43 protein-coding genes and 1 riboswitch (1 of these 44 cut by a window edge) are annotated in these 53,495 nt (G+C 70.1%); of the genes, 22 read left to right on the forward strand and 21 right to left on the reverse strand.

Annotation, left to right across the window (positions count from 1 at the left end; translation table 11 throughout):
• The 5 genes from Ari01nite_RS03010 to Ari01nite_RS03030 form a co-directional block, all read left to right on the forward strand.
• Positions 1-379, forward strand: the 3' end of a protein-coding gene (locus Ari01nite_RS03010) for a S1 family peptidase (protein WP_239162430.1). The gene continues 752 nt to the left of window position 1, outside the view; the window shows 379 of its 1,131 coding nt (coding positions 753-1,131); its start codon lies off the left edge, out of view; its stop codon occupies positions 377-379.
• Positions 380-659: 280 nt separating this feature from the next.
• Positions 660-1,592 carry a hypothetical protein gene (locus tag Ari01nite_RS03015; RefSeq protein ID WP_203778976.1) on the forward strand — a complete coding sequence of 311 codons (933 nt, stop codon included), beginning with the start codon at positions 660-662 and terminating at the stop codon, positions 1,590-1,592.
• A 60-nt stretch (positions 1,593-1,652) separates the two neighbouring features.
• Positions 1,653-2,939: a multidrug effflux MFS transporter gene (locus tag Ari01nite_RS03020; protein ID WP_203778977.1), complete on the forward strand. Its 1,287-nt coding sequence runs from the start codon at positions 1,653-1,655 to the stop codon at positions 2,937-2,939.
• Positions 2,940-2,954: 15 nt separating this feature from the next.
• On the forward strand, positions 2,955-4,208 hold the full coding sequence (locus Ari01nite_RS03025) for a GDSL-type esterase/lipase family protein (protein ID WP_203778978.1): 1,254 nt from the start codon (positions 2,955-2,957) through the stop codon (positions 4,206-4,208).
• Between the two features lie 23 nt (positions 4,209-4,231).
• Positions 4,232-5,155: a phosphotransferase gene (locus Ari01nite_RS03030; protein WP_203778979.1), complete on the forward strand. Its 924-nt coding sequence runs from the start codon at positions 4,232-4,234 to the stop codon at positions 5,153-5,155.
• Here Ari01nite_RS03030 and Ari01nite_RS03035 read toward each other — a convergent pair.
• On the reverse strand, positions 5,127-6,752 hold the full coding sequence (locus Ari01nite_RS03035) for an alpha-amylase family glycosyl hydrolase (protein ID WP_203778980.1): 1,626 nt from the start codon (positions 6,750-6,752) through the stop codon (positions 5,127-5,129). The genes Ari01nite_RS03030 and Ari01nite_RS03035 overlap by 29 nt on opposite strands.
• A gap of 10 nt (positions 6,753-6,762) precedes the next feature.
• On the reverse strand, positions 6,763-7,752 hold the full coding sequence (locus Ari01nite_RS03040; RefSeq protein WP_203778981.1) for a class I SAM-dependent methyltransferase: 990 nt from the start codon (positions 7,750-7,752) through the stop codon (positions 6,763-6,765).
• 78 nt (positions 7,753-7,830) lie between these two features.
• Between Ari01nite_RS03040 and Ari01nite_RS03045 the strand changes: the two genes are divergently transcribed.
• Entirely contained in the window at positions 7,831-8,217 is a 387-nt protein-coding gene (locus Ari01nite_RS03045) for a TOBE domain-containing protein (protein WP_203778982.1), read from the forward strand.
• Positions 8,214-8,789, forward strand: coding sequence for a DUF1684 domain-containing protein (locus tag Ari01nite_RS03050; RefSeq protein WP_203778983.1), 576 nt, complete (start codon positions 8,214-8,216; stop codon positions 8,787-8,789). The genes Ari01nite_RS03045 and Ari01nite_RS03050 overlap by 4 nt, the downstream gene beginning before the upstream one ends.
• On the opposite strand, the gene Ari01nite_RS03055 is transcribed toward Ari01nite_RS03050, so the two are convergent.
• Positions 8,780-9,427, reverse strand: coding sequence for an adenosylcobinamide amidohydrolase (locus Ari01nite_RS03055; RefSeq protein WP_203779087.1), 648 nt, complete (start codon positions 9,425-9,427; stop codon positions 8,780-8,782). The genes Ari01nite_RS03050 and Ari01nite_RS03055 overlap by 10 nt on opposite strands.
• A 78-nt stretch (positions 9,428-9,505) precedes the next feature.
• Complete coding sequence (locus Ari01nite_RS03060) at positions 9,506-10,066, reverse strand: GNAT family N-acetyltransferase (RefSeq protein ID WP_203778984.1); 561 nt, start codon at positions 10,064-10,066, stop codon at positions 9,506-9,508.
• Between the two features lie 124 nt (positions 10,067-10,190).
• Here Ari01nite_RS03060 and Ari01nite_RS03065 point away from each other — a divergent pair, with 124 nt between their 5' ends.
• Complete coding sequence (locus Ari01nite_RS03065) at positions 10,191-11,219, forward strand: hypothetical protein (protein WP_203778985.1); 1,029 nt, start codon at positions 10,191-10,193, stop codon at positions 11,217-11,219.
• Between the two features lie 7 nt (positions 11,220-11,226).
• Here Ari01nite_RS03065 and Ari01nite_RS03070 read toward each other — a convergent pair whose 3' ends face one another.
• The 3 genes from Ari01nite_RS03070 to Ari01nite_RS03080 all read right to left on the reverse strand — a co-directional run bounded on the left by Ari01nite_RS03070 (position 11,227) and on the right by Ari01nite_RS03080 (position 15,626).
• Complete coding sequence (locus Ari01nite_RS03070; RefSeq protein ID WP_203778986.1) at positions 11,227-12,885, reverse strand: alkaline phosphatase family protein; 1,659 nt, start codon at positions 12,883-12,885, stop codon at positions 11,227-11,229.
• 75 nt (positions 12,886-12,960) lie between these two features.
• Positions 12,961-13,371, reverse strand: a complete 411-nt coding sequence (locus tag Ari01nite_RS03075; protein WP_203778987.1) for a hypothetical protein — start codon at positions 13,369-13,371, stop codon at positions 12,961-12,963.
• A gap of 23 nt (positions 13,372-13,394) precedes the next feature.
• Positions 13,395-15,626, reverse strand: coding sequence for a putative bifunctional diguanylate cyclase/phosphodiesterase (locus tag Ari01nite_RS03080; protein ID WP_203778988.1), 2,232 nt, complete (start codon positions 15,624-15,626; stop codon positions 13,395-13,397).
• 97 nt (positions 15,627-15,723) lie between these two features.
• Here Ari01nite_RS03080 and Ari01nite_RS03085 point away from each other — a divergent pair, with 97 nt between their 5' ends.
• From Ari01nite_RS03085 to Ari01nite_RS03105, 5 genes are read left to right on the forward strand one after another with little or no spacing between them, the layout of a single operon-like run.
• Complete coding sequence (locus Ari01nite_RS03085; RefSeq protein ID WP_239162431.1) at positions 15,724-16,347, forward strand: TetR/AcrR family transcriptional regulator; 624 nt, start codon at positions 15,724-15,726, stop codon at positions 16,345-16,347.
• 2 nt (positions 16,348-16,349) lie between these two features.
• Positions 16,350-18,086 carry an ABC transporter ATP-binding protein gene (locus tag Ari01nite_RS03090; RefSeq protein ID WP_203778989.1) on the forward strand — a complete coding sequence of 579 codons (1,737 nt, stop codon included), beginning with the start codon at positions 16,350-16,352 and terminating at the stop codon, positions 18,084-18,086.
• 53 nt (positions 18,087-18,139) lie between these two features.
• Complete coding sequence (locus tag Ari01nite_RS03095; protein ID WP_239162433.1) at positions 18,140-20,044, forward strand: ABC transporter ATP-binding protein; 1,905 nt, start codon at positions 18,140-18,142, stop codon at positions 20,042-20,044.
• Between the two features lie 49 nt (positions 20,045-20,093).
• On the forward strand, positions 20,094-20,315 hold the full coding sequence (locus tag Ari01nite_RS03100; RefSeq protein WP_203778990.1) for a type II toxin-antitoxin system VapB family antitoxin: 222 nt from the start codon (positions 20,094-20,096) through the stop codon (positions 20,313-20,315).
• A complete protein-coding gene (locus Ari01nite_RS03105; RefSeq protein WP_203778991.1) occupies positions 20,315-20,746 on the forward strand; it encodes a PIN domain-containing protein in 432 nt (143 codons plus the stop codon). The genes Ari01nite_RS03100 and Ari01nite_RS03105 overlap by 1 nt, the downstream gene beginning before the upstream one ends.
• Before the next feature lie 362 nt (positions 20,747-21,108).
• On the opposite strand, the gene Ari01nite_RS03110 is transcribed toward Ari01nite_RS03105, so the two are convergent.
• The 3 genes from Ari01nite_RS03110 to Ari01nite_RS03120 form a co-directional block, all read right to left on the reverse strand.
• Positions 21,109-21,525: a PIN domain nuclease gene (locus Ari01nite_RS03110; RefSeq protein ID WP_203778992.1), complete on the reverse strand. Its 417-nt coding sequence runs from the start codon at positions 21,523-21,525 to the stop codon at positions 21,109-21,111.
• Between the two features lie 123 nt (positions 21,526-21,648).
• A complete protein-coding gene (locus Ari01nite_RS03115) occupies positions 21,649-22,215 on the reverse strand; it encodes a hypothetical protein (protein ID WP_203778993.1) in 567 nt (188 codons plus the stop codon).
• A gap of 94 nt (positions 22,216-22,309) precedes the next feature.
• Complete coding sequence (locus tag Ari01nite_RS03120; protein ID WP_203778994.1) at positions 22,310-22,882, reverse strand: hypothetical protein; 573 nt, start codon at positions 22,880-22,882, stop codon at positions 22,310-22,312.
• A gap of 140 nt (positions 22,883-23,022) precedes the next feature.
• Here Ari01nite_RS03120 and Ari01nite_RS03125 point away from each other — a divergent pair, with 140 nt between their 5' ends.
• Positions 23,023-24,813, forward strand: coding sequence for a DUF4012 domain-containing protein (locus Ari01nite_RS03125; RefSeq protein ID WP_203778995.1), 1,791 nt, complete (start codon positions 23,023-23,025; stop codon positions 24,811-24,813).
• Here Ari01nite_RS03125 and Ari01nite_RS03130 read toward each other — a convergent pair.
• A complete protein-coding gene (locus Ari01nite_RS03130) occupies positions 24,770-25,750 on the reverse strand; it encodes an NAD-dependent epimerase/dehydratase family protein (protein WP_203778997.1) in 981 nt (326 codons plus the stop codon). The genes Ari01nite_RS03125 and Ari01nite_RS03130 overlap by 44 nt on opposite strands.
• On the reverse strand, positions 25,747-26,943 hold the full coding sequence (locus Ari01nite_RS03135) for a glycosyltransferase (protein ID WP_203778999.1): 1,197 nt from the start codon (positions 26,941-26,943) through the stop codon (positions 25,747-25,749). Before Ari01nite_RS03135 ends, Ari01nite_RS03130 begins: the two co-directional genes overlap by 4 nt.
• Positions 26,944-27,024: 81 nt before the next feature.
• On the opposite strand from Ari01nite_RS03135, the gene Ari01nite_RS03140 reads away from it, so the two are divergent.
• Genes Ari01nite_RS03140 through Ari01nite_RS03155 form a run of 4 tightly spaced genes read left to right on the forward strand, consistent with a single transcriptional unit; the run spans position 27,025 to position 32,391 of the window.
• Positions 27,025-28,212, forward strand: a complete 1,188-nt coding sequence (locus Ari01nite_RS03140; protein ID WP_203779001.1) for a glycosyltransferase — start codon at positions 27,025-27,027, stop codon at positions 28,210-28,212.
• Between the two features lie 5 nt (positions 28,213-28,217).
• Positions 28,218-30,083: an asparagine synthase (glutamine-hydrolyzing) gene (asnB, locus tag Ari01nite_RS03145; RefSeq protein ID WP_203779003.1), complete on the forward strand. Its 1,866-nt coding sequence runs from the start codon at positions 28,218-28,220 to the stop codon at positions 30,081-30,083.
• On the forward strand, positions 30,074-31,477 hold the full coding sequence (locus Ari01nite_RS03150) for a lipopolysaccharide biosynthesis protein (RefSeq protein ID WP_203779005.1): 1,404 nt from the start codon (positions 30,074-30,076) through the stop codon (positions 31,475-31,477). Before asnB ends, Ari01nite_RS03150 begins: the two co-directional genes overlap by 10 nt.
• Positions 31,474-32,391, forward strand: a complete 918-nt coding sequence (locus Ari01nite_RS03155) for an FkbM family methyltransferase (protein WP_203779007.1) — start codon at positions 31,474-31,476, stop codon at positions 32,389-32,391. The genes Ari01nite_RS03150 and Ari01nite_RS03155 overlap by 4 nt, the downstream gene beginning before the upstream one ends.
• A gap of 4 nt (positions 32,392-32,395) precedes the next feature.
• On the opposite strand, the gene Ari01nite_RS03160 is transcribed toward Ari01nite_RS03155, so the two are convergent.
• Positions 32,396-33,220: a class I SAM-dependent methyltransferase gene (locus tag Ari01nite_RS03160; protein ID WP_203779009.1), complete on the reverse strand. Its 825-nt coding sequence runs from the start codon at positions 33,218-33,220 to the stop codon at positions 32,396-32,398.
• Positions 33,112-34,497 (reverse strand): O-antigen ligase family protein, encoded by a 1,386-nt coding sequence (locus tag Ari01nite_RS03165; RefSeq protein WP_239162434.1) that lies wholly within the window; start codon positions 34,495-34,497, stop codon positions 33,112-33,114. Before Ari01nite_RS03165 ends, Ari01nite_RS03160 begins: the two co-directional genes overlap by 109 nt.
• Positions 34,498-34,640: 143 nt before the next feature.
• Between Ari01nite_RS03165 and Ari01nite_RS03170 the strand changes: the two genes are divergently transcribed.
• The 4 genes from Ari01nite_RS03170 to Ari01nite_RS03185 are packed head-to-tail and all read left to right on the forward strand — an operon-like array spanning position 34,641 to position 38,721.
• The gene (locus Ari01nite_RS03170; RefSeq protein WP_203779013.1) at positions 34,641-35,642 is read left to right on the forward strand and encodes an NAD-dependent epimerase/dehydratase family protein; all 1,002 of its coding nucleotides are present in this window, start codon (positions 34,641-34,643) and stop codon (positions 35,640-35,642) included.
• Positions 35,639-36,652, forward strand: coding sequence for a glycosyltransferase family 4 protein (locus tag Ari01nite_RS03175; RefSeq protein ID WP_203779015.1), 1,014 nt, complete (start codon positions 35,639-35,641; stop codon positions 36,650-36,652). The genes Ari01nite_RS03170 and Ari01nite_RS03175 overlap by 4 nt, the downstream gene beginning before the upstream one ends.
• Positions 36,653-36,680: 28 nt before the next feature.
• Positions 36,681-38,102: a tyrosine-protein kinase domain-containing protein gene (locus Ari01nite_RS03180; RefSeq protein ID WP_203779022.1), complete on the forward strand. Its 1,422-nt coding sequence runs from the start codon at positions 36,681-36,683 to the stop codon at positions 38,100-38,102.
• Between the two features lie 37 nt (positions 38,103-38,139).
• Positions 38,140-38,721, forward strand: coding sequence for an arsenate reductase/protein-tyrosine-phosphatase family protein (locus Ari01nite_RS03185; protein ID WP_203779023.1), 582 nt, complete (start codon positions 38,140-38,142; stop codon positions 38,719-38,721).
• 65 nt (positions 38,722-38,786) lie between these two features.
• Here Ari01nite_RS03185 and Ari01nite_RS03190 read toward each other — a convergent pair whose 3' ends face one another.
• The 7 genes from Ari01nite_RS03190 to Ari01nite_RS03215 all read right to left on the reverse strand — a co-directional run bounded on the left by Ari01nite_RS03190 (position 38,787) and on the right by Ari01nite_RS03215 (position 53,387).
• Positions 38,787-42,215: a Calx-beta domain-containing protein gene (locus tag Ari01nite_RS03190; protein WP_203779025.1), complete on the reverse strand. Its 3,429-nt coding sequence runs from the start codon at positions 42,213-42,215 to the stop codon at positions 38,787-38,789.
• A 15-nt stretch (positions 42,216-42,230) separates the two neighbouring features.
• Positions 42,231-42,309: riboswitch (cyclic di-GMP riboswitch) on the reverse strand.
• Positions 42,310-42,632: 323 nt separating this feature from the next.
• Positions 42,633-42,758 (reverse strand): hypothetical protein, encoded by a 126-nt coding sequence (locus Ari01nite_RS50805; RefSeq protein WP_275410820.1) that lies wholly within the window; start codon positions 42,756-42,758, stop codon positions 42,633-42,635.
• Between the two features lie 323 nt (positions 42,759-43,081).
• Positions 43,082-49,708 carry a hypothetical protein gene (locus Ari01nite_RS03195; RefSeq protein WP_203779030.1) on the reverse strand — a complete coding sequence of 2,209 codons (6,627 nt, stop codon included), beginning with the start codon at positions 49,706-49,708 and terminating at the stop codon, positions 43,082-43,084.
• Positions 49,709-49,945: 237 nt separating this feature from the next.
• Positions 49,946-50,764 (reverse strand): ABC transporter permease, encoded by an 819-nt coding sequence (locus Ari01nite_RS03200; protein ID WP_203779031.1) that lies wholly within the window; start codon positions 50,762-50,764, stop codon positions 49,946-49,948.
• Positions 50,761-51,606: an ABC transporter ATP-binding protein gene (locus Ari01nite_RS03205; protein ID WP_203779093.1), complete on the reverse strand. Its 846-nt coding sequence runs from the start codon at positions 51,604-51,606 to the stop codon at positions 50,761-50,763. Before Ari01nite_RS03205 ends, Ari01nite_RS03200 begins: the two co-directional genes overlap by 4 nt.
• A 78-nt stretch (positions 51,607-51,684) precedes the next feature.
• Positions 51,685-52,446 (reverse strand): ABC transporter permease, encoded by a 762-nt coding sequence (locus Ari01nite_RS03210; RefSeq protein ID WP_203779040.1) that lies wholly within the window; start codon positions 52,444-52,446, stop codon positions 51,685-51,687.
• Positions 52,443-53,387, reverse strand: a complete 945-nt coding sequence (locus Ari01nite_RS03215) for an ABC transporter ATP-binding protein (protein WP_203779042.1) — start codon at positions 53,385-53,387, stop codon at positions 52,443-52,445. The genes Ari01nite_RS03210 and Ari01nite_RS03215 overlap by 4 nt, the downstream gene beginning before the upstream one ends.
• Positions 53,388-53,495: the final 108 nt, after the last annotated feature.

A 53,495-nucleotide genomic window follows, 5' to 3' on the forward strand; every position in this document is an offset into this window, starting at 1 on the left:
GGTCAGCACCAACCCCGGCTGGGTGTCGCAGCCCTGGGTCAACGACTACGCCGGCGGCAACGTGCTGGTGCGCGGGTCCACCGAGGCGGCGATCGGCAGCGCGGTGTGCCGCTCCGGCCGCACCACCGGCTGGCACTGCGGCACGCTGCTCGGCGTCGACGAGACGATCGTGTACTCGGACGGCGCCGTCTCGGGCCTGTCCCGCAGCGACGCCTGCGCCGAGCCGGGCGACTCCGGCGGCTCGTGGCTCGCCGGCGACCAGGCCCAGGGCGTGACCTCGGGCGGCACCGGCAACTGCACGGACGGCGGGATCATGTGGTTCCAGCCGGTCAACGAGATCCTCGAGGTCTACGGCCTGACGCTGACCGTCAGCCCGTGAGGGCACCGGCGCATCGCCGGGCTGCTCCAAGGATCAAGGAAGTCCCGACGACTTCTGGAGGCAGCCCGACGGTGCGCCGCAAACGAACGCCTTCCTGACCGTCGTCGCCGTGGTGGCGGCCGCGGCGACGACCTGGATCGCCCTGCCCCCACCTCGGCCGCGCCAGGCCGACATCATCATGACCCCCGTTCTGACCTTTCCCGGGCGGCTTTACGGGGAGGCCCACATCGCCACCGTTCGATACAGTCACCGCCAGTTTCACGAACGGGGACCCCAAGCGATGACGAACGAACCGGTGCCGCAGCCGCCCGACCAGCAGCCGCACCAGCACCAGCAGCCGCACCAGCACCAGCAGCCGCCCCAGTACCAGCAGCCGCCCCAGCACCCGCCGGCGCCCTATGGGCCGCCGGGCCCACCGCCCTACCCCTCGGCCTACCCGCCGCCGCAGCCGCCCCCGCCGGACTGGGCCGCCCAGCCCAAGCGCTCCCGCCTGCCGTGGATCATCGCGCTCGCCGTGGTGCTGCCGGTCGTGCTGGCCGGCGCCTTCTGCGCCTGGGGCCTGGTGCGGATCGACCAGATGCAGGCCGAACGCGCCCGGGCCGTGCCGGCGGACCGGGTCGTACCGCCCCTGTTCCGCGACGAGACGGCCGAGCCCGCGCCCACCGAGGCCGAGGAGTCGGCCGAGCCGGAGCCGGCCGGGCCGCGGGCCAGCACCTACCCGGTCCGCGAGCACGACGACCTGAGCCGGGTCTGCGAGGGCTGGTACTACCCGCAGTCGCCGAAGTTCGCCGGCAAGGCGCCGCACCAGATCTCGGTCGGCCAGATCACCACCGTGGTCGCCAAGAACCGGTACGTGAAGAGTTCGGTGAGCGTGCCCGACCTGCGCGAGTCGACCTGGCGGGCCTGGATGCCGACCGACCCGGCCAAGACCCAGCTGATCGGCTGCGTCGACCTGGAGCGCACCGGCAGCAAGCTCAAGACGTGCAAGTTCGACGACCCGGAACCGGACACTGTGCCGATGAAGCAGGGTTTCTACCACGTACGGCTCTTTGAGGTCGCGACCGGCAAAAAGCTGGTCGACAAAAAGGTGACCGGCGAAAACGAACGCTGCCCGTCGATGGTTTTCATGATCGGCGACGACGCTCTCTACAGCGAGGTCGACGACCGCCAGCTGTACGAACTGTTCCGCACGTACGTGATGAAGAAACAGTGACCACAATTACCAATTACGGATAGCCGGAAGAAGGGCAGCGCCGGCGGTCTTGTGCTGATCATGGCCGCGACTGTGACCTCGAAGCATCCGCCTGCCCCCGCCGGGCTCTCGCCGGGTGACCTGCTGCCGGCGGGCCGCCGTTTCCGGCTGGTGCTCGTGCTGGGCTTCCTCGCCGCGCTCGGGCCGCTCACCATCGACATGTACCTGCCGGCGCTGCCCGCCATCACCGGCGACCTCGGCGCCACCGCGGCGGCCGTCCAGCTGACCCTCACCGGCACGCTGGCCGGCCTCGCGGCGGGCCAGTTGCTGATCGGCCCGCTCTCGGACGCGGTCGGCCGGCGGCTCCCGCTGCTGGCCGGCATCGGCGTACACATCTTGGCCTCGCTGCTCTGCGCCATCGCGCCCAACCTGGCGATCCTCGGCACCCTGCGGGTCTTGCAGGGCGCCGGCGCGGCGGCCGCCTCGGTGGTCGCCATGGCCGTGATCCGCGACCTCTACACCGGGCTGCCCGCGGCCCGGCTGCTGTCCCGGCTGATGCTGGTGGTCGGGGTGGCGCCGATCCTGGCGCCGACCGTCGGCGGCCTGGTGCTGCGCTGGTCCGACTGGCGCGGCGTGTTCCTGGTGCTCACCGGGGTCGGCCTGGCGCTGCTGGCGGCCGCCGCGTTCGCGCTGCCCGAGACGCTGCCGCCGAACCGGCGCCGGCACGGCGGGGCGCTCGGTCCGATCCGCGACTACGGGCGGCTGCTCGGCGACCGGGTCTACCTGGGCTCGATCCTGGTGGCCGGCCTCGCCGTGGCCGCGCTGATCGCGTACGTGAGCGGGTCGAGCTTCGTGCTCCAGGACGTCTACGGCCTGGACGAACAGCAGTTCGCGCTGGTCTTCGCGCTCGGCGCGGTCGGCCTGATCGGCGCCACCCAGGTCAACGTGCGGCTGCTGCGCCGCTGGTCGCCGCCGCAGATCCTGAGCCGGGCACTGCTCGCCGGGGTGGCCGGCAGCGCGGTCCTGCTGGTCTTCGCGCTCACCGGGTTCGGCGGCCTGGCCGGCGTGCTGGTGCCGCTCTGGCTGGTGCTGGCGATGGTCGGCCTGGTCATGCCGAACGCGCCGGCCATCGCGCTGTCCCGGCACAGCGAGGCGGCCGGCACCGCGGCCGCCATGCTCGGCGCCGTGCAGTTCGGCGTGGGTGCGCTGGCCGCACCGCTGGTCGGCGCGATCGGCACCGGCGCGGTCGCGATGGCCGTGGTGGTGCTCGGCGGCATGGTGGCCGCCGCGTTGACCCTCTGGCTGGTGGTCCGGCCCCGGCATCTGCCGGTCGAAGGCTTCGAAACCGCCGTGGCCGTCGCGCACTGAACGGAAAATGATCAGATGGACAGGGTAAAGACCACGTTCGTGGCCGTGGTCACCGTGGCGGTCGCCTCGGTCGTCCTCGTCGTCATCAACCGCAGCTCGGCCCCCGACCCGGAGCCCGTGGCCGCCCCGTCGGCCACGACCCCGGCACCGTCCGCCTCGGCCTCGGCTTCCGGGCCGTGGTGGGTGGGCACCTGGGCGGTGGCGGTGCAGCGCGCCAGCACCACGTTCGAGGACCGGACGCTGCGGCAGATCGTCAGCACCACGATCGGCGGCACCAGCGCCCGGTTGCGGCTGGCCAACCAGTTCGGCACCGAGCCGCTGACCGTACGCAACGTGCACGTGGCCCGGTCCACCGGCGGCAGCAACGTCGACACCCGCACCGACCGGGCGGTCACCTTCGGCGGCACCGGCGAGATCACCATCCCGGCCGGCGGCGCCGCGGTCAGCGATCCGGTGGAGTTCGAGGTCCCGGCGCTCGGCAACGTCGCGATCAGCTTCCACCTGCCCGGCACCTCGGGCGCGGCCACCATCCACGGCCTGGCCAACCGGGACAACTACGTGGCCGGCGGCGACCAGGCCGCGGGCGGCTCGCTGTCCGGCGCCCGCAAGGCGGGCAGCTACTACTTCCTGGCCGGCCTGGACGTGGTCAACGACCGGGCGGCGGGCTCGCTGGTGGCGTTCGGCGCCTCGATCACTGACGGGTACGGGACCACCTTCGGCGCCAACCGGGGCTGGCCGCAGCTGCTGGCCCGCCGGATCGCCGACTCGGGGCGCACGGTCGGCGTGCTCAACACCGGGATCAGCGGCAACAAGCTCACCCGGGAGGGCTCCGGCGAGAGCGCGACGACCCGGTTCCAGCGGGACGTGCTGCACCAGCCCGGGGTGCGCTGGGTGATCATCTCGGACACCGCGCTCAACGACCTCGGCGACCCGGACCCGCCGCCGCCCGCCGAACTGACCGCCGCGCTCCAGCAGCTGGTCGCCCTGGCGCAGGGCAGCGGCATCACGGTCCTCTGCTCGACGCTCACGCCCTACCAGGGCGCCGGCTACTGGAACGAGTCCGGCGAGCGGGGCCGGACCGCGTACAACGACTTCGTCCGGAGCCCGGACAGCGGCTGCGACGGCGTGCTCGACCAGGCCGCGATCACCCAGGACCAGGCCACGCCGAGCCGCTTCGCCGGCACCTACGACTCGGGCGACCATCTGCACCCGAACGAGGCCGGGCTGAAGGCGATCGCCGACGCGGTGGATCTCAGCATCTTCGACTGACGCCGGCGATCTAAGCTCGGCCGATGCGCAGCCCCACCCAGCCCGTACTGTCCGAACCGGACATCGCCGCCGCCGTGCGGTCCGGTCTCGGTGCCGAGATCACCGCGGCCGCCGAGCTGAGCGGCGGCACCTTCGCCGCGGTGTGGCGCGCCACCCTCGCCGACGGCCGGGAGGTGGTGGTCAAGGTCGCGCCGCCGGCCGCGGTTCCGATGCTCGGGTACGAGCGAGGGCTGATCCCGGCCGAGGCGGAGTACTACTCGCTGGTCCGCGCGCAGTGCCCCGGCGTGCCGGTGCCGGACGTGCTGGCCGTCTCGGACGACTGGGTGATCACCTCGCTGCTGCCCGGCCGGCCGCTGTCCGCCGGTGACGACTCGCCGCGGGCCCGCACCGAACTGGGCGCCGCCATGGCCCGGGTGCACGCCGTCACCGGCACCCGGTTCGGCTACACCGGCGACCGCCCGTCCGGCGACGACTGGCCCGCCGCCCTGGCCGCGATCATCGACTCGCTGCGCGCCGACGCGGCCGCCTGGGACGTGCCGCTGCCGCCGCTGGACGGCGTGGTGCAGCGCTACCACGACGTGCTGGCCGCGGTGACCCGCCCGGCGCTGCTGCACTTCGACCTGTGGGACGGCAACGTGCTGGTCGGCCCGGACGGGGCGCTGACCGGGCTGGTGGACGGCGAGCGCTACCTCTACGGCGACCCGCTGCTCGACCTGGTGTCGCCGGCCATCCTGCGGCGCATCGAGGATCTGCCCGACCACCCGTTCCTGGCCGGCTACCGCCCCGCGGCGTTCGACCCGGCGGCCCGCATCCGGCTGGCGCTCTACCGGATCCACCTGTACGTGCTGATGATCGCCGAGGGCCCGAGCCGGGGCATCCCGATCGCCGACGGCCGGCACGACTACCTGACCGGCCTGCTCAATCAGGAACTGGCCGATCTGCCGTGAGGGCGAAGATGCCGTAGCCGAAGCCGGCCACCTCCAGGCCCCCGGCGGCCGGCGTCACGCCGGAGGCCAGCAGGGCGGTGGCGCCGGCCGCCTCGGCGGTGGCCACGGTGGCCGGCTCCCGGCGCGGATTGACGACGGCCAGGTGGGACTCGCCGCGGACGTACGCGAACGGGTAGCCCTCGTTGATGACGCGCGTCGCCGCCCGGGTCCGCAGGGCGGGCGTGGCCCGCCGCAGGGCGGTCAGCGCGCGGACCAGGTTGAGCGTCGAGGCCGGGTCGGCGTTCTGAGCGGCCACCGTGGGCCGGTCCGGCGCGGGGTCGACGGGCAGGTACAGCCGGGACGCCTCGGCCGTGGAGAAGCCCGCGTTGGGTCCGTCGTCCCACTGCATCGGGGTGCGGCATCCGGCTCGGTTGTACGCCGGGTTGCAGACCGATCCCTCCACGTTCGGCAGGCCCGGCAGGTACCGCATGCCGATTTCGTCGCCGTAGTACAGGCAGGGCACGCTGCCCCAGGTGAACAGGAAGGTCAGCGCCGCGCCGAGCTGCTCGGCGGTCCGCGGTCCGCAGCAGAGCCGGTCGTAGTCGTGGTCGGCGGTCGACATCACGACCAGCCGCTCCGGATCCCCGGCGCGGGCGGCATCCCAGGCGTCCAGAAAAACGCGGGTGCTGCCCCGGCCGGCGGCGTCGAAGAACGGCTCACGCGGCTCGTGGAACGGCAGCAGGCCCGCGTAGTGGTTGTCGAACAGGCTGCCGTGTTCGTCGTGGATGACCAGGAAGAAGTCGGCGTCGAAGGCGGTCGGTCCGCCGGTGCGGGGTTCGGTGCCCTCGGGAATGAGGACCGCGTCCGGGTACGCCCGGTTGAGCCACTCGCGGAGCTCCCGCCACAACTCCACCGTCGCCGCCAGGCCGTCGGCCACCTGCTCGTCCTTGACCAGCGAGAAGGCCATGTCCACCCGAAAACCGGCGACGCCCCGGTCGAGCCAGAAGGCGAGGATGTCCCGCAGCGCCTGCCGGTTGCGACGCGGCCCGGCCGCATCGACCGGATCCCGCCAGGGCTCGTCCCCGGGCCGGCGCACCCACCCGAAGTTGAGCGCCGGCTGCTCGTCGTAGAAGTTCTTGAGGTAGTAACCCGGGCGCCGGCCTGGTGACCGGACCCAGGCCGGCGTGCCCGGAACATCGCGACTCCACGCTCGGCCGGGCAGCTCCTCGCACCAGATGTACCGATCGCCGTCCGGGTCCGGCCCGTCGGCAGCCAGCTCCCGCTGAAACCATTCGTGCTCGATCGAGGTGTGCCCCGCGACCAGGTCGAGAATCACCCGGATGCCGCGTTTCCCCGCCTCGGCGACCAGCTCCACCAGGTCGTCGTTCGTCCCGTAGCGGGGAGCGATCGCCAAGTAGTCCGAGACGTCATAACCCGCGTCCACGAACGGCGACGCGAAGCACGGGTTGAACCAGATGACGTCCGCGCCCAGCGAGGCGATGTGGTCGAGGCGTGAGATCACCCCGCGCAGGTCCCCCACGCCGTCGCCGTCGGAGTCGGCGAACGACTGCGGGTAGATCTCGTACAGGACGGCGTCGGCAAACCAGTCTCGGCCCATGACCGCCATGCTATGAAGCGCGGCCCGGCTTCACCCCGATCGCCAGGAAGTGCCGGTCGGCGTCCTCGTAGCGGGTCAGGTGCCAGCCGGCGCCGGCCAGCAGCGGCCGCAGGTTGTCCTCGTTGAGCGGCTCGTCGGGGCGTACGGTCCGGCCGTGCCGGGCGGCCAGCGCGGCCCGGCCGGTCGGATGGAACAGCACCAGCTTGCCGCCCGCCCGGGTGACCCGGGCCAGTTCGGTGAGGCCGGCCGCCGGGTCGGGCAGGTGTGACACCAGCCCGGCCGCGAACACCAGGCCCGCCACCGCGTCCGGCACCGGCAACCGGCGGCAGTCGCCGAGGACCAGTGCGGCGCTGCCGTCGCGCACCTTGGCCCGGGCCTCGGCCAGCATCGCCGGGGTGAGGTCGAGCCCCAGCACCCGGCCGGCCGGACCGACCGCGGCGGCCAGCACCGGCAGCGCCCGGCCGGTGCCGCAGCCCACGTCGAGGGCCACATCACCGGCTCGCGGCTCGGCGGCGGCCACGGCCATCGCGTACGCCGGCAGGTCGTCACCGAAGCGGTCGTCCCAGCCGGCCGCGCGTACCTCGAAAAATGCTCTGCTCTCGGTGAGATACCAGCGTTCCGGGTCGGCGAGCCGCGGGTGCACGTGCCGGATCACCGGCCACTGCGGATCGTGGTGGTCGATCACCACCTGGGCGCGGCGCTCGCCCTCGCCGTTGCGCAGCGGCCCGCGCGGCCCGCTGCGCAGGTAGACGATGACCCGGTCGGCGGCCGGCTCCAGCACGTTGAGCGCCGAGTCGAACCGTCCCCCGCTCGGCCCGCTGAGCCCCAGCACGGCGTCGACCGTCCAGGCGCGGGCCGAAGGCGGGAACGCGGCGGCGAGCCGTGCCGCGAAGGAGGCGGCGGCACCGTGGTCACCGCCGTCGACGATCACGGTGAGCGGCGCTCGGGGGGCGAGGACCTCGGCGAGGAAGGCGGTGACCTCGGTGATCCGTTCCGGCACGCACCCAGCATGCCGCCGCGGATGTGACCTGTGCAACGGTTCCGCATCCGCGAGGGTCGTGGCCTAACGTTGGGCCTCGTGACCACCTACCGGATGGGCGAGGCGGCCGAACTGCTCGGCGTCAGCGTCGACACCGTACGCCGCTGGGTCGACGCGGGCCGGCTGGCCGCCGACCGTGACGAACACGGCCACCGCACCATCCCCGGCGCCGACCTGGCCGCGTTCGCCCGCTCGCTGGCCGACCAGCCCGACCCCGGGGTGCGCCGGTCCTCGGCCCGCAACCGCCTGCGCGGCATCGTCACGGCGATCACCCGGGACGCGGTGATGGCCCAGGTCGACATCCAGGCCGGCCCGTTCCGCGTGGTGTCGCTGATGAGCCGCGAAGCCGTCGACGAACTGGGCCTGGAGGTCGGCTCCACCGCGGTCGCCGTGATCAAGTCGACCACCGTGATGGTGGAGCGATGACGGCACTCGAGCTGGCCGACTACCGGGCGGCGGTGGCCCGCATCTACCTGGAGTCCGCCGACCTGGCCGACTTCCGGGCCCGCCGCGACCGGCTGTTCGCCACCCATCCCCAGTCACCGGTGCCGGCGGAGTCGTTCACCGGCCTGCTCTACTACCCGGCGAACCCGGACGCGATCGTCGAGGTACCGCTGCGCCCGTCGCCCGCCGACCTCGAGATCGACACCGGCGGCCCCGACGGCGTGGTGCGCTACACCAGGGCCGGCATCCTGGACACCCCGTTCGGCGAGTTGTCGCTGTGGTGGATGGCGGCCTACGGCGGCGGCCTGTTCCTCCCGGTCCGCGACGCCACCTCGGGCCGCACCACATACGGCGGCGGCCGCTACCTGACCGACACCGTCAAGGGCACGCACGGCCGTGGCGTCGAGTGGCGGGGTGCCGACCGGGTGCGGCTCGACTTCAACTACCTGTACAACCCCTCATGCGCGTACGACGACGCGTGGCTGTGCCCGTTGGCACCGCCGGAGAACCGGGTGCCGGCCGCCATCGAGGCCGGCGAGCTCAGTTACCGCTGACGGTCCGGCCACGGCACCGAGCCACCCCGCCGCACCGCCGCGTAGGCGGCGCGGGCCAGTCGCGCACCCCAGTCCGAGCGCGGCCCGCCGTACGCCGCCTCCGGTCCGTCCAGCGGGCAGACCAGGCAGGCCGCGTCGGTGGCCGTCCCGGTAGCCGCCAGCCCGAGGTCACGGATCGCCTGCGTCTTGGCCTCGGCAATCGTCGCCACGGCGTTGACCAGAGCGCCCGCGCTGAGCCGCTGCGGCACCCATGCCACGACGTTGACGGTCCCGACCGGTTCCGGTGCGCCGCCGGGCGGGGCGGCGGCTTGAATCGGCGTGCCGAGCCCGACCGTGGCCCAGAGCCGCACCCCACCGTCATTTGTCCGAACCACGTCGGCCACGTCCACGCCGGTGAGCAGACCCACGCCCGGACCGTCCAGACCCAGGCCGCCGGCGATCTCCCCCAGGTGGTCGGCCGGATCGTCGCGGTCGTAGGACATCGGAACGGTGGCGTTGACGACCCAGCGGCACTCCCCCAGCCCACCACCCACCACGGCCGACGAGATCGCCAGCACCGGAGCCGGCAGTCGCCACACCAGCAGCGGCACGTCCACGCCGCCCTCGCAGCGGCGACCCAGCTCCGGCTCACCGAGCACACTCACCATGCGGCCCTTCCATCGCAGTTCTCGCAGGGCGGTCGAGTGCGGTGACGGGACACTGCACCTCGAGGGGGCTCAGACCGGGCTGGTGGGCGGGGGCGGCCACTCCGGGGCCAGTACCGACCAGATCTCTATGTCGTGGCGGGTGCCCTGCCACGGGTGGCTGGAGCGCAGCGTGCCGTCCAGGCGCAGGCCCAGCCGGCGGGCCACGTGTGAGCTGGCGATGTTGTCGGCGCGGCAGTGCCATTCGATGCGGTGCAGGCCGCGGGTGTGGAAGGCCCAGTCGATCATGTGGCGGATGGTCTTGGTGATCAGGCCTCGGCCGGTGGCGGCGGGTTCGAGCCAGCAGCCGACCTCGGCCACGCCCTCCTCGGCGTCGAACGAGACGAACAGGGTGCCGCCCACCAGCGTGCTTTCGAGCCAGATGCCGTAGATCCGGCCGTCGTCGCGGGCCTGCAGGTCGGCGTACCGCTGCAGGGTCTGGGTTGCCGACTCCAGATCGGTGCTGCGGCTGGCCCACCGGATCCACGGGTCGACGGAGGCGCGGGCGCGGTCCATGTGGGCCAGGAACTCGGCGGCCTGCCAGGGTTCGAGCGGGCGCAGCTCGGCGCCCTCGCCAAGGTCAACAGCGAACACCAGTGCAGCCTACGTGCACGTGCGGTTCGCCGTGGCGCCACCTATTGACAACTTTCTTCCCAATTAAATTAACTCCGGTCTATCCATTGAGCACGTGGGAGCGAGGATGGGTATGCGGAGGACGATGGCAGTCGCGGTGTTCGCGGTGGCAACGTTGATCACACCGGCACCGGCCGGGGCACAGGCGGCGCAAGGTCTGGCGGCGCCGGGCCGGGCGGAGCTGGCGCTGCGATGGGCACCGATTCACTACCAGGACGTGGACGCCACCGGGAATCATGCTTTGTCCGGAAAAAGCGATTTCATTACGCGGTACGACTTCGACGGCAACCTGAACGGCCGGGACAACTGGGACAACGCGGGTCGGAGCACGGCGGCGGCCGCCTACTACTCGGTCGTCGAGACGAGTAGTCACTACTTCGTCACCTACCTGTTCTTCCACCCGCGGGACTGGATCGACCACCCGTTCTTCGAGACCGAGCACGAGAACGACGGCGAGGGACTCACCCAGATCATCGAAAAAGACGGTTCGCCGTACGGGGTGCTGCGCGCCGCGGTGACCGTGGCGCACAGCGACTTCTTCTCGTATGCCCCGGCCGGCAGCACCTGGCGCAACGGCGCCGAGATGATCGACGGGACGCTTTCCTTCCAGCCCTCGCCGCACGACGAGTTTCAGCACCCGGTCACCGCGCAGGAGGCCCGCGGCCACGGGCTCAAGGCGTGGCCGCAGTACGACATCAACGGCGACGGCGTCGTCTACTACCCGTCGCTGACCGTGTCCGAGGCGCCGGGCAGCGCCGACGACCGGGACGTGCGGTACCAACTGATCGACATCTTCGCGACCGGCGGGCTGTGGGCCGAGCGCGACAACCCGAACCTGTTCGCCGGGCTCGGCACGTTCGCCGGCGACCAGACCGGCGGCTGCGGCACCGGCACCTGGTCGTGCGGGGTCAACTCGGCGAACGCGCCGTGGGGCTGGGACGACGGCAACGACACCGTGGCCCGCGGCGAGATCGCCACCGACCCGGCGAAGCTGGCCGCCGCCTACTTCACCGTCCCGGGCACGCTGTCGCGCACCTACACCCACAACCCGTACGCGGCAGCCGCGGCGGCCCTCAAGCGCGCCGCCGAGACGATGCCGCCGGTCGTCGACTGACCCGAACTCAGTGCGGCTCGCCCTCGGGGCTGTACGCCGTCAGGAACCGGTCGCGGAACTCGTTCATCGGCCACACCGGCGCGGCAGCCGCGGGGGCGAGCCCCTCGTTCCAGCCCCAGTCCTTGATCCGGTCGAGCACCTTCGGGTCCTTCGCGATGATCGAGATGGGCACGTCCCGGCCGGCGTTCTGGCCGACCACCATCGTGTTCGGCTGGTGGTCGCCGAGCAGGACCAGTACCAGGTTGTCGTCGCCGTAGCGCGCCGCGTACGAGACCAGCGTGTCGATCGAATAGGCCACCGATTGCGCGTACGCCTGCTTGATCTTTTCTTGGTCCTTCCAGACGCTGCTCGCCGGCTCGGCCGATTTGATCATCGGACCGTAGACCGAGCCGTCGCCGAGCTTGTCCCAGTCGAGCATCGACGGCACCGGCGCCCACGGGGTGTGGCTGGAGGTGAGCGTGATCTCGGCCATCAGCGGCTTGCGCTTGGCCTTGCCGTACTCGAACCGGTGGAACTGCCGCAGCACGTACTGGTCCGGCATGGTCGACCAGCTCAGCGCGGGCCCTCGGTAGTCCAGCCGGTGCGAGTCCCAGACCTGGTCGAAGCCGTAGAACTGCCCCTCCGGCCAGGCGAACGTGATGCCCGGCTCGACGCCGACCGAACGGAACCCGGCCCGCTTGAACGCGGAGGTGAGGGTGAGCCGGTCGGTGGCCACCACGCTGCGGTAGCGCTGCTGGTTGTCGATCCACAGCCCGGAGTGGAAGGTGGCGTGCGCCAGCCAGCTGCCGCCGCCGAGCGTGGGCGAGGAGAGGTAGCCGCTGCGGGACGCGAAGCCGGCCGACTCCAGCTGCCGGTCACCGACCGTGACCTGGCGCAGCACCGGGGCGTTGAACTCGTGATTTTCCAGCGCGTCCCGGCCGTAGCTCTCCACGAAGCCGAAGATCACGTCCTTGCCGCGCAGCGCCGTGAGCAACTGGTCGTTCGGCAGGTCGCGGAAGTCGTCGACCAGCACCTCCTGCTCGAACTTCTTGCGGTCGGCCAGGTCCTGCGGCACCTTGAGCGCGGTGTTGCGGGCCAGTTCGGCGGCCGTCTGGGAGGCCACCGGCACCCCGCCGACGATCTGGATGCCCAGCACCGCCAGCACGATCCAGGCCGCCGAGAACGCGAACACCGTGTGCCGGGTCGGGTGCGCGTGCCGGGCCAGGATGCCGGTCAGCCGGCGCACCGCGAGCGTGAGCGAGACCAGCAGCACCCCGGCCAGCAGCACCGCGCCGGCCGCGACCGCGAGCGCGCCGCCCTCGCCGATCGAGTCCTCGAGGAAGTGGTAGCCGTCGTTGAACAGCACCCAGTCGAGCACCGGATCGAACTCGCGGGCCAGCACCGCGAAGAAGCCCATGTCGACGATCTTGACGAGGGTGAGCAGGCCGAGCAGCGCGCCGAGGGCGGTCGCCACGATCCGCCGGCCGCGCTCCGGCAGCGCCAGCAGCACGGCGATCGCGACCAGGGCCTCGATCGGGATCCGGACCAGCGCGTTGAGCCAGAAGTTCCCGGGTGGCAGCCGGGTGATCTGGTCCGGCATCACCAGCGCCAGGAACACCAGCAACGCCGCGAGTGTGGTGACCACCGCGCCGCCGACTCGGCGCAGGTGGTGCTTCTGTGGGGACAACTCGGGTTCCTAACCGCCGACGAAGTGCCTGCCACCAGGTACACGACTGGGGTCCGGCTTCGGTTCAAGCGGCCGTCACCAGGCGTGCCGGCCCGGAAGGCCCCAACGGTACGCGGCCACCCGGGCGGTCGATCCGAGCACCGAGGCCAGCGAGAACCCGGCATAGATGACGTTCGCGATCCAGAACTGGTCGCCGCCCATCAGCGCCAGGACCAGCGCCACCACGGCACCCAGCACCACGGCGCCGTGCCCCATGGCGTCGCCGAAGCGGGCGATCTCGCGGTCCCGGTCGTCCTTGGGCTCCTGCGGGCCGCGCACGGTGAGCGCGATGTGCAGCCCGATCGCGACCGCGATGCCGCAGCCGATGGTCCACAGCATGGCGGACACGTATCCGACCTCGGTGAAGAGCAACAGATGCAGATAGACCAGGTACGCCGTGAGGCTGACCGGCCCCTGCACCCAGGCCCGCTTCTCTTCGCTGCTCATGCCCGTCACGATAGGGGCCCGTGTCAAAGATGTTTGACACTCTCCGGCTGCTCCAGCAGGTCGGCGATGTCCCCGGCACTGACCGGCCGGCCGAACAGGTAGCCCTGGCCGTGGTCGATGCCGATCCGGCGCAGCGTGTCCCACTGCTCGCTGGACTCGATGCCCTCGGCCACGGTCTGCATCTTGAGCGCCTGGCCCAGCCCGGCCACCGCGTCCACCAGCGCCACGTCGTCCTCGTCGATGTGCACCTCGTCGACGAAGGTCTTGTCGATCTTGATGACGTCGACCGGCAGCTGCTTGAGGTAGCTCAGCGACGAGTAGCCGGTGCCGAAGTCGTCGATCGCCAGCCGGACGCCGAGCCGGCGCAGCGCGTGCAGCGTCTCCTTGGCGGTGGTGATGTCGGCCATCAGCATCGACTCGGTGATCTCCAGGGTCAGCGAGGCCGGGTCCAGGCCGGCGTCGGCGAGCGCCGCCGCGACGTCGTCCACCAGCCCGGCGTACTGGAACTGCCGGGCCGAGAGGTTGACGTTGACCTTGAGGCCGGCCGCCGCCGGCGACTCGGCCCGCCAGCGGGCCAGCTGGCTGCAGGCCTGCCGGAGCACCCAGCGGCCGAGCGGCACGATCAGGCCGTTCGCCTCGGCGTGGGCGATGAAGTGGTACGGGCCCAGCAGCCCGTCCCGGGGGTGCTGCCAGCGGACCAGGGCCTCCACGGCGGTGACCCGCTGCGTGTTCATGTCCACCACCGGCTGGTAGAGGACCCGGAACTCGTCGTGCTCGAGCGCGTGCTCCAGGTCGGCGCGCTGCTGCGCCTCCTCCAGCACCGACATGGTCATGGTGGGGTCGAAGATCGCGTACGCGTTGCGGCCGGCCCGCTTGGCCGCGTACATGGCCAGGTCGGCGTTGCCCAGCAGTTGCTCGGCGCCGACCCGCTCGCCGGAGCTGACGGTGCTGGCGATGCCGATGCTCAGCGAGCAGGTGATGTCCCGGCTGGCCAGCCGGATCGGCTCGCGCACCGCGGCCAGCAGCCGCTCGGCCAGCGGCGACGCGTCGGCCGGGTCGAGGTCGTGCAGCAGGATCGCGAACTCGTCGCCGCCCAACCGGGCCAGCACGTCGTCCGGCCGCACCTGGGCGCGCACCCGTTCGGCGATCGTGGTCAGCAGCTCGTCGCCGGCGCTGTGCCCCAGGTTGTCGTTGACCAGCTTGAAGTCGTCCAGGTCGAGAAGCAGCACGGTGACCGGCGCATCCGCGTCGGCCCCGGCCGTCACCGCGTCACCCAGCCGTTCCCGGAATCTGGCCCGGTTCGGCATGCCGGTCAGCGAGTCGGTGAACGCCTGCCGGCTGAGCTGTTCCTCCAGTTCCCGGCGGGCGCTGATGTCGCGCAGGCTGACCACCACGGCCCGCAGGTCCGGGTCGTGGATCCAGTTGGTGCCCATCACGTCGACGTAGACCCAGCTGCCGTCGGCGTGCCGCAGCCGGGTCTCGGTGCGCTGGCTGCCGCCGACCGGCAGGGCCAGCATCGCGGCCATGAAGTCGTTGAGCTCCAGCAGCCGGTCGCCGGGCAGGATCTCGTTGAGCCGGCGGCCGGACAGTTCGGCGACCCGGTAGCCGAGCAGCTGGCGCACCGAGGGGCTCACGTACTGGAGAGTGCCGTCCCGGCCGATCGCCAGCACCGCGTCGGCGGACGCCGCGAGCAGGGTCTCGGCCCGCTGCTCGGCGGCCCGGCGGCGGGCGTCGAGCCGGCGTCGGCTCTGCGCGTTGATCCCGGTCAGGGCAACCACGCAGGCGAACATCGCGCCCAGCACCAGGGTGGCGCCGGGACCGGTGTTCGCCTTGATCGGGAGCAGAATGAGATAGCCGATGCCGGTGAGCACCCCGAGGGTCACGACCGTGCGGGGCGACCAGAGCGCGGCCGCGGTGATCAGCAGCAGCACTCCGGCGGTCAGATAGAGCATGGCGCCGTGGGGGTCGGCGACCCCGAACAGCACCAGGATCGGCATCTCGGCGTACCACCACAGCAGCAGCCGGCTGCGGAACCGCTCGCTGCGGATCCACCGGCCCCACGGCGCGCGGACCAGCGCCAGCTGGGCGACCACCGCGAGCGCGACCAGGAGCAGCCACCATCGCGCGTTCTGCGCCCAGGCCATCGTGACCCGGACCCCGCCGATCGCGGTGACCACGGCGGCGACCGTGGCGCCGATACGGATCTGGCGGACCCAGTAGTCCGCCGTGTGATCGTCCATCTCCAGTCGCCGCACGGGCGCACCCATCGGCCGGCCCGCGGAGGACCTGAGACCAATCACCCATGACAAATGTCAGTGGTGAGTGAGTACTCGCTCAGTTAGGGTGGGCCCGGTGGAGAGCCCAGCGGAGAACAGGCGTAAGCGGGTGCCCGCCATGGCGCCCGAGGAGCGGCGCGCGGCCATCATCCGGGCCACCATCCCGCTCCTGCACGAGCACGGCGTCGAGGTGAGCACCCGGCAGATCGCGGCCGCGGCCGGGGTCGCCGAGGGCACCATCTTCGGCGTCTTCGACAGCAAGCACTCGCTGGTCGTGTGCTCGGTGATCAAGGCGCTCGACCCGCAGTCGACGCTCGACGGGGTGGCCGCCATCGACCGGTCGCTGCCGCTGCGGGACCGCCTCACCGCCGCCGCCGAGTTGATCCACGACCGGTTCGCCGACAACGCACACCTGATGAACGCGGCCCGCCGGCTGATCTTCGCGGGGCACGCCGATCCGGACGCACAGGCCCGGATGTCGACGAACCGGGAACGGCTGCACGCCGCGCTGGTGTCGGTGATCGAACCGGACGCCGCCCGGCTGCGCCGCTCCCCCGAAACGGTGGCCCGGATGCTGCTGCTGTTCTGCGGCGCCAACACCTTCGGGCCGTTCGGCGACCCGGACGGCTTCCGCGGTGCCGAAATCGTGTCGTTGCTGCTCGACGGCCTGCTGATCAGAAACTCACGGGGAGATCGCTAGACGTGCTCATCCAACTGCTCCGCGGCCATCTCCGGCCGTACCGGACCGCGATCGCGCTGGTCGTGGCGTTCCAGTTCATCCAGACCCTGGCGACGCTCTACCTGCCCACGCTCAACGCCGACATCATCGACAACGGCGTGGTCAAGGGCGACATGGGCTACGTGCTCGAAATCGGCGCCGCCATGCTCGGCGTCACCGTGCTGTCGATCGCCGCCCAGGTCGTCGCCGTCTACTACGGCGCCCGCACCGCGATGGCCGTCGGCCGCGACGTGCGCGCCTCGATCTTCGAGCGCGTCCAGATGTTCTCGGCCCGCGAGGTCGGCCAGTTCGGGGCGCCGTCGCTGATCACGCGTACCACCAACGACGTGCAGCAGGTCCAGATGCTGGTGCTGCTCACGTTCACGCTGATGGTCTCGGCCCCGATCATGTGCGTCGGCGGTGTCGTGCTCGCGCTGCGCCAGGACGTACCTCTCTCCTCTCTGCTCCTGGTCATCGTGCCGGTGCTGATCACCACGGTGGCCCTGATCATCGTCCGGATGCGGCCGCTGTTCCGCACCATGCAGGTGCGCATCGACCGGGTCAACCAGGTGATGCGCGAGCAGATCACCGGCATCCGGGTGATCCGCGCCTTCGTCCGCGACGAGCGCGAGCAGGCCCGCTACGAGGTGGCGAACGACGAACTGACCGACGTGTCGCTGCGGGCCGGCCGGCTGATGGCGGTGATGTTCCCGACCGTGATGCTCATCGTGAACGTCTCCAGCGTCGCCGTGCTCTGGTTCGGCGGCCACCGGATCGACGACGGCGCCATGCAGATCGGCGCGCTCACCGCGTTCCTCAGCTACCTCATGCAGATCCTCATGTCGATCATGATGGCCACCTTCATGTTCGTGATGATCCCGCGCGCCGAGGTCTGCGCCGAGCGCATCCAGGAGGTCCTCACCACCGAGTCCAGCGTCGTACCGCCACGCGAGCCGGTCACCACCCTGAGCCGGCACGGTCACCTGGAACTGCGGGGCGTCGGCTTCCGTTACCCGGGCGCCGAGGCGCCGGTGCTCTGCGACATCGATCTCCAGGCGCGCCCGCGCGAGGTCACCGCCATCATCGGCAGTACGGGCAGCGGCAAGACGACGCTGCTCAACCTGGTGCCGCGACTGTTCGACGCCACCGACGGCGGGGTGCTGGTCGACGGCGTGGACGTCCGCGACCTGGACGAGGCGCTGCTGTCCCGCACGGTCGGCCTGGTGCCGCAGCGGCCGTACCTGTTCAGCGGCACGGTCGCGACCAACCTGCGCTACGGCAACCCGGACGCCACCGACGAACAACTCTGGGAGGCGCTGGACATCGCCCAGGCCCGCGACTTCGTGGAACGGATGGACGGGCAGCTCGACGCCCCGATCGCCCAGGGCGGCACGAACGTGTCCGGCGGCCAGCGGCAGCGGCTCGCGATCGCCCGGGTCCTGGTGCACCGGCCCGAGATCTACCTGTTCGACGACTCGTTCTCGGCCCTCGACTACGCCACCGACGCGGCGCTGCGCGCGGCCCTGACCCAGTACATCGCCGACGCCACCGTGGTCGTCGTGGCGCAGCGCGTCAGCACGATCCGGGACGCCGACCGGATCATCGTGCTCGACGACGGCCGGGTCGTGGGCACCGGCACACACCGCGAACTCATGGACGCGAACGACACGTACCGCGAAATTGTTCTTTCCCAGCTCACCGAGCAGGAGGCCGCCGCGTGACCGCGCCCACCCGCCGCCCTGGTCCGCCGATGGGCGGGCCGCCGGCCGCCCGGATGATGATGGCCGGCGGCGCGCCGACCGAGAAACTCCAGGACTTCAAGGGCTCCACCAAGCGACTGCTCGGCCTGCTCGCCCCGCAACGCCTCGCGGTCGGCCTGGTGCTGCTGTCCGGCATCGCCGGGGTCGCGCTGTCGGTGTACGGCCCGCGGCTGCTCGGCCACGCCACCGACATCATCTTCGCCGGCGTGATCGGCAAGTCGGTGCCGGCCGGCGTCACCAAGGAACAGGCCGTCGAGCAGCTGCGCAGCCAGGGCGAGAACACCCGGGCCGACCTGCTCTCGGCCGTCGACTTCACCCCCGGCCAGGGCATCGACTTCACCGCGCTGGCGCACCTGCTCGGCTGGGTGGCGGCGGTCTACGTGTTCGCCTGGATCTTCGGCGTGATCCAGGGCCGGATCACCGCGCGGGTGGTGCAGGTCGCGGTCTACCGGCTCCGCCAGGACGTCGAGGTCAAACTGTCCCGGCTACCGCTGTCCTACTTCGACAAACAGCCGCGCGGCGAGGTGCTCAGCCGCGCCACCAACGACACCGACAACATCGCGCAGACCCTGCAGCAGACGTTCGCCCAGATCGTGACGTCGCTGCTGATGATCGTCGGCGTGCTCGGCATGATGTTCTGGATCTCCTGGTTGCTGGCCCTGATCGCGCTGGTCACCGTGCCGGTGTCGATCTGGCTGACCACCGTGATCGGCAAGCGCTCGCAGCCCAACTTCGTGGCCCAGTGGTCCATCACCGGCAAGCTGAACGGCCACATCGAGGAGATGTTCACCGGGCACTCGCTGGTCAAGGTCTTCGGCCGGCAGGGCGAGGCCCAGCAGACCTTCGCCGAACACAACGAGAAGCTGTACGCCTCCAGCTTCCGCGCGCAGTTCATCTCGGGCCTGATCCAACCGGCCATGATGTTCCTGAGCAACCTCAACTACGTCCTGGTGGCGGTGGTCGGCGGCCTGCGGGTGGCGTCCGGTTCGCTGTCGCTGGGCGAGGTGCAGGCGTTCATCCAGTACTCGAGGCAGTTCAGCCAGCCGCTCACCCAGGTGGCGAGCATGGCCAACCTGGTGCAGTCCGGCGTCGCCTCGGCCGAGCGGGTGTTCGCGCTGCTGGACGCGCCGGAGCAGAGCGCGGAGCCGGCGCCCGCCGGCCTCGACCGGGTGCAGGGCCGGATCACGTTCGAGGACGTGTCGTTCCGCTACCTGCCGGACAAGCCGCTCATCGACGGGCTGTCGCTCGAGGTGGCGCCCGGGCAGACGGTGGCGATCGTCGGCCCGACCGGGGCCGGCAAGACCACGCTGGTCAACCTGCTGATGCGGTTCTACGAGGTGGACTCCGGCCGGATCACGCTGGACGGGGTGGACATCGCGTCGGTGCCGCGCCCGGAGTTGCGCGAGCACATGGGCATGGTGCTCCAGGACACCTGGCTGTTCGGCGGCACGATCGCGGAGAACATCGCCTACGGCGCCGACGAGTTCTCCCTGGACGCGGTCCGCCAGGCGGCCGAGGCCGCGCACGTGGACGCGTTCGTCCGGATGCTGCCCGACGGCTACGACACGGTGATCGACGAGGAGGGCTCCAACGTCAGCGCGGGCCAGAAGCAGCTGATCACCATTGCGCGGGCCTTCCTGGCCGAGCCGAGCATCCTGATCCTGGACGAGGCGACCAGCTCGGTCGACACCCGGACCGAGGTGCTGATCCAGCGGGCGATGACCACGCTGCGCAGCGGCCGGACCAGCTTCGTGATCGCGCACCGGCTGTCGACCATCCGCGACGCCGACGTGATCCTGGTGATGGAGCACGGATCGATCGTGGAGCAGGGGTCGCACTCGTCGCTGCTGGCGGCTGGTGGGGCTTATGCACGGTTGTACTCGGCCCAGTTCGCCGCGGCGGTGGCCGAGGTCGACTAGCTATAGTGAAAGCATACACTCCGTTTGTACATCACCCACAGGAGCCACCATGGCGGTCACCCAGATCGATCTTGACGAAGAGGCGCTGGCCGAAGCGATGCGGCTGTCCGGCGCACGAAGCAAGAAGGAAACGGTGAACCTCGCCCTACGCGAGTATGCGGCTCGGCACCGCCGCATCGCTGCCCTCGAGCAGCACGCCGCTGTCGCGCAGACGTGGGACTACGAGGGGTGGCAGGAGATGCACGCCGCCGGCAAGGCACCCGCTGCATGATGCGTTATCTGGCCGACTCGTCGGCTCTGTGGCGGTTGCTGCGCGACGCCGAGGTGCGGGCCGGCTGGGCCGACGTGATCTCTGATCACGCCATCGGTTCGTGTCATCCCCAACGTACCGAGTTTCGCCGTTCCGCGCGCAACCTCGACGAGTACGAGCAGATGACCGCCATGTTCACCGACCTTTATCCCGACGTTCCGCTTCCGAAGTCGGCATGGCAGTGGGTCGAATCCGCGCAGTACCGGTTGCTGCGTGGCGGAGTGCACCGGGCGTTGTCCTGCGTCGACCTGCTGATCTGTGCGTGCGCAGCTATCCGCGGGCTGGTGATCCTGCATGACGACAACGACTTCGCAGCCGCCGCGCAACACCTGCCCGACCTCGCCGAACGACGGGTCCACTCGCTGCCCTTGAGCGCGCTGGCGAACCGTTAAAGCGCACCCAAACCGAGATGGCAGCCAGCTTGCGGCCTTCCCGCGAGACGGACAGGCGATATCAATCGTGGTGATCGGTTCCCCCGTCGCGTCCGGCTGCTCGACGTACTCACCGATCTCGCGCCCTCGACATCCCCGGCGCCTGGCAGGTGCTCCGCGACCTCACCGGACTTCGCTCCGGCCGCCGGTCACCTCGGCGAGTGGACGCTACCGAGCGCGATCACGTTCGGCCACGACGGCAAGCCGCTGTATGTCCAGGACCCGCGAGACAACACGCCGTCCATCAGAGCCACGCTGAACCGCACCGGCGGCAAGGACGACTTCCACTTCGTCCTCGGTGCCCCGGCTTAGCCGATCGTGACTCAGCCGTCGAGGGTTTCGGCCGGCTGACCCGTGATCGCGGCTATCAGGTCGAAATCCTTGTCGACGGTCAGGACCGTCAGTCCCGCTTTCTCGGCGGTCGCCGCAATCAGCAGGTCGGGAATGGACGGTGCACGATGCTGGCCGCGATCGGCCAGGAGCAACTGCACCTCGAAGGCCCTGTTCTCGATGGCGGACGTCAGATATTCGATCGGCATCAAGGCCAGCGGCGGGAGAGCGAACTGCCGGCGGCCCGCTTCTCCGGATCTTGCTGAGTATCCGAGTTCGAGCCGGGTGATCGTCGACAGCCGGACCAACCCACGGCCGATGCGTGCGCTCCACTGGTCGCGCTGCGCCGTCTGGCCGAGTTGCAGCCGCACATACGCGGACTTGTCGATCAACCAGCTTGTTACCGCCACGCGGCATCCGTCACGGCCGGGTCGGCCAGGTCCGCGAAGACCTCCGCCGATCGTTGCCAATCGTCGGCGGTGACCGTCCGCTCACCGGCAGGAACGGTGGTGCCCTCGAACTTTCGGCGAAGGTCAGTAGCTGGTGCGGAGGTATTCGATCGCGTCTGCCCCACCGGGCGCGCTGGTCGCGGACAAAGCGGATACCAGCGCCGCGACATCCTGCGGCGGTAACGGCGTGCCCTCGCCGGTTGCCAGCCGCAGGCGGACCTCGTCCGATTCCCCGACCACCAGCAACTGGGGGATGGTGTCGGCGCGGTCGGCGGCGCGCCATCGCATCTGGGTGGGACGCACCGCGACCGAACGCGCCCGGCCCAGGTCGACGGTGCGCTGGCGCGCGGCCCGGACGGTCAGCCGCGACCCCTCCAGCCAGGCCGCGGTCCGTGCCACCCGGATGATGTTGACAACGGCCCACGCCCCGAAAAGTCCGGCGCCTACGAGGCCGAGCACGACCGGAATCGCGATCAGGGCGCCCATGTTCCCGCCCGGACCAAGCGAGAAGGCAATCACCAGCCCCAGCATGAGCCCGGCCGCAAAGCTGGCCGGCGTACCCACCACCCCGATGATGATCATCACGGCGAGCCGCGAGCTGCGACTCTCCGCGAAGCCGTAGGCCAGCTCATGACGTGACTCGATCTGCACCCGTCGATGATGGCAGGCGTTTTGGCCGGCTTGTCGAGGACCCTCCACGGGTACGCAGAGCAGCGGGGGCGGCCAATTGGCCGCCCCCGCGATGTCAGCTCCGGCGAGCCGGGCGGCCGCGCGAGCGGACCGCCATGAACACGAGCAGAGCACCGAACAGAATCGCGCCGACGCCCAGGCCGATGGGAGTGAGCAGGTGCCGGGCCGGCGGTCCGGTGGTGGGGAGCGTCTCGTCTGATCCGCCCGTGTCGGCCGGCAGATCGACGACGACAGTCACCTGTTGGGTGACGACAACCCCGGAGATCGTGCCGGTGGCCGTCAGCGTTGCCTTGCCGCTCCGATCGAGCGTGACAGGCGTGCTGAACGCGCCGGACGAGTCCGCGGTCACCGTCTTGAACGCGGCCTTGACGAATCCCGGCTTGGACGGCCGCTGGGCGGACTGCAGCGACGCGCCGCCCGTCCCGAAGGCGATGTTGATGGCGATCGGCTCGCCCGGCGAGAACCCTCGTCCGGAGAAGACCACAGGCTCACCCGGGGGAACCGTGCCGTTGGAAATCGACGATGCCGGCGGTTCGATGGGATAGCCGGGTTCGGCATGGGCCGCGACCGGGGCGAACAATATCCCGCCGACCGCAGCCAGCATGAGCAGAAGTCGGCGTGCGGGCACCTTGCCTCCCTTGTTGACGATCGGGTTGCTCCTCCCCAATCTAGGCATCCGGGGGTCCACTCGCCGTAAATCATGTTTTTTACTCTCAATTCCCCCTAAGCTGGTAAAACCACCTCGTTCAGCAGAGAGAGGTGGCTGGGATGCACAGCATGGAGTCAACCCCCGCGAAAGCCGGCCGGGCGCCGACCCGTCGACGGGTGGTACGGGTCCTGATTCTGTCGGTGTTGCTGTGCGGCAGCGGGTTCGCGGTGGCCGGCTGGGAGGCGCGCCAGGCGGCCCAGGCCCGCGGCCACCTGCTTCACGCCGCAACCCTGTTCGACGGCCTGCAATCGCAGCTTGCCGCCGGCAGCTTCGCGGCCGCCAGCACCACGGTCACGGCTATGCGCCGCGAGACAGCTGCCGCCAAGGAACGTACCGGGGATCTTGCATGGCGGCTGGGCGGCCATGCTCCGGCGGTGGGGGATGACGTCCGAGCCGTCCGTACCGTGACGTCGGCACTGGACGATCTTGCCGCCGGAGTGCTTCCGTCGCTGGTCAACGTCGCGGCAAGGATCGAGGCGCTGGCCCCCCGTGGTGGGGTCGTTGATTTGGCCGCCCTGTCGGATGCGGCTTCCGAGCTGGGCGCGGCCGAAGTCACGTTGCGCCGGATTCGCGACCGGATCAGCGCTATCTCGACAGGTCACCTGGTCGGCCCGCTCGCTGCCCCGATCGCCGAGTTGGACGGGCAGCTCAGCCGAGCAGTCGAGCTCATCGGCTCCGCGCTGCGGGCGGCAAAGTTGATCGCCCCGATGCTGGGAGCGTCCGGTCCGCGAACCTACCTTGCCCTGTTCCAGAATCCGGCCGAGGTCCGCGCAACCGGCGGCATGCCCGGTGCATATCTGGTGATCGAGGCGGACCGCGGCGTGATCCGCGTCGTCGACGACGGCATGGCCTCCGGCGGCCTGGCGATCAGCAACGTGCCGGTCCTCGCGCTGAACCCCGAGATGACGGCCTTGTACGGCACCGCGATCGGGCGCTATCCCGCCAACATCAACCAGACTCCGGACTTTCCAACTGTCGCCCGGCTGGCCCGCGAGATGTACCGCCGGCATTCCGGGCGAACCGTAGACGGCGTACTGGCCACCGATCCGGTGGCCCTGTCATATCTGCTCGGCGCGACCGGCCCGGTCGTTGTGCCCGGGGGACCTGAGTTGCGCGCCGACAACGCAGTACACGTGCTGCTGTCCGACGTCTATGCCGGCTCGCGGTCGCGCCCACAGCAAGATGCCTATTTCCGCACCGTGGCGCACGCGACGTTCGCGGCGTTGTCGCGGCGGCCGATCCCGGCGCGCCCCATGCTGGCCCAGCTGGCCCGCGCTGCCGGTGAGCGGCGTCTCCTCGCCTGGAGCGCCCGCCCCGACGAGCAGCGCCTGCTGGCCGGCACCGTGCTGGAAGGCGTGCTTCCGCAGGACCGTCCGCAGGCCCCGACCGTCGGGGTGTTCCTCAATGACGGTGGTGGCGGAAAAATGAGCTACTACCTGCGGCCCGCGGCACGGCTCGGAGACACCGGATGCAAGCTTGCCGGCCGTTCGGTGCTGAAGCTGCGGCTGACGCTGTCATCCACGGCTCCGGCAAAGGGCCTGAGTCCGTACGTGCGCAATTCCGCCGCGGCGCTGGATCCATACACCATCCGAACCCACGTATCCGTCTTCAGCCCCACCGGCGGGTCCGTGATCGAGGCGCGCCTGGACGGCGTCGGGTCACCGTTCAAGGCTGGTTCGGAGGGCCGTCGCGCCGTCGGGATCATCTCGGTCGACCTGGCACCGGGCACGAGCCGACGGCTGGAGGTGACCTTGCTCGCCGACTCGGGCACGGTAGAGGCAGCCCGGCTTTGGACGACCCCGACGATCAGCCCATGGCGGATCGAGCACCCACCGGCCGGCCGATGCTGACCGGATACGGCCCGGTGCCGGCGAACCAGTCGATGGTCTGGCGAAGTCCCTCCGCCAACGCGATCGGCGCCAGCCCGGGAAAGAGGCTGCGCAACCGGTCGTTCGCCCCGTGGGAGTGGCGGACGTCGCCCGGTCGAGCGGGCTCGTACCGGACATTCAGGTCCCGGTCGAGCAGTTCACCGATGAGCTCGATCACCTGCCGGATGCTGACGCTCTCACCGAAGGCGAGGTTCACCGGCGCGTCGGCGGTGACCCGGCAGAGCACGGCCTGGGTCAGCACGTCGACGACCGATCCGACGAAGGTGAAGTCGCGGGTCTGCTGGCCGTCGCCCTGCACCGTCAGCGGTTCCCCGTTCAGCGCGGCATGTACGAAAGCCGGGATCGCCGCGGCGTAAGCATGGCCGGTCGACTGGAACGGCCCGTACACGTTGAAAAATCGCAGGACCAGCGTCGGCAGGCCGAAGGAGGCGGCGTAGGCGAGCGCGTAGGACTCGGCCGCGAGTTTGCTCGCGGCGTACGGACTGAGCGGCCGGGTCGCCAGACCTTCGTGCTTGGGCAGGTCAGGCGTGGCGCCATAAACCGACGAGGACGACGCCGCGACGAGATGCGCACCGGAGCGCCGGCATGCCTCCAGAAGGTTGACCGTGCCGGTGACGTTGGCGTCATGGCTCGCGAACGGATCGGCCAGCGAACGTGGGACTGAGGGACGCGCGGCCAGGTGGACCACGGCGTCGGCCCGGTCCAGCACCTCCCGCAGCGGCCCCTGGTCGCGGATGTCGCCGACCACCAGCTCGACGCCGGCTCCGGCGAGGTTGGCCGCATTGCCGGTGCTGAGGTTGTCGTAGGCAACGACCCGGTCGATTCCGGGCTGGTCGACGAGCGCCCGGCACAGGTTCGCTCCGATGAAACCGGCTCCACCGGTGACCACCACATTCATCGTTCTGTCTCCTCGGCTTCTGGTGCTCGCCGGACCGGTCGCGGCCACCAACCGCCTTCCGCAGCGAGCGCGGCGTAGAGCCGGTCGGTGTCAGCCACCAGCCGGTCGGTACTGAACTGCTCAACGCAATAGGCTCGTGCGGCCCGGCCCATGGCCTCGCGGCGCGCGGGGTCACGCAGCAGGGCCGCCGTGCACCGGGTCAGAGCAGCGACGTCGACGCTTGCCAGGACGCCGGTCCGGCCGTCCTGGATCACCTCAGCGACGCTGCCGACCCGCGTCGCCACCGCGGCGACGCCGGCCAGGCCGGCCTCGATCAACGACATCGGCATGCCCTCGTTGTCGGAAGTCAGCAGCGCCAGGTCGGCTGCCGCGTAGACGGTCTCGACGTCACTGCGCCACCCCCCTAGCCGCAGTGTGTCCGGCAGCTCGCGGGAGGCCGCCCGGAGCTCGCCCAGGCGATCGCCCTCGCCGAAGACCGCGAACACGACGTCCGGTACCAGCTCGCGTACTTCACGCGCGACCGCCGCCAGCCGGTCCGGGCGTTTGATCCCGGTGATTCGGCCGACGGACACGACCACCGGCCGGTCCCTGGGCAGGCCCAGCCGTTCGCGTGCAGCGGCCCGGTCCGGCAGGTCGGGCAGTGTGGTGCCGGGCGGTACGACGACGAACTGACCCGGACGCCCTATGCCGGCCTCGATCAGGTCGTCGCGGACCTGCCTGCCGACGGCGACGAGCCGGTCGGTGCGCGCGGCCAGGCACCGCTCGGCTGTCGTCACGAGACGGGTCACCGACCGCGGGAAGTATCCGTGCAGCAGGTGCCCGTGGAAAGTGTGCACGCGCGCCGGCACGCCGGTGATCGCTGCGGCCAGCCGGCCGAGCGCGCCGGCCTTCGCGCTGTGGGTGTGCATGATGTGTGGCCGGAACTCACGGACCGCGGTGACCAGCTCGGCCAGCGCCCGGAGGTCGTCGAGGGGCCGGACTCGCCGGCCCAGGGCCGCGATCCGATAAGTCGGCAGGCCGGAATCCGACCACTGGTGATGATCAGCCTCGTGGCCCTGCACGTGGCCGGCGTAGAGCCGCTGATCGTACCGGTCCGGATCGAGCCCGCGGAGGAGTCCGAGAACCTGGACCGCCGGACCGCCGATGTTCATGCGGGCGATGACCCGCATCACGCGCAGCCGGTCGTCAGGCACGCATCCTCCAAGCTCCGACCCTCTATCCCAAGTAAACCGGATATGTACTGTCTAATATGGCGAATCCCGTATTATCTGGACGTGATCTTCGCCGAGGGGTCGCCCGACGTTGCTGTCGGCGCCGCTGATCCGCATCCGCCCCACCCGCGCGTCGGGCGGGTCTGCCTGGTCATCGGGCAGCTCGGTCTCGGCGGCGCGGAGAAGCAGCTCGCCCTGCTCGCGTCGGGCCTGCGGAAACGGGGAGTCGAGGCGACGGCGGTGGTGTTGCGTGAGGGCGGCCCCCGCGAGGAGATCCTCCGGGATGGCGGCGTGCCGCTGATCAACCTTCGCCTCCGGCCGGCCGCGTCCAGGTGGCAGCAGCTCGCCCTGCTGCCGCTGGCAATCGACCGGCTCAGGCGGACGATGCTTCAGCTGCGCCCCGACGTCGTGCACGCCTTTCTCTTGCACAGCTACGTGTTGAGCGTCCCGGCCGCGCGCCTGGCCAGAGTCCCGGTCTGCGTCGCGGGCCGGCGAAGCCTGAGCACCTTCCGGACCGGACTCCACCCCGCGGTCGTCGCGTTCGAGCGCCTCGCGACCCGGATGACCGATCTGCTGATCGCCAATGCGGACGCCGTGGCCGACGACGTCGTGCGCACCGAAGGCGTCGCTCGGGACCGGATCCGGGTGGTGTACAACGGGCTCGCCGGCTCGTCGTTCGAGCCGGCCACACCCGCACAGCTCACCACCTCCGCTCCCGTCATCATGTGTGTGGCCAACCTGCGGGCCTACAAGGGTCATCGCTACCTGCTCGAAGCGGCGGCCCGCCTGGGCGAACGCGGCCTGGCGTGCACACTCGCGCTGATCGGCACGGGCCCGGAAGAGGAGTGCCTGCAACACCAGGCCGAGGCGTTGCGCCTCGACGCCCGTTTCCTGGGCGCGCGCACCGACATCGCCGCGCTCCTTGCTCGTGCGGACGTGGTCGTACTGCCGTCCCTCACCGAAGGCATGAGCAACGCCGTGATGGAGGCGATGGCCGCCGGAAAGCCGGTCGTTGCCACCGATGTCGGCGGCACCGCGGAGTTGCTCGAGGGTCGCGGGATCCTGGTTCCCCCGGCCGACTCGGCCGCCCTCGCGGCCGGGTTGGAACGCCTCTTGCGGGACCCGGACCACGGGCGCCGCCTGGCCGGCGCCGCCCGTGCCTGGAGCCGTCAGTTCCTCCACCTTGACGGCATGGTGGACCGGCATCTGGCCATCTACTCGGAACTGTTGGAGGCCCGATGTGCGGGATAGCCGGGATGGTGTCGACCGACGAGGTCGACCCCGGACTCGTCCGGCGCATGTGCGCCGCCATCGAGCATCGTGGCCCGGACGGAGCGGGCTACCACACCGGCCCGCAGGTCGCCCTCGGCATGCGCCGGCTGGCCGTCATCGACGTCGCCGGCGGACAACAGCCGGTCCGTAACGAGGACGGCACGGTGCTCGCTGTGTTCAACGGCGAGCTCTACAACCACCCCGAGTTGCGAGCGGACCTGATCCGGCGGGGGCATCGCCTGACCACCAGGAGTGACACCGAATGCCTGGTGCACCTATATGAGGAGTACGGCGACGACCTGGTACACCGGTTGCGGGGCATGTTCGCGTTCGCGATCTGGGACGCCGGCCGCGCCCGTCTGCTGCTCGCCCGCGACCGGGTCGGCAAGAAGCCGTTGTACTGGCGCTCGGCCGGGCCCGGACTGGCGTTCGCCTCCGAGCTCAAAGCACTGCTCCAGGACCCGGCCTGGCCTCGCCGCGTCGACCACGAGGCTCTGCACCACTACTTGACCTATCAATACGTTCCGGCACCGTGGTCCATCTACACGGGCGTGCAGAAGCTGCCGCCGGGGCACCTGCTCGTCTGGCAGAACGGCATCGCCTCGGTGCGTCGCTACTGGCGGCTCGACTTCACCCCACGGCCGGCACAGAGTGCGGGCGAAGCCTGCGAACGAATCCGGACGCTGCTGCTGGAGGCGACCCGGATCCGCATGGTGAGCGAGCGTCCGCTCGGCGCGTTCCTCTCCGGCGGGATCGACTCGTCCGCTGTCGTGGCGGCGATGGCGAGGCAGAGCACCGACCCGGTGCGGACCTTCAGCATCGGCTTCGAGGAACGCGGCTACGACGAACGGCGCTACGCCCGCATGGTGGCCGCGCGATATCGGACCGACCACCACGAGATGGTGGTGACCCCGTCGGCCCTGACGGTGCTTCCGACCCTGGCGTGGCATTTCGACGAACCGTTCGCGGATTCCTCGGCGATTCCCAGCTTCTACGTGGCCCAGCTGAGCCGGCAGCACGTGACCGTGGTGCTGAACGGTGACGGGGGCGACGAATGCTTCGGCGGCTACCAGCGCTACGCGGTGATGGCCCGGCTCTCCGGGTTACCCGTGCGTGCTCTGGCCCCTCTCGTACCGGCTCGGCTGGGTCCGCTACTCACCCGGTCGCTGCCGCACAAGCTTGGACGAGCCTTCGCCTTGCTTGGGCAACCAGCCGCCCGGCGGTACGGCCGACTGATGTCGTATTTCGATGCGGAGCAGAAGCTCGCGCTGTACTCGGACGCGTTGCGGGACGAGCTGGAGGACGTCGACAGCTACCGTCTCTTCGACGAGACCTGGGCCGCGTCGGCCGCGGACAGCGACGTCGGCCGTGCCATCGACACCGATGTGAACACCTACCTGCCAGGCGACCTGCTCCCCAAGGTGGACATCACCACGATGGCGAACTCGCTGGAGGCGAGGTCGCCATTTCTCGACCACCATCTCCTGGAGTGGGCGGCCGGTCTGCCGACCCGCATGAAGGTGACGTCCGCGGACACCAAGCGCATCCTGAAACAGGCCGTCGTGGACTGGCTACCGGCCGAGGTGGTGAATCGGCCGAAGATGGGGTTCGGCGTGCCGATGGCCTCCTGGCTCCGCGGCGCCCTCCGGGACCACGCGTACGACCTGCTCACCGACCACACCGCGCGTAGCCGCGGCCTCTTCCGGCCCGATGTCGTGTCGGGACTGCTCCGCGAGCACGAATCCGGCCTCGACCGGAGCCGGCAGCTCTGGGCACTGATCCAGTTCGAGCAATGGCACCGTTCGCACGTCGAGGTCCCGGCGGCGACCACCGCGGACGCGTGGATCTGAGTCCGCGCCGCCCGCCGGCGGGCACCCGGGCGGAAAAGGTCCGCAACGCCATCGGCGCGTACGGCATCCGCCTGGTCCTTGGCGCAGTGACCGGGGTGGTCATCTCCCGGGCGTTGAATCCGGAGGGGCGCGGAACCTACTACGTCATCGTGACGATCGTCTCGATCGCGACGGTTCTCGGTCACGTGTCAATCGGTCAGGCGAGCGTCTCGTTCTGGTCGGGCGATCGCGCCGCGATCCCGTCGAACAACCTGGTGCTCGGCCCCCTGCTGGGCGTCGCGTCGGCGGTGGTGACCGCTCTGGTGATCGCGGTGATGTGGCCGGGCGTCGTACCACCGTCCACCCGTCCGGTGCTGTTTCTCGCGCTGGCCACGGTGCCGTTCCTGGTGGCCGCCATCCATCTGAACACCGTGGTGCTGCTGCTCGACCGGGTCAACGTGGTCAACGGCGCGGTCGCGGTCGCCGCGCTGGTGCAGTGTGGAGCGCTGCTGGGGTGGACTTCCTCGGGTCATCTGTCGACGTCAGCGGTGGTCTGGATCTGGGTGGTGGCAGGCGTCGTACCCTTGCTGTTCTTCGTACCGGTGCTCCGGCCGCACCTGGGCCGGGGGGATGTCCGGCTGGCCTGTCGCATGGTCAGTGCCGGTCTTCGGTACCACGTCGGGGTGGTCGCGCTTTACCTTCTTTCCCGGCTCGACGTCCTGATCATCCACCGGCTCGCACCCGGTGCACCGGTGGGTTTGTACACCTTGGCGGTCAGCGTCGGGGAGATCACCCAGATTGCGACGGCCGCACTCGCCCAGGCGGTGCTCTCGGACCAGGCGGAGGCGAGCCTGGACAGGGCCACCGGACTGACCATCCGGAGTGTGCGCGTCTCGGTGATCATGGCATCCTGCGTGGTAGGCGCGCTGTGCCTGACGGCACCGTGGCTTGTCCCGGCGCTCTACGGCGCCGACTTCGGTGGCAGCGTCCCGGCGATCTTCGCCCTGGCTCCGGGACTGCTGGCGCTCGGCGCAACCCGCTCGCTCTCGCCTTATCTGCTTCGGCTCGACCGGCCCTGGCGGGTTTCCGGCATCGCCCTGCTGGCCTTGCTCATCAACGTGGTGCTCAACCTGCTCCTCATTCCGGCCTGGGGCGTCGTGGGGTGCGCGTGCGCGTCGAGCGCGGGATGGCTGGTGTACGCCGGATGCCAGGTGTCCTGGTTCACCAAGGCGACCGGCACACCGATCGCCGCCCTCCTGCCCGGCCGGAGCGACCTGGCGCGACTGCGGTCCGAGGTCGCCGCGCTCAGTCCGTGGGCCAATCCTGGCCAGAATCACGAGGTCGCGCGCTGCGCCCCCGGCGCCCGGGCCGGGCAGCGCCCAGTGGAGAAAGGCACCGGCTCGTGGCCGCGGTGAACTGGCGGACTTTCGTCAAGACCGGCCGTGACCACCTGCTGCGCCGCAAGCCGCGCCTCCAACGGACCATCCGCGAGCTGGCGCGGCGGGGGCATCTGCCGCCGGCCGTGTGGCTCAGACTGCACCCCATCGGGATCTGGACGCTGCGGGCCCCGGACGGAGCGCCGTTCCTCTATAACTCCGACTTCGACGATGACCGGCTCGCCCGACACATCGTGTGGACCGAGCTGCGCCACTGGGAGTCCAGCGTCCAGCCGGTGTTGTTCGAGCTGGCCCGGCACGCCGAGGTCTTCCTCGACGTCGGCGCCTACTCCGGGATCTACACGCTTCTGGCCTGCGTCGCCAACCGGGACCTGCACGCGATCGCCTGCGAGCCGAACCCGGCCAACCTCGCCCAGTTGCGTTCCAACGTACGACTCAACGGCCTCGACAACCGGGTCACCATCGTGGCCGAGGCGTTGTCGTGGGCCTGTGGCCGGGGGAGGTTGACGATTCCCGCCGACACCTCGCGCGCAACCCTGCGCCGCGTCCCCGGCCGTGCCGGAACCCGCGAGATCGAGGTCGAGGTCACCACCGGTGACCAGCTGCTGGGTGACGGGCGGGTGGACCTGATCAAAGTCGATGTCGAAGGTCTCGAGTCGCAGATCCTGGCCGGCCTGGAGAAGGTGCTGGCCGCGCACCGGCCGACCATCATCGCCGAATGCCTGGACCAGCAGGCGCTGCTGCGGGTCCGCGCCACCACGTTCCGCTTCGGCTATCACCACATCTACCACCTCGACGGGCACGGTCCGGTGCCGATCGACGACACCTTCATCCATCCGCAGCGGTGTCCGCACTTCTTGTTCCGCACCGAGCCGATGGTCTACCCGGGGCGAATCACGACCGGCCAGGAATCCCGGTCGGCGGGCGGCTGAAGCCTCACGTCAGCTGGGGTGGTGCCCGGAACACGTACTCGTTGCACCCCAGGCCGCCGGCGCAGGTCTTCAGGTGCTGCAGCTCGAACCCTCGGTCACGCAGAAAGTCGAACACGGTCTCGGGCTTGGCCACCTCGAACGGGTAGCCGCCGACCCAGTCGATCAGGTCATGCCGTACGGACATGCCTCGGGCCCGCGGCGGCTGGCCACCCCGGAACCACCGGATCATCCGCAGCAGCGGCTGCCAGCGCCACAGGTAGCCGGCGCTGAGGAGGACAATGGCTGTCCGCCCCACGCGCCCGGTCAGGTTGTAGCTCCGCTTGACCCGCCGCCACAACCGGCTCTGCAGCCCCTGGTCGTTGTACACCGACACGAACAGCAGCCCGCCCGGCTTCACCAAGCCGGCGACGAAAGCCAGCGCGCGCCACAGATCGCCGGTGTGATGCAGCACCCCCCAGGAATAGACGATGTCGTGTTGGCCCAGTCGCGCGACGTACTCCTCGTCCAGGATCGAACCGGGCTCGATCGGCCAAGTGGCGTCGGGCGCGAATCGGGCGCGCAGCTCGGCGGTGGCCGCCACCGACTCGGCATCGAAATCGAAGGACCGCACCTCGGCGCCGAGGCGATGTGCCGCGAGCGAGAACAGCCCGCTCCCGCAGCCGACGTCGAGAAACGTACGGCCGGTGAGGTCCGGGCTGCGCAGCGCACGGGCGAGTGAATCTATCGCTGTCTTGATCTTCGTCTCGTCGACGGTGCCGATGAAGTCCTGCCAGTTCGCGCCAAAGGCGAACCGTTGTCCGGCGCGGATCTCGGTACGACTGTCGACCATGACGGCATCCCTTCTGCCTTACGGTTGCGGCACCCGGCGAGGAGGCACCCGAGGGCGAGCCAGAACGGCACGCTGACAAAGATGTTCGACAGGAAGTTGCCGAACAGCAGACCGGTCGCATAGACCACCACGATGGCGCGCAGAACCATCCCCGCCTCGTCCCCGCCGCCACGCATCGCCCGTACCAGGAGCACCGCGAAGAGCGCACTGGCCGGCATTCCCGCCTCGCAGACGAGCCGCGCGTACTCATTGTGGGTGTTGATGAAGATGCCCATCTCCGGCGCGGCGGCGGCGTACGGCGGAAACATGCCATACCCGATGCCGCGCAGCGGGTGCTCGACCGCGACCTGCAGGGCCAGCCGCAGCACCTCCGCGCGGATCGTGCTGTTGGCATCCAGTTCGGTGGTGGACCGGCCGCCGAGCAGCAACTCCATCAGGACGTCGCCGAACAGCACCGCCAGCAGGGCTCCCGCCGCGATCACGAGCGCCCGCTGGGGCCAGGAGCGCTTGCTGAGCATGAGATAACCGGCTCCGGCGGCGATGGCAACCAGTGCGCCCCGGGACTGGGTCTGCACGAGCGCTACCGCGCCGGGCGCCGCAGCGATGAGCCATGCCGGTTGACGGGCATGCCAGGCGAGCCCGATGGCGGCGATGCAGGGCAGCGCGAGCAGCATCCCGAGGTAATTGGCATTCAGGCTGGCACCGACCAGACGGCCCGCGGCGAGCGCCCCACCGGCCAGGATGATGCCGGCCACGACCGCGCCGGCGACCGCGATCGTCTTGGCCATGACCGCCGGATCCGGCGGCGCCGACAGGGCCGACGCGGCCACCGCCAGCCCGATCAGCACGCCGGCCAGATCGTGCCAGGGTGACAGCGGTGTCGATCCCGCGGTGACCGGGTAGAGCAGGCTGACGCTCAGCGCGGCGGCGAACAGGGCAAGCCAGCCAACGGCACGACGCAATTGCAGCGCACCGCCGACGAAACGCAGCAACAGACCGATACCCAGCGCCATCGTCGCGCCGCAGGCGATCACGAAGGCCTCTGCCGCCAACGGCGCGAGCAGCCAAGCCGGTGCCATCGCGGCGACGAGCCGGTGCGGGGGGACGAGGAGTCCGAGCCCACCGGCCGCCAGCAGCATCAGTTCGTCGAAGCCGACCCGGCTCTCGATGGCGACATAGAGGAGCGCGGGCGCCCCGGCGACGCCCAGCACGACCAGGAGGATCGACCGTCGCCCGATGGGGTTCGCGGCGAGGCGCGCGCGGTGGTCGAGGACCATCGTCACCGCCTTCTCGTCGCCCGGCCTACCACGAAGGTAAAAATATCCCGTCTACGTCCGTTTAGTGCGTGATTAACGGAATGAGCCCATGAAGCACGCTTCATCGGTAACGTGCCGATCTGATCGATGACGTAGGGAGAGGCATGCCGAGCGGTGCATATCTGGTCACGGGCGGAGCCGGATTCATCGGCTCGCACCTCGTCGACGCCCTCTTGGAGGCCGGCGCCCGCGTCGTCGCGCTGGATGACCTGTCGACCGGACGGCTGTCCAATCTGGACCGAGCACGCAGAAATCCGGAGTTCCGCTTCGTGCAGGGCTCGGTGCTCGACGAACTGGTCATCGATGACCTCGTCCACCAGTGCGACACCGTCGTGCACCTCGCCGCTGCAGTCGGGGTCAAGCGTGTCGTCGAACAGCCGCTGAAGTCGCTGACGACCAACATCCGGGGTTCGGAGATCGTCATGGCGGCGGCACACCGGTACCGGCGGAAGATCCTGCTGGCCAGCAGCTCGGAGATCTACGGCCGGAATTCCAGCGGCCCGCTCGACGAGGGCGCCGATCGGATCCTCGGCAGCCCTGCGGTGGTGCGCTGGGCATACAGCACCGCCAAGGCGGTCGACGAGATCCTGGCGAACGCCTACCACCGGGAGCGCGGCCTTCCGACAATCGTGGTCCGCATGTTCAACACCGTCGGCCCGCGGCAAAGCCCGGCCTACGGCATGGTCATCCCCCGGCTCGTCCGCCAGGCCGTGGCCGACGAGCCCTTGACCGTCTTCGGCCACGGCCGGCAGACGCGGTGCTTCGCACACGTCCTGGATGTGGTGGACGCGCTGCTGGCCCTGCTCGACGACGTCCGCGCCGTGGGCGAGACCTTCAACATCGGCTCATCCGAGGAGATCAGTATCGGCGCACTGGCCGAGTTGATCATCGAGCGGTCCGGCAGCCGGGCAGAGATCCGGCTCATTCCGTACGAGCAGGCGTACGGCGCCGGCTTCGAGGACATGGATCGCCGGGTCCCCGATACCCGGAAACTCCGCGAACTGACTGGCTGGGCTCCGCGATACACCCTGCACGACGTTCTGCGGCAGACAATCGAGGAAGCCCGGAGTGAGGCGCTCAGGTCTGGTGAACTGGTGGCGCCGTGAGCCTGCCGGCCGGGTTGGTGCTCCCCGCGGGCACCTGCCTCGCGACCGTCCTCGTGCTGGTCATTACCGGACCGGTCCGACGCGTGGCGCTGCGCCTGGATCTTACCGACCGGCCGATGCCGCACAAGGCCCACCAGCGGCCGACGCCGTATCTCGGTGGCGTGCCCTTGGTTCTGGGATGCCTGCTGCCGGTCGCCCTCCTCGCCTGGCCGTGGAGCGCTCAGGTCGTCACGATCGTGGTCGCCGGCCTATTCGTCGCCGGGCTGGGCCTGACTGACGATGTCGTCAACCTGTCCAAGCGAACCCGGCTCGCCGCGGAGGCGCTGGCGGCCACCGCGGTCACGCTCACCACGCAGCCAGTGACGGTGTTCGGAGTTCCGTGGCTGGACACGATGATGACGGTTGCCTGGATCGTCGTGATGACCAACTCGTTCAACCTGCTCGACAACATGGATGCGGCCGCGGCCGCGGTCGGCGCAGCCACGGCCGCCGTCATGGGCATCGCAGCGCTGGTCGCCGGCAAGGGTCCGGTCGCGCTGCTCCTGCTGTGTCTCGCCGGCGGCTGCGTCGGTTTTCTCGCGCACAACCGGCCGCCGGCACGCATCTTCATGGGCGACGCGGGGTCCTTGTTCATCGGGTTCATGCTCGCCACCGCCGCGCTGCTCTGCGTTCCCTCCGGCCGCGGCGACTCCTACGCGGTGCTTCTGCTCGTCTCGTTTGTCGCGATCGTGGACACCCTGCTCGTGGTGATCGACCGCCGTCGCGGTGGCCGGCCGTGGCACATCGGCGGCACGGATCACGTGTCGCACCGCTTGCGCCGGCTGGGTCTCAGCTGCGGACGAGTCGCGGTGGTCCTGTTCTTGGGAACCACCGCTTCAACCGCGCTGGGCATGCTCGTGGCCGCCGGTGTGATCCCCGGGTGGCCGGCATTCGGGCTCGGATTGCTCGGCGTGGCGACAGCAGTCTCGCTGCTGTTGACGGTTCGGATCCGCGAGCCCAGCCCTTCATGACCGCCACCGAAGCCAAGGAGAGGCCGCAGTGGAACTGCGCACCGTCGTCCGCCTGTTACGTGACGAATGGATTCTGATCCTGGTCGTCACCGTGCTCGCCGTCGCCGGCGGCGGCTTCCTGACCTGGCGACAGACACCCCAGTACGCCGCTCAGACCACGTTGTTCGTGTCGACGTGGACCGACGCCAGCGACGCCACCAAGGCATACCAGGCCAGCCTGCTGTCACAGCAGAAGGTGAAGTCGTACACCCACCTGCTCCACGATCACCGCGTGCTGCAACGCGTCGTTGACCGCCTGCAGCTGCCGATGACCGCGGAACAGATGGCCGGGGCGGTGACCGCCGAGGCGGTACCGGACACGGTGCTGATCGTACTGACCGCATCCGACCCCTCACCCGACCTTGCCGCCCGGATCGCCGACACGGCCGCCGCCGAACTCATGCACCTGATCCCGAGTTTGGAGAGTCTGCCGAACGGCCAGCGGTCCCCGGTTCGGCTGGCCGGTGTCAGCGCCGCCAAGGTTCCGACGGCGCCGGTGTCACCTCGGCCGACGCGAAATGCGGCCTTGGCGCTGGCGGTCGGGCTCCTTCTGGGAATCCTCCTGGCCACCGCACGCCGTTCTCTCGACAGCACCGTCAAGTCGCTGGAGGAAATCGCGGAGGCGTCCGGCGAACCCGCCCTGGGCGCCGTGCCGTATGACGCGAGCGCGAGCCGGAACCCGATCATCAGCGGCCAGCAGACCCACGGCCCTCGTGCGGAGGCGTACCGCAAGATTCGCACCAGCCTCCAATTCGTGGACGTCGACCGGGCGCACAAGGTACTGCTCGTGACGAGCAGCGTGCCGGCCGAGGGAAAGTCGGTCACCGCGTGCAACCTTGCCCTCAGCCTGGCCGAGACGGGCCGGCGGGTGCTGCTGATCGACGCCGATCTGCGCCGTCCGCGCGCCGCCCGATACCTCGGTCTGCCCAGCGGGGCGGGGCTGACAAGCGTCCTGCTGGGCAAGTCGAGCTACTCGGCTGCCGTGCAGTCCTGGGGACTGACCCCATTCTGGGTACTCGCGAGCGGAGCCATTCCACCGAACCCGACCGAGATGCTCGGCTCCCAACACATGCACAAATTGCTGGAAGACCTGCGAGACGAGTACGACGCGATCATCGTTGACGCGCCGCCGACACTGCCGGTCGCCGACGCGCTGGCCATCGCTCCCGCCTGCGACGGCGCGATTCTGGTGGTGCGCTACGGCCGGACCCAGCGTGAGCAACTGGCTCAGACGGCGGCGGCCCTACGCAAAGCAGAAATTGATGTCCTCGGGACCGTGCTGAACCGCGCGCCGCGGCGGGGGCGCGAATCGTATTACTACGATCCGTACACCGTCCAGCACGACGGCGATCCAGCGACCATCGACACGCTCGTCCGGCCGGGAACACCGCAGCCGGTGGAGAGCCGCTGAGCGGATGAACGACCATCGACCGTTTTCCATTTTGCACGTGTGCGTCGGCAACATCTGCCGCTCGGTGCTGGCTGAACGCCTCACCCGGCTGGAGGTTCAGAAGCGGCTCGGCCGGCAGGCCCACCTCGTGCAGGTCTCGAGTGCGGGCACTCGGGCCCGGCCCAACGCGCCGATGCACCCGCACACCGCTGCCGCGCTGAGGGCACTGGGTGCGACGACGGACCAGTCAGCCGCCCGGCGGCTGACCCCCGCTCTCATCACCGCCGCCGACGTGATCCTGACCGCGACGGTAACCGAACGGGACGACGTGCTGAGCATGATGCCGGCCGCCTTGAACCGCACCTTCACGCTGCGGGAGTTCGCCCGGCTGTCGGTTCACCTTCCGCCGCCAGAATCATCGCCGTTGTTCCAGCCGCGGGCCGTGGTGTCGACAGTGCTGGGCCTCCGTTGGCGCCTGGCGGCCGGCGCCTACGACGGCGACGACATCGCCGACCCACGCCGCACCCGTGCTGCCTTGCAGGTGTGCGCGGGCGTGATCGCGGACGCCGTGCGCTGCAGCATGTCGGCGTTGTTCACCGCAGGCGACGCACTGCGGCTGGAGGATCAGCCGAGGGCATGAGGCAGTACGCAAGGCGGCGGGGGCGGCCAATTGGCCGCCCCCGCCTTCGTTCGGTCAGGTGGTGCTTACTTGATGACTACGCGCTTGGTGGCGCTGTAGCCGGGGAGCAGGCCGTCCGGCGTGTGGCCGGCGACGAACGCCCGCAGGGACTGCGTCGAGCGGCTGGGCGAGTTGACGGTGGCCTTCCACAGGTTGTTGCTACCCGTGGTACCGCGCCACGCGTTGACCCACTTGCCGCCGACCCAGCGCTGCACGATGACCGTCTGGCCGGCCGCGCGCGGGTTGCCCTGCACGGCCAGGCTGAGCTTGCCCCGCGAGGGCGAGCTGGCCACGAACACCGGCACCTGCTGGACCAGGACCCGGACCTCTTCCGAGTTCAGGTCGTTGGCCTGGGTGGCGAACCGGTAACCGGTACCGATCCACCGCGAGAACGAGTACTGGCCCTTGTCGTCCGCCGTGGTCATGGTGATGTACTTCAGGTCACCACCACCGATCGGCGCACCCCACAGCTCGACCGAGGCACCAGCGGCAACCTCACCGCTGATCGGGACGGCAACCGCGCCGCTCACCTTGGCCGGAGCGCTGATCGACGGAGCGCCGGGGTCGCCCGGGTCACCGGGGTCACCGGGGTCGCCCGGGTCACCCGGGCCCGGGTCGCCGCCGCTGCCGCCGTCGTTGGCGAGGATGACAACCTCGCCGGTGCCCTTGGCGACGGTCGCACCGTAGGGCGACGTCGGCGTACCGAGCTTGACGTAGAAGTTCTCGTTGCTCTCGCCGAGCTTGTCGTTGATGATCGGCACCTTGATGAAGGTGCTCATCGTCCCAGGCTCGATGGTCAGCGTGCCCTTGGTCTCGGCGTAGTCCGAGCCGGCCTTCGCGCTGCCGTTCACCGTGTAGTACGGGATCGTGATTTTCTGCTGCGTCTCGGTCGTGTCACCCACGTGCGTGAGATCGACGTGGACGTCGACGGAACCCTCGTCCTCCTTGATCGTCTCATCGCGGATCGAGGCAGCCGGCGGCACGTCGGACGGGTCGTCCGTGATCTTGTACGTGCCGACCGAGGTGGCGAACCCAGCGAGCGCCGGAGCGACCTCCTTGGCCGTGATCGTGAACGTCTCGGTCGCCTCGTCGATGGTGTCCGGCGTCAGGTAGATGTCGACCGGGAACAGCGCCGGGTTACCGATCAGCGCGACGTCACCGGTGGTGCCCCGGGTGACGGGCACGGTGGTGGAAGCCACCTTGGCCGGCACGTCGAAGTCCTTACCGGCAGTGGCGGCGTCGGGAGCGGCACCCTCGACCGTGAAGGCGAGCGTGTACGCGGCCTGCGCCACACCTTCGATGGTGGCGTTCACCCGAAGGAGGCTGCCCTCGTTGGCGGTCAGGTTGTTGAACTTGACCGTCGGCTTGGCGTCATCGTTCGTGATGGTCACCGCGGCCCGGTGCAGCGTTCCGGCCGCGGCCGTGGCCTCGACGTCGGTGCTGGCGGTCGTCGGCTCGACGATGATGGTCTCGTCCGCCTCGTACACCGTGTCCGAGTTGACCGGAATCTCGATGTATCCGGTCGTCTGGCCGGCTTTGATCGTCATCGTGGTGGCGGTGGGCAGGTCGTAGTCGTTCGCGCCGGCCGTCGCGCCCTTGTTCTCGCCGAGGTCCGTCGCGGTGCCGTCGGTGATGCCCGGGTTGAACACGGTGTCCGTGCTGGACGGCGCGGACAGAGTGACCGGAACCTTCGCCGTGACGACCCCAGTCGCACCCTCGTCGACCGAAGCGTTGCCCACCGACCAGGTCGGCTTCGCGTCATCAGTACCTTCGACGATGTAGATCGACGTGTTAGCCGCGACGACCGTGCCGGTGGAGCTGGTGACCACGACCTGGAAGCTCTCGCTGGTGCCTTCCTTGGTCGTGTCACCGACGATCGTCACCGGGATCTCCAGGGTGCCCGGCGTGGTGCCGGCCGGGACCAGGATGCTGCCCGCGGTGCCCTTGTAGTCGACGCCGTTCGTGGCGGTGACGTCCTTGAACGCATAGTCCAGCTTGACCGGGACCGGCCAGGGAGCGCCGCCACCACCGGCGAGCGTCACGCCGATCTTGCGGGCGACGTCGCCGCTGATGCCCTCGTTGAAGCCGACGCCGGCATGCGCGCCACCGAGGTTGTCGCCCTCTTTACCCGTGGTGCTCAGGGTGGCCCCAGGACCGTTGTCGTCATCGGTGATGATCCCGTAGGCCGTGACCGGCGTGCCGAGCGTGGCACCGCTAGGAGAACTGAGGGTTACCTTCATGTTCTCCGGGCCCTCGAAGTCCGAGTCCAACTTGATCAAGGAGGACGCGTAACCGGTGAGGGTGTACTGCGGAATGGTCACGCTGGCGGGCGCGGTGTAGTCGTCGGTGTCGGCCGCGAGGGAGTCCGAACGGTTGACACCGTCGCCGGCGGTCGCCGTGACGGTCACCGCCGATTCCGAAGCTGCTGACAGCTTGACCGGGAAGGCGAGGTATTCGCCTTCCGTCGCCTTGTCCGTCGGCTCCCCGATGCTGACCGTCGGCTCCGCGTCGTCATCGGTGATCCCGATCTCCGGCGTCTGATCCGCGATGGCCGCGCCGTTGCTTCCGACGTCGAAAGGCTGGGGACCGTACAACGCACTCGTGGCCGGCACCACGCTGAAATACTGCGTGGCCGGCTCATCGACGACATCGTCGTTGAGCGTGACGTCGACGTAGCCGGAGTACGCGTACGCCGGGATGGTGATCACCGTACCGGCCGGCAGGGCGTTGAAGTCCCGGAACTCGCCCTTATTGGAGTTCGCGACCAGATCGGGAGTGACCGCAGTCACGCCGCCGGGGACCGCCGACACCGGGATCGTCACCGGATGACCCACCGTGGTGCTCAGCGTAGCGGTGACCCGGACCGTCTTCTGCACACCCGCGGTAGCCGTCTCGGCAGCCGTGGCCGGCGCCTTCAGCGTGTAGGTGGGGTACGTGGTGGTTGCCCAGATAGTGCCGGTAGCGGACTTCGTCCAGCCGTTCGTGTCGGCCGCGATGAGCTGGAACGTCTCGTCGTCCGTCTCGGCGTCGGCCTCGGTGGCGACCGAGACGGTCAGCGTGTTGTTCTGACCGGACGCGGTGCCGGGGAACGTGATCGAGGCAGGCGACATCGAGTCGCTGTCGTAGTCGTGGGTGCCGTTGACCGGCGTGGCATTCCCCACGGCAGAGAGCGGACTGGATGCCCCAGTGGTGAAGGTGAAGTCACCCGGGGCGGTTCCGGTATACGTGACCTTGAAGGTGACCGCGCCACCCTCCCAGTTACCGGCATCGGCAATGGTCAGGTTGTTGATGTTGGACGCATTGACGGCCTGTGCGGGCGAGGCGACCATGACCGCGGGGACGAGGCCGACCGCCGAAGCGGTGAGAACCGCCAGCGCTTTCTTGAACCGCATGTGGCCCCAGAGGGCGATCGGCACCCGCTCCCGCAGGGCCGCTTGGATTGGTCGATAACGCATTCTCTTCCTTACTCCTTCGGCGGCTGGGCTGCCTCCGGCAGGGAGGCCCCTGGCTTTGCGCCCCCGCCTCACGACGGGTTTGCCTGTTCGGGTACCGCACCAGCGGGGCGGCTCGGAGGTGTGCCGGCAGAACCGGTTTGACTGCGCCGAACAAGGCGGATAACGAGATCCGACCTGTTCGCGCTTTCGTAATCTAACCGGCTTATAGCCCCCTTACCGGCGGATCGCTTTTTTAGGAAGAAATCGTCATAACACGACCCGTCACAAGCGCAAAACGCCTGGTAAAGCACTGTCAAGCAATACAAATCACAATAGGCCGCCGACGCGCGCTAAAAGACTGGATGTCCGTTTCTGAATCGGACATTCAGTTAATTAGGCTAGATCCAGGACGAACCCGATCGCCAATGCAAATATCGCCTAGGAACGCCGCCGGCGCAGCGCCGCGAGCCCCAGCCACCACCCCTCGCCCAAGGTCACCACCGTCGCGGACAGGCTGACGCCGAGCAGCAACGGCCCCGAGCCGGTATCCCCCGCCCCATCCACGCCCCGCGGATAGTCGCGGACCGCCGGGCCGACTCCGAACGGGGCAGCCAGGAAGGGGCCACGGAACCGGACATACTGGTCTGTCGCCCTGGGCGCCCGACGTGGGTTCACCGGTGTCAACGTCGGCCGTACAGACCCGGGTCCCGACCGTCCGCGGGCTGGAGCGATCGTTAAACCACCGACCAGAACGGTCTGTAGAGGTGCGTGCGGGCCGCCACCCGCACCGGTGCCCCAAGCCGCTCTCAGGCAGCCCACAACGGCGCCGGAATGACAAAGACCGTCTCCGGGCCGAGGCCCGGAGACGGTCGAATGCCGCACTGACGTCAGCCCTTACGCGGACCCCGTCGCCAGCCGGTAACCACCACGAGCAGCAGGCCGGTCGCGAAGAGGAACAAGCCGGCCAGCGTGATCGGGGCCGTCCTCGTCCCGGTCACCGCCAAAGCCGTCCCGGATGAAGTGTTCGCGACCGCTTGGACCGCCACCGGCTTGCCGGCCACGCCCAGCACGCTGGCGGCCGCCGTACCGACCCGGACCGAGTGCGCCAGGTAGCGGGCCCGGCCGGCATTGTCCAGACCGGTGGTGAGCACCGTGTGCGAACCACTCGCCGGCACGGTCACGGTGGCCGACACGGTGCCCCTCGCGGAGGCCGTGGTGGAACCGGCGGGCGACGCGCCCGGGTACAGCGACACCAGCACCCGGGATCCGGGCCGGTAGCCGTCACCGAGGATCGTGATCCGCGTACCGGGCCGGGCGGTCCGGCTGCCGTTGTTCTCCGCGGTCATCGGCACCGCCTGGGGAATCTCCACATTTCCCGTCGGCGTCACCGTGGCGGTTGCGGCACCGGCCGGCGAGGTGCCGCCGCTCCCGAAGGCCACCACCCGCAGCACGTAGCGCACGCCCCCCGCGAGTCCGGTGACGGTGCATCCGCCGCGCATGACCGTGGTGCACGAGCGGGCCGGGTAGTACGGCGCAGTCGCCGTGACGGTATACCCGTGAACGCCGGCGCCGATCGAGGCCGGCGGTTTCCAGCCGGCCGCGATCGAGTTCGCGGCCGGAGTGCCGGTCACGGCCGTCGGTGCGCCCGGCGCGGTATTGACGGTCACGCTCGCCGAGGCCGACTGGGTGCTCGAACCGGCCTCGGTCGCGGCGACCACGCGTACCGCATAGCTGCCGTTGGTGTCGGTGCTGAAGCTGCACGACCGCGCGGTACCGGCGACGGCTGCCGTGCAGGATCCGGTGATGTCGGCGTCGTCCGGACCGCTGACGGTCACCTCGAAGGAGCGGTTCTTGCCGTCGCCCCAGGCGACCCGGCCGGGCGTCCAGGTCACGGTGGCACCGCGGGTGCCGGCCGCGACCTGCCGGGCGACCAGCGAGGTGACCGCGCCGGTGGGCAGCTTGGCCGCGGGTGGGGCCGTGGTGGTGGGCGGGGCTGTCGGCGGCGTCGTGGGTGGCGTCGTCGTGGGCGGCGTCGTGGTCGGCGGCGTCGTCGTGGGTGGCGTCGTCGGCGGCGCCGTGGTCGGTGGCGCCGTCGTGGGCGGCGCCATGGTCGGCGGCGGAATCACGACGGGCGGCGACAGCACGGCGACCGACTTGGCCAGGTGCTGCACCTCGCCGTTGGCGTCCAGGCCGGTGGCCAGCAGCGTGTGGTTACCGATCGGCGTGCCCAGCGGCACCGTGACGGTCACCGAGATGTTCCCGTTCGCATCCGCGGTGGTCGTACCCAACGAAACGGGGTTGCTGAACAGCGAGAGATAAACGGTCGAGAAGGGCGCATAGCCGCTACCGGTGATGGCTATGCCGACCCCCGGCAGGCCGGTGCCGCTGCCCGCCGGCACCGCGTCGGCCGGCACCTCGATCGGGGCCACCGGCGTGCCGGTCGGCACGACCGGATCGTCGCTGTCGGCCGCCGCCGAGCTGCCGCCCGGCCCGTTCGTCACCACCCGCACGGTGTACGGCACGCCCGCGGCCACGTCGGCGATCGAGCACGACGTCCCGGTCACCGTGCCCGTACACGTCTTGGTCGGGTAGTCGTCCGCGATCGCCGACACGGTGTAGGACGTGACGGCGGCCAGGCCGGTGGCCACCGCCGCGGTCCACGTCGCGTTGATGGTGTTGACGCCACCCGTGCCGCCGATGACGGTCGCGACGGCCGGCGTGCCCGAGCCGAGCGTGCCGGTGCCGGTGGTGTCGGCAATCGCGGTGCCGGCTTCGTTCTTCGTCGCCACCTTGACCGTGTACGCGCCCGGCCGGTCGGTGGTGAAGCTGCATCCCGGCGTGCTGGAGTCGGCGACCGCGTTGGTGCACGTGCCGCTGCCGATGGTGGCACCGTTCGGGCCCTCGATCGTGACCGCGTACTGCTTGGTCGCTCCGCCGTTCCAGTCGCCGGCGGCCAGTTGCGGCCAGCTGACACCGACGGTCGCCTGGCCCGCGGTGGGCGTGAGCGTCACGGCGCCGACCGTCGCGGTGGGCCGCAGGACGACATGTGCGGTGTGGTTCGCCACCGCGGTCCCGGTTCCGCCCTCGTTCTTCGGCGCCACGCCGATCACGTAGTCGCCACCCGCGGTCACGCCGAAGCTGCACGTGGGCGAGGCCGTGTCCGTCACCGGTCCGGTGGTGCAGCCGTCGTTCGCGAGAGCCCCGCCGGCGGGCGGGGTCACGGTGACCACGTACTCCTTGGTCGCGCCGCTCTGCCAGCCGGTGAGCAGCTGATCCCAGGTCACGGACACGGTCGGCGAGTTGAGCGCGGTGCCGGCACCCAGGTTGGCGACCGTCCCGGTGGGCTTGAACACGATGGTTCCGCCGCCGGTCGACGCGTTGCTGCCGGTGCCGGCCTCGTTGACCGGCGCCACGCTCACCGTGTACGCCCCGGACTGGTCCGTGGTGAACGAGCAGGACGGGTTGTCGGTGGCCGGCACCGAGGTGCAGGTGTTGGCCGTCAGGTTCAGGCCGCCGCCGATGGTGACCGCGTAGCTGAGCGTCTCGCCCTCGCTCCAGCCCACGTCGGCGAGCTTGGGCCAGCTCAGCCCGACCACCCCGGTGCCCGCCGTGTTCGTCACGGTGACCGTGCCGACCTGCCCGGCCGGTGCGGTCAGCGTGAGGTGGGCGGGCTCGGAGGTCGTCTCGTTGTCGCTGGTACCGACGTCGTTTTTGAGGGCGACCCGGACGGTGTAGTCGCCACCGCGATCGGTGGTGAAGGAGCAGGTCGCGGTCGGGTGGGCGACCACGGCCGTGCAGGTGCCGCCGAGCGTGGCGCCGGCGGGCTTGTCGATGCTCACCACGTAATCAGTGGTGGTCACCGTCCCGTTCCAGTCGGGCGTCGTGGCCGGGTCCCAGCTCACCTGGATCGTCGCGTTGCCGGTCACCGCCTGCACCTGGAGGTTCTGGACCGTCGCCACCGGCTTCAGGACGATGTTGGCCACCACACTGGCCGCCGTGGCGGTGCTGACGCCGGCCTCGTTGACCGGGTTGACCCGCACGGTGTACGCGCCGCTGAGCGTCGCGGTGAAGTGGCAGCCCGGGCTGGCGGTGTCGGTCACGTCGGTGGGCGCACAGGTGTTGTCGGACAGCACCGTGTTGGCCGGCCCGCTGATGACGACCCGGTATTTCTTGCTGGTGCCGCCGAGCCAGCCCGGGGTAGCCAGCTGATCCCACGACACGTCCACTGTCGACGAGCCGGACGACGCCGGTGCGGCGGCCAGGGTGGTCACGGTGGCCGTCGGCACGAGCACCACATCACCCTCGCCGGGAGTGCCGTTCGCAGCCGTGCCGGCCTCGTTGACCGCCTTGACGGAGACCGCGATGTGGCCCGGGTCGGTGACGGTGAACGAGCAGGCCGGGCTGGCCGTGTCCGCAACCGAGGTGCAGGTGTTCGGCGACAGCGCGCCACCGCCGGTGACGGTGACGGCGTAGCTCTTGGTCTGCCCGTCGCTCCAGCCGGTCGTCATCTGGTTCCAGCTGAGGTTCACCACCCGCGAGTCCGGCGTGGTGCCGACGACGAGACCGGTGACGACGCCGGACGGCGCCGCGAGAGTGACGTGCCCGGTCTGCGTCGCGGCGGGGCCGTCACCGGCCTCGCTCCGCGCCACCACCGCGACGGTGTAGTTACCGGCGGCGGGAGCGGTGAACGAACACGCCGCGGTGGACGCGTCGGCGATCGTCGTACAGGTCCCGGGGTCGCCCACCGCCTGGCCGTTCGGTCCGGTCACGGTCAGCACGTAGTTCGTCGTCTGCGCCGAGTTCCAGGCCGAGGTGAGCTTGCTCCAGGTCACCGACACCAGACCGGAGGGCGGGGTGATCCCGAGTGTCAGGTCGGCCACCGGGTCGGAGGGCGCCAGCAGCGTGATGTGCTGGGTCGCGTCGTCGCTGTTGTCGCTCGCGTCGATCTCGTTCACCGCGGTGATCGTGACGGTATAGCTGCCCGGCAGGTCGGTGGTGAACTGGCAGGATTCGATCGCGGTGGCGTCCGTGGAGGCCAGGTCGTCGCAGGTACTGGCGGTGATCGCCGCACCGTTCGGCGGGGCGATCTGGACGTCGTAGTGGTGCTCGACGCCGTTCCAGTCGGCGGGTTGGAGGCCGTCCCACTCCACCTCCACGACGCCGGCACCCGTTCCCCGGGAGATGACGATGTTCGAGACGGTCGCGGTGGGCTTGTCCATCGCGACGAACACGTCGTACGTCACCTCGGGGCCGTCGCCGGCCTCGTTCACCGGCACAACGTGGATCTTGTAGAGCCCCGCGGTGTCGGTGGTGAAGGTGCACGTGGTCGCGGCGACCGGATCGGCGCAGCTGGTGTCGTTGGTGATGGTGGGGCTCTCGTTCGCCGGTGGATCGATGGTCACCCGGTAACCGGGCACCAGGGCTTCGTTCCACTGACCGAGGGTCAGCGCATCCCAATTCACCGTCACGACCCCGGTGCCCGGAACGTCGTCCGTCGCGATCAGGTTGGCGACCGCGGTGGTCGGCTCGTCGAGCACCAGATCCGCGCTGTCAGTCGCCGGGGTGGTGGCGCTGACGCCGGCCTCGTTGGCGGGCCGCACGGTGACCGTGTATTCGCCGCCGACGGGAGCGGTGAAGGAGCAGGTCAGAGCCTCGATGAGCCCGTCGCAGCCGGTCACCGGGACGCCGCCCGGAGCCGCGACCGTGACCTGGTATCCCTCGACGCCGCCGTTCCAGTTCGGCAGGGCGTTATTGTCCAGGGTCCAGTCGACGTCTACGGTCGCCTGGCCGTGGTCCGGCGTGACGGTGACCGTGTCGACCGCACCGGTCGGGATGGCGATCAGCGGAACGCTGAGCGGGGCGGTGAACGCCGACGCCAGTGTGGCGTGGTCACCGACCGCCCTGACCTTCACCGCGACCGTGCCCGCACCGCTGATGGAGCACGTCGTGAGGGTCGCGTCGCCGCAGTTGAACGGCGTGTCGTTCACCGTCAGGACGTACTGGCGGTTCGTGTTGTGCTTCCAGTCGCTGGTCGCGGTCCACGAGAGGTCCGCCGTGCCGTTGCCCGTCGAGACGATGGTAAGCCCGGTCGGCGCGACCGGCACGTCCGGGATGTCGACGTTCAGCAGGTCCTCGTCGGTACGCAGCGTGGCGTCGTCGCCGATCGCCGACACCTGGACGGTGACGTTGCTGTCCTTGTTGCCGGTGATGACGCAGTAGGTAAGGGTGATCGCGGAACAGACGGCCTGTCCCGCCGCCGACACGGTGTACCGCTGCACGATGTTGCGGTGCCAGCCGGCCGGCGGGTCCCAATCCACCCGCACGCCGGTAGCGGTCTCCGAGGTGACCCGGATGTTGGTCACCGGGTCGGGCACGTCGGGAAGCGCAATCGGCGTCCCGGCCGACTCGCTGGTCAGACCGACATCGCCAACCGCGCGCACCTTCACGCTCACCGAGGTGTCCGGATCCCCCTCGATCAGGCACGACGTGGCGGTGATGTTCGAGCACACCGGCTCGTCGTCGGCGAGGACCGTGTACTCGTTGCGGGTGCTCCCGTTGAACTCCACCGGGTCCCAGCTCACGGTCGCCTCGCCGACGCCCCAACCGGTCGCGCGGATGTTCGCCGCCGTGTCCGGTGCCGGCAGCAGGGTCAGCGTGACCGGCGCCGCGCTCGTGCTCAGGCCCGCGTCACCGATGGCCGTCACCACGATGTCCGCCACGATGTCGTCGGCGGTGACGGCGCAGCTCGTGCCGGAGATGTTGGTACATGCCGGGCTCGTGACGCCGCCCACCGTCACGGTGACCGAGTATTTCTGATTGACGCTGCCCTTGAAGTCCGGTGCCGTCCACGCGACGGTGCCGCTGCCGGCGTCGCTGTCGGTGAGGTGGATGTCGGTGGGCGCGTCCGGAGCGGTCACGACCGTGCCGTTGGCCGAGGCGGAATCGGTGGACAGGCCCTCGTCACCGCGCGCGCGGACCACGAACGCGTGCACCCCGGGAGTCCCGCTGTAGGTGCACGTCGTCGCGGCGATGTTCGTGCACGCGCCGTAGAGGCTGCCGTCCACCAGAACGTCGTAGGTCCGGTTGACGCTCAGCTTCCAACTGGCGGGAGCAGTCCAGGTCACCGTCACCGAACCGCTGCCGGCCGGGGTCGCGACCGGCGTGCCGGGTGCGTCCGGCGGCGGCAACAGGGTGGTCGTGATCGGGTCGCTGTCGACGTGCTCGCCGGCATCGCCGAACGCCCGGACGCCGACCGTCACCCGGCTCTTGACCGCACCGGTGACCCGGCAGGTCCGAGTGGTGATGTTTGCGCAGCTGCCGAAGACGCTGCCGCCGACCAGCACGCTGTAGGTCTGCGGGTTCAGCGCGTCACCCGGCGCGTCCCAGGCCAGGTCGGCCCAGCCCGAACCGGTCGCCGTCACGCGGAAGTTCGGTGCCGCCTGCGCGGGCACGGTCTGGAGCACGCCCGGAGCGGCGTGGACCGGCAGCGGCTGGCCGACCGCGCCCGCGAACATCGCCAATGCCGCGGCGCCGATTCGCGCGAACCACGGTAGACGTCGACGCCGGACAGTATCAATTTCAGGGCGCATGGGGTCCTCCGGAGGACCGGCTACAGAACGACAGAAGCTGCCAAGGGCAGCGCAGACGGCGACGCCGACGCGGTCCTGAACCTAACCTGGCCAGGCGGCAGCGGTGCGGAAACGTGCTATTTCAATTGCCTTCCGGCAAATGTCAGATCAGGCGGTCAATTGTCACTGGTCCCGCTCGGTCCAGCGGAACGTCTTGAGGCACAACACCAGTCCGACCACGCACCAGGCGGCCAGGACCAGAGCGATGCGGCCCAGCTCCCACTCGCCGGCCGCCTCCATCGACTTCATCGAGTCGGGCAGGAAGACGTACCGGAAACCCTGGCTCATCCACTTGACCGGGAAGAACGACGCCACCGTGATCAGCCAGGCCGGCAGCAGCGTGATCGGGTGGATGAACACGCCCGAGATGAACTGGAGCGCGACCAGCGGCACGTTCAGGATCGCGCCGGCGTTGCGGGCGTTGCGCACGATGGCGCTGACCGCGATGCCGCACAGCGTGCAGGCGATCGTGCTGAGCAGGAACATCCAGGCGAACGCCAGCCAGTGCGCGGCGTCCGGCAACGGCATGTCGAAGACCAGCGCGCCGACCAGGATCAGGGTGCCCGTTTCGGCGACACTCAGGGCAAAGACCAAGATCAATTTCCCGAGCAGGTACGCCGAGGCAGTGATCGGCGTACCGTGCAACCGTTTCAGCGTCCCGTCCTCACGGTCGAGGGCGAGGCCCGCCCCCATCGTCACGAACGCGGTCGACAGAATCCCGTACGCGATCATGCTGGCCGCATAGACCTGGCTGGCACTCACCCCCGCGTCGTTGAACGAGTCGCCGAAGATCGTGCCGAACAGCAGCAGAAGCATGGCCGGGAACGCGAACGTGAAGATCACCGCGGTGCGGTCCCGGACGAACATGCGCAGTTCCACCTCGCCCCGGCGCACGCCGGTCACAAACGTGGACGGCAGGGCGGCGGCTGCGGTGGCGGTCATCGCTTCGCTCCGATCAGGTCGAGGTAGGTGTCCTCGAGGGTGGGCCGGGTGACGGTGAGCGTGGTCAGGTCGGCGTCCTCGGCGACCAGCTTGCGGATCAGCTCGGTCGGGTCGGCCACGTGCTCGGTGCGGGTGACCCCGTCGGCCCGCCACCTCACCACCGCGCCGGCCGTGGCCCGCCCGCCGAGCGTCGCGGGCGTGCCCTCGGCCACGACCAGGCCGCCGGACAGCACCGCGAGCCGGTCGGCGAGCGCCTCCGCCTCCTCGAGATAGTGGGTGGTGAGCAGGATCGTGGTGCCCTCGCCGGCCAGCGCCCGGATCAGCTCCCAGAACTGGCGCCGCGCCGCCGGGTCGAACCCGGTCGTCGGCTCGTCGAGAAACAGCAGCTCGGGCCGGCCCACGATGCCGAGCGCGACGTCCACCCGGCGGCGCTGGCCACCGGAGAGCGACCGGATCCGGCTGCCGCGCTTCTCGGTGAGCCCGACCAGGTCGATCACCTCGGCGACCGGTCGCGGGTCGGGATAGAACCCGGCCACGTGCCGCACCATCTCGGCGACGGTCAGCTCGGCCGCGTCGTCGGCGTCCTGCAGGACCACCCCGATCCGGGCCCGCCAGGCCCGTCCCGCCGTGGCCGGGTCGGCGTCGAGCACCCGAACCTCGCCGCCGCTGCGCCGGCGATGTCCCTCCAATATCTCCACGGTCGTCGTCTTGCCGGCCCCGTTCGGCCCCAGCAGCGCGAACACCTCACCGCGCCGGACGACCAGGTCGATGCCGCGGACCGCCTCGTCCCCCCGATAGGTCTTGCGAAGACCTTTGACCTCAATGGCGTTCATGTCATCGATACTGCTTGCCGAACGCCACCGCGCGGATCGACCACACGGCTGTCAACCGCTGTCCACCGATCGATGGACAGCACGGCGCTACTCCCACCGGAACTTTCTGGCCGCGGCGGTCAGGAAGATCGCGGCCCACAGCCCCAGACTGAGCCAGATCGGCAGCGGCACCGCGGTGTCGTGCGACAGCGTGCCGCGCAGGGCCTCGGCGTGCGCGGCCAGCGGCAACAGGAACCAGCCGGCGGTGCCGAGGTCGGGCGCGGCGAACATGATTCCGCCGGCCGCCAGCATCAGCACGTAGAACAGCGTCGCCGCTCCGGTCGTCGTCTCCGGGCGCAGCACGCTGGCCAGCAACAGAGCCAGTCCGGTGTACGCCGCGGCGGCCAGCACGGTGACCCCGAGCGCGGGCAGCACCAGTCCGAAGTGTGGCCGCCAGCCGACCGCCACGCCCACCGCGGCGAGCACCAGCAGCTGCACCACGATCAGGCCGAGCACCGCCGCGGTCTTGGCAAAGAGCAGGCCGGGCCGGGTCAGCGGGGACGCGCCGAGTCGCTTGAGGACGCCGTAGCCGCGCTCGTACCCGGTGGTGATCGCCTGACCGGTGAACGCCGTCGACATCACCGTGAGCGCCAGGACACCGGGCACCACGAACGCCAGCCGATCATCGCCCGGCACGTTGGTCACATCGGTCAGCCCGGCACCGAGCAGAACCAGCAGGGGTACGCCCATGGCCAGCACGACGGCCTCGCCGCGCCGGGCGGTCAGCACCAGTTCCATCCGGATCTGGCTGCGCAGCACGGCCATCTTGCCGGCCCGCGCCGGCGCCGGCGCGAAGGTGCCGGAACTCATCGGGTGACCTTCGCTTTCTCGCCCGCTTTCGCGCCCGCTTTTTCGCCGGCGGTGAGGGACAGGTAGACGTCCTCGAGGGTCCGCCGCCGCGTGTTCACGGCGGTGACCTGCGCGCCGGCCCGGGCGAACCAGGCCAGCACCTCGGCGATCGCGGCGGTGTCCAGCGCGCCGGCCACCGCGTACTCACCGGGGCTGGTCTCGGTGAGCTTGAGGTGTGCCAGGCTCGCGTCCGGCACGAGACCGGCGTTCGCGCGTACCTCCAAAAGATCTATGCCCGCCGCGGCCGTGAGCTCACCCGGCGTGCCGGTGGCCGCGACCACCCCCGATCGCATGATCACCACGTCGTCGGCGAGGCGCTCGGCCTCGTCCAGCAGATGCGTGGTGAGCAGCACCGAAACGCCGTCAGCGCGCAGTTCCTCGATCAGCTCCCAGGTGGTGTGCCGCGCCTCGGTGTCCATGCCGGCGGTAGGTTCGTCGAGGAAGACCAGCTCCGGGCGGCCGACCAGGGCGATCGCGAGGGACAGCCGCTGCTGCTCCCCTCCGGACAGCCGGCGGAACCGGGTGCGGACCACTTTGTGCAGCCCGAGCCGCTCCACCAGCATGTCCGGCGCGATCGGATTGGCCGAGAACGAGGCGAACAGCCGCAAAATCTCACCGGCCGTGGCCCACGGATAGACGCCGCCGGACTGCAGCATGATCCCGATCCGAGGCATCAGCGCGTCATGGTCGGCGATCGGGTCGAGCCCGAGCACCCGGCAGCAGCCACCGTCGGCCCGGCGAAACCCTTCGCACACCTGCAACAGACTGGTCTTACCAGCACCGTTGTGGCCGAGCAGAGCCAGCACGCGACCGCGGGGCACCGTCAGCGACACCCCACCGACGGCCGTCGTGTCGCCGTAGCGCACCACGACGTCCCGACACTCGACCGCGCCGTCACTCACCCGTCGCCCCTTTCGCCCCGGCAACCTTACGTGTCGCCCAGCGCCGCCTCACCGAGGGCGGCACCCGCATGGCCGGCCTCACTCCCGCCAAGCCTCACTCCCGCCAAG

Source organism: Paractinoplanes rishiriensis, from assembly GCF_016862375.1.
GTDB lineage: Bacteria > Actinomycetota > Actinomycetes > Mycobacteriales > Micromonosporaceae > Actinoplanes > Actinoplanes rishiriensis.

Bases quoted from the DNA above. Each gene is read 5' to 3' on its own strand.
- Ari01nite_RS03050 (WP_203778983.1), top strand. From the start codon at position 8,214: ATGACGGCACTCGAGCTGGCCGACTACCGGGCGGCGGTGGCCCGCATC.
- Ari01nite_RS03125 (WP_203778995.1), top strand. From the start codon at position 23,023: ATGCACAGCATGGAGTCAACCCCCGCGAAAGCCGGCCGGGCGCCGACC.
- Ari01nite_RS03200 (WP_203779031.1), bottom strand. From the start codon at position 50,764: ATGACCGCCACCGCAGCCGCCGCCCTGCCGTCCACGTTTGTGACCGGC.
- Ari01nite_RS03210 (WP_203779040.1), bottom strand. From the start codon at position 52,446: ATGAGTTCCGGCACCTTCGCGCCGGCGCCGGCGCGGGCCGGCAAGATG.
- Ari01nite_RS03130 (WP_203778997.1), bottom strand. From the start codon at position 25,750: ATGAATGTGGTGGTCACCGGTGGAGCCGGTTTCATCGGAGCGAACCTG.
- Ari01nite_RS03160 (WP_203779009.1), bottom strand. From the start codon at position 33,220: ATGGTCGACAGTCGTACCGAGATCCGCGCCGGACAACGGTTCGCCTTT.
- Ari01nite_RS03015 (WP_203778976.1), top strand. From the start codon at position 660: ATGACGAACGAACCGGTGCCGCAGCCGCCCGACCAGCAGCCGCACCAG.
- Ari01nite_RS03165 (WP_239162434.1), bottom strand. From the start codon at position 34,497: ATGGTCCTCGACCACCGCGCGCGCCTCGCCGCGAACCCCATCGGGCGA.
- Ari01nite_RS03065 (WP_203778985.1), top strand. From the start codon at position 10,191: ATGGCAGTCGCGGTGTTCGCGGTGGCAACGTTGATCACACCGGCACCG.
- Ari01nite_RS03170 (WP_203779013.1), top strand. From the start codon at position 34,641: ATGCCGAGCGGTGCATATCTGGTCACGGGCGGAGCCGGATTCATCGGC.
- Ari01nite_RS03075 (WP_203778987.1), bottom strand. From the start codon at position 13,371: ATGAGCAGCGAAGAGAAGCGGGCCTGGGTGCAGGGGCCGGTCAGCCTC.
- Ari01nite_RS03105 (WP_203778991.1), top strand. From the start codon at position 20,315: ATGCGTTATCTGGCCGACTCGTCGGCTCTGTGGCGGTTGCTGCGCGAC.
- Ari01nite_RS03020 (WP_203778977.1), top strand. From the start codon at position 1,653: ATGGCCGCGACTGTGACCTCGAAGCATCCGCCTGCCCCCGCCGGGCTC.
- Ari01nite_RS03195 (WP_203779030.1), bottom strand. From the start codon at position 49,708: ATGTTCGCGGGCGCGGTCGGCCAGCCGCTGCCGGTCCACGCCGCTCCG.
- Ari01nite_RS03100 (WP_203778990.1), top strand. From the start codon at position 20,094: ATGGCGGTCACCCAGATCGATCTTGACGAAGAGGCGCTGGCCGAAGCG.
- Ari01nite_RS03190 (WP_203779025.1), bottom strand. From the start codon at position 42,215: ATGCGTTATCGACCAATCCAAGCGGCCCTGCGGGAGCGGGTGCCGATC.
- Ari01nite_RS03025 (WP_203778978.1), top strand. From the start codon at position 2,955: ATGGACAGGGTAAAGACCACGTTCGTGGCCGTGGTCACCGTGGCGGTC.
- Ari01nite_RS03095 (WP_239162433.1), top strand. From the start codon at position 18,140: ATGATGATGGCCGGCGGCGCGCCGACCGAGAAACTCCAGGACTTCAAG.
- Ari01nite_RS03035 (WP_203778980.1), bottom strand. From the start codon at position 6,752: ATGGGCCGAGACTGGTTTGCCGACGCCGTCCTGTACGAGATCTACCCG.
- asnB (WP_203779003.1), top strand. From the start codon at position 28,218: ATGGTGTCGACCGACGAGGTCGACCCCGGACTCGTCCGGCGCATGTGC.
- Ari01nite_RS03030 (WP_203778979.1), top strand. From the start codon at position 4,232: ATGCGCAGCCCCACCCAGCCCGTACTGTCCGAACCGGACATCGCCGCC.